This window comes from Rhizobium sp. 25PS6 (assembly GCF_032464655.1).
Taxonomy (GTDB): Bacteria; Pseudomonadota; Alphaproteobacteria; order Rhizobiales; family Rhizobiaceae; genus Rhizobium; species Rhizobium laguerreae.
This window is the reverse complement of record NZ_JAWDIV010000004.1, coordinates 1-57,671: the sequence shown is the minus strand read 5'-3', so window position 1 is coordinate 57,671 and position 57,671 is coordinate 1. Positions and strand designations below refer to the sequence as shown.

At 61.9% G+C, this 57,671-nt stretch carries 48 protein-coding genes, 2 pseudogenes and 1 riboswitch (1 of these 51 running past the window's edge); of the genes and pseudogenes, 27 read left to right on the top strand and 23 right to left on the bottom strand.

What is annotated here, in order from left to right:
- The 3 genes from RWK44_RS06905 to RWK44_RS06895 all read left to right on the top strand — a co-directional run.
- Nucleotides 1-634: the 3' end of an NAD+ synthase gene (locus RWK44_RS06905; RefSeq protein ID WP_222019836.1), read on the top strand. 1,046 nt of this gene lie to the left of the window's left edge; 634 of the gene's 1,680 nt are visible here — the last part of the coding sequence; its start codon lies off the left edge, out of view; the stop codon is at nt 632-634.
- A 93-nt stretch (nt 635-727) separates the two neighbouring features.
- Nucleotides 728-1,558 (top strand): TolB family protein, encoded by an 831-nt coding sequence (locus RWK44_RS06900; RefSeq protein WP_316028591.1) that lies wholly within the window; start codon nt 728-730, stop codon nt 1,556-1,558.
- 886 nt (nt 1,559-2,444) lie between these two features.
- Nucleotides 2,445-3,008, top strand: coding sequence for a hypothetical protein (locus tag RWK44_RS06895; protein ID WP_077978322.1), 564 nt, complete (start codon nt 2,445-2,447; stop codon nt 3,006-3,008).
- 8 nt (nt 3,009-3,016) lie between these two features.
- On the opposite strand, the gene RWK44_RS06890 is transcribed toward RWK44_RS06895, so the two are convergent.
- From RWK44_RS06890 to RWK44_RS06875, 4 genes are all read right to left on the bottom strand, one after another.
- Nucleotides 3,017-3,514, bottom strand: coding sequence for a hypothetical protein (locus tag RWK44_RS06890; RefSeq protein WP_132609195.1), 498 nt, complete (start codon nt 3,512-3,514; stop codon nt 3,017-3,019).
- A gap of 84 nt (nt 3,515-3,598) precedes the next feature.
- Nucleotides 3,599-4,666, bottom strand: coding sequence for a 3-deoxy-7-phosphoheptulonate synthase (locus RWK44_RS06885; protein WP_316028590.1), 1,068 nt, complete (start codon nt 4,664-4,666; stop codon nt 3,599-3,601).
- Between the two features lie 382 nt (nt 4,667-5,048).
- Nucleotides 5,049-5,630 carry a hypothetical protein gene (locus RWK44_RS06880; RefSeq protein WP_131665037.1) on the bottom strand — a complete coding sequence of 194 codons (582 nt, stop codon included), beginning with the start codon at nt 5,628-5,630 and terminating at the stop codon, nt 5,049-5,051.
- 58 nt (nt 5,631-5,688) lie between these two features.
- On the bottom strand, nt 5,689-7,563 hold the full coding sequence (locus tag RWK44_RS06875) for a methyl-accepting chemotaxis protein (protein WP_131665039.1): 1,875 nt from the start codon (nt 7,561-7,563) through the stop codon (nt 5,689-5,691).
- Between the two features lie 366 nt (nt 7,564-7,929).
- A riboswitch (cobalamin riboswitch) is annotated at nt 7,930-8,114 on the top strand.
- Nucleotides 8,115-8,156: 42 nt separating this feature from the next.
- On the opposite strand from RWK44_RS06875, the gene bluB reads away from it, so the two are divergent.
- On the top strand, nt 8,157-8,843 hold the full coding sequence (gene bluB / locus RWK44_RS06870; RefSeq protein WP_168284393.1) for a 5,6-dimethylbenzimidazole synthase: 687 nt from the start codon (nt 8,157-8,159) through the stop codon (nt 8,841-8,843).
- Between the two features lie 196 nt (nt 8,844-9,039).
- On the top strand, nt 9,040-9,786 hold the full coding sequence (locus RWK44_RS06865; protein ID WP_168284392.1) for an SDR family NAD(P)-dependent oxidoreductase: 747 nt from the start codon (nt 9,040-9,042) through the stop codon (nt 9,784-9,786).
- Between the two features lie 117 nt (nt 9,787-9,903).
- Here the strand turns inward: RWK44_RS06865 and RWK44_RS06860 are convergent, their stop codons facing one another.
- A complete protein-coding gene (locus RWK44_RS06860) occupies nt 9,904-11,001 on the bottom strand; it encodes a DUF2865 domain-containing protein (RefSeq protein WP_221943610.1) in 1,098 nt (365 codons plus the stop codon).
- Between the two features lie 249 nt (nt 11,002-11,250).
- Here RWK44_RS06860 and RWK44_RS06855 point away from each other — a divergent pair, with 249 nt between their 5' ends.
- Complete coding sequence (locus RWK44_RS06855) at nt 11,251-11,784, top strand: ribonuclease H family protein (RefSeq protein ID WP_168284390.1); 534 nt, start codon at nt 11,251-11,253, stop codon at nt 11,782-11,784.
- Nucleotides 11,785-11,848: 64 nt separating this feature from the next.
- Here the strand turns inward: RWK44_RS06855 and RWK44_RS06850 are convergent, their stop codons facing one another.
- Nucleotides 11,849-14,161, bottom strand: coding sequence for an NADP-dependent malic enzyme (locus tag RWK44_RS06850; RefSeq protein WP_316028589.1), 2,313 nt, complete (start codon nt 14,159-14,161; stop codon nt 11,849-11,851).
- A gap of 456 nt (nt 14,162-14,617) precedes the next feature.
- On the opposite strand from RWK44_RS06850, the gene RWK44_RS06845 reads away from it, so the two are divergent.
- A complete protein-coding gene (locus tag RWK44_RS06845; RefSeq protein ID WP_168285249.1) occupies nt 14,618-16,057 on the top strand; it encodes an FAD-binding oxidoreductase in 1,440 nt (479 codons plus the stop codon).
- 132 nt (nt 16,058-16,189) lie between these two features.
- On the opposite strand, the gene RWK44_RS06840 is transcribed toward RWK44_RS06845, so the two are convergent.
- Complete coding sequence (locus RWK44_RS06840) at nt 16,190-16,939, bottom strand: histidine phosphatase family protein (RefSeq protein WP_168285250.1); 750 nt, start codon at nt 16,937-16,939, stop codon at nt 16,190-16,192.
- Between the two features lie 38 nt (nt 16,940-16,977).
- Here RWK44_RS06840 and RWK44_RS06835 point away from each other — a divergent pair, with 38 nt between their 5' ends.
- From RWK44_RS06835 to RWK44_RS06825, 3 genes are all read left to right on the top strand, one after another.
- On the top strand, nt 16,978-17,175 hold the full coding sequence (locus tag RWK44_RS06835; protein WP_168285248.1) for a hypothetical protein: 198 nt from the start codon (nt 16,978-16,980) through the stop codon (nt 17,173-17,175).
- The gene (locus RWK44_RS06830) at nt 17,151-17,993 is read left to right on the top strand and encodes a UDP-2,3-diacylglucosamine diphosphatase (protein WP_168285251.1); all 843 of its coding nucleotides are present in this window, start codon (nt 17,151-17,153) and stop codon (nt 17,991-17,993) included. Before RWK44_RS06835 ends, RWK44_RS06830 begins: the two co-directional genes overlap by 25 nt.
- 211 nt (nt 17,994-18,204) lie before the next feature.
- Nucleotides 18,205-19,425: an MFS transporter gene (locus tag RWK44_RS06825; RefSeq protein ID WP_316028588.1), complete on the top strand. Its 1,221-nt coding sequence runs from the start codon at nt 18,205-18,207 to the stop codon at nt 19,423-19,425.
- Here the strand turns inward: RWK44_RS06825 and dgcA are convergent.
- Nucleotides 19,377-20,360 carry an N-acetyl-D-Glu racemase DgcA gene (dgcA, locus tag RWK44_RS06820; protein ID WP_316028587.1) on the bottom strand — a complete coding sequence of 328 codons (984 nt, stop codon included), beginning with the start codon at nt 20,358-20,360 and terminating at the stop codon, nt 19,377-19,379. The two genes, RWK44_RS06825 and dgcA, sit on opposite strands and share 49 nt — an antisense overlap.
- A gap of 102 nt (nt 20,361-20,462) precedes the next feature.
- Here dgcA and RWK44_RS06815 point away from each other — a divergent pair, with 102 nt between their 5' ends.
- The 5 genes and pseudogenes from RWK44_RS06815 to RWK44_RS06795 form a co-directional block, all read left to right on the top strand.
- Nucleotides 20,463-21,632 carry an MlaE family lipid ABC transporter permease subunit gene (locus RWK44_RS06815; RefSeq protein ID WP_206105907.1) on the top strand — a complete coding sequence of 390 codons (1,170 nt, stop codon included), beginning with the start codon at nt 20,463-20,465 and terminating at the stop codon, nt 21,630-21,632.
- 1 nt (nt 21,633) lies between these two features.
- Nucleotides 21,634-22,476, top strand: a complete 843-nt coding sequence (locus RWK44_RS06810) for an ABC transporter ATP-binding protein (RefSeq protein WP_020050174.1) — start codon at nt 21,634-21,636, stop codon at nt 22,474-22,476.
- Between the two features lie 9 nt (nt 22,477-22,485).
- Entirely contained in the window at nt 22,486-23,856 is a 1,371-nt protein-coding gene (locus tag RWK44_RS06805; protein WP_077978306.1) for an MlaD family protein, read from the top strand.
- A gap of 26 nt (nt 23,857-23,882) precedes the next feature.
- Entirely contained in the window at nt 23,883-24,494 is a 612-nt protein-coding gene (locus RWK44_RS06800) for an ABC-type transport auxiliary lipoprotein family protein (protein WP_077978305.1), read from the top strand.
- A gap of 42 nt (nt 24,495-24,536) precedes the next feature.
- Nucleotides 24,537-24,707, top strand: a pseudogene (locus RWK44_RS06795) (sensor domain-containing diguanylate cyclase); the annotation flags it as partial.
- A gap of 27 nt (nt 24,708-24,734) precedes the next feature.
- On the opposite strand, the gene RWK44_RS06790 reads toward RWK44_RS06795, so the two are convergent.
- Entirely contained in the window at nt 24,735-25,610 is an 876-nt protein-coding gene (locus RWK44_RS06790) for a D-alanyl-D-alanine carboxypeptidase family protein (protein WP_077978304.1), read from the bottom strand.
- Nucleotides 25,611-25,981: 371 nt separating this feature from the next.
- Between RWK44_RS06790 and RWK44_RS06785 the strand changes: the two genes are divergently transcribed.
- Nucleotides 25,982-26,731, top strand: coding sequence for an aminoacyl--tRNA ligase-related protein (locus RWK44_RS06785; RefSeq protein WP_221943592.1), 750 nt, complete (start codon nt 25,982-25,984; stop codon nt 26,729-26,731).
- Between the two features lie 54 nt (nt 26,732-26,785).
- On the opposite strand, the gene RWK44_RS06780 is transcribed toward RWK44_RS06785, so the two are convergent.
- Both RWK44_RS06780 and RWK44_RS06775 read right to left on the bottom strand, forming a co-directional pair.
- Complete coding sequence (locus RWK44_RS06780; protein WP_316028586.1) at nt 26,786-27,346, bottom strand: cysteine hydrolase family protein; 561 nt, start codon at nt 27,344-27,346, stop codon at nt 26,786-26,788.
- 154 nt (nt 27,347-27,500) lie between these two features.
- Nucleotides 27,501-34,643: a hypothetical protein gene (locus RWK44_RS06775; RefSeq protein ID WP_316028585.1), complete on the bottom strand. Its 7,143-nt coding sequence runs from the start codon at nt 34,641-34,643 to the stop codon at nt 27,501-27,503.
- Nucleotides 34,644-35,105: 462 nt separating this feature from the next.
- On the opposite strand from RWK44_RS06775, the gene RWK44_RS06770 reads away from it, so the two are divergent.
- Both RWK44_RS06770 and RWK44_RS06765 read left to right on the top strand, forming a co-directional pair.
- Nucleotides 35,106-35,489, top strand: coding sequence for an Hpt domain-containing protein (locus RWK44_RS06770; RefSeq protein WP_003540152.1), 384 nt, complete (start codon nt 35,106-35,108; stop codon nt 35,487-35,489).
- A gap of 262 nt (nt 35,490-35,751) precedes the next feature.
- On the top strand, nt 35,752-36,072 hold the full coding sequence (locus RWK44_RS06765; protein WP_003540151.1) for a 2Fe-2S iron-sulfur cluster-binding protein: 321 nt from the start codon (nt 35,752-35,754) through the stop codon (nt 36,070-36,072).
- Between the two features lie 317 nt (nt 36,073-36,389).
- Here the strand turns inward: RWK44_RS06765 and RWK44_RS06760 are convergent, their stop codons facing one another.
- On the bottom strand, nt 36,390-37,016 hold the full coding sequence (locus RWK44_RS06760) for a DUF922 domain-containing Zn-dependent protease (RefSeq protein ID WP_077978300.1): 627 nt from the start codon (nt 37,014-37,016) through the stop codon (nt 36,390-36,392).
- A 101-nt stretch (nt 37,017-37,117) separates the two neighbouring features.
- Here RWK44_RS06760 and folP point away from each other — a divergent pair, with 101 nt between their 5' ends.
- The 3 genes from folP to folK are packed head-to-tail and all read left to right on the top strand — an operon-like array spanning nt 37,118 to nt 38,860.
- Nucleotides 37,118-37,987, top strand: a complete 870-nt coding sequence (folP, locus tag RWK44_RS06755) for a dihydropteroate synthase (protein WP_316028584.1) — start codon at nt 37,118-37,120, stop codon at nt 37,985-37,987.
- Complete coding sequence (gene folB, locus RWK44_RS06750; RefSeq protein WP_171602644.1) at nt 37,984-38,349, top strand: dihydroneopterin aldolase; 366 nt, start codon at nt 37,984-37,986, stop codon at nt 38,347-38,349. The genes folP and folB overlap by 4 nt, the downstream gene beginning before the upstream one ends.
- Entirely contained in the window at nt 38,342-38,860 is a 519-nt protein-coding gene (gene folK, locus RWK44_RS06745; protein ID WP_316028667.1) for a 2-amino-4-hydroxy-6-hydroxymethyldihydropteridine diphosphokinase, read from the top strand. The genes folB and folK overlap by 8 nt, the downstream gene beginning before the upstream one ends.
- A gap of 68 nt (nt 38,861-38,928) precedes the next feature.
- Here folK and RWK44_RS06740 read toward each other — a convergent pair whose 3' ends face one another.
- Nucleotides 38,929-39,480 carry a hypothetical protein gene (locus RWK44_RS06740; RefSeq protein WP_003540146.1) on the bottom strand — a complete coding sequence of 184 codons (552 nt, stop codon included), beginning with the start codon at nt 39,478-39,480 and terminating at the stop codon, nt 38,929-38,931.
- A gap of 9 nt (nt 39,481-39,489) precedes the next feature.
- Between RWK44_RS06740 and RWK44_RS06735 the strand changes: the two genes are divergently transcribed.
- Nucleotides 39,490-39,627, top strand: a complete 138-nt coding sequence (locus tag RWK44_RS06735) for a hypothetical protein (protein ID WP_020050163.1) — start codon at nt 39,490-39,492, stop codon at nt 39,625-39,627.
- Between the two features lie 63 nt (nt 39,628-39,690).
- On the opposite strand, the gene RWK44_RS06730 is transcribed toward RWK44_RS06735, so the two are convergent.
- The 3 genes from RWK44_RS06730 to RWK44_RS06720 form a co-directional block, all read right to left on the bottom strand.
- Nucleotides 39,691-40,770: a YcjF family protein gene (locus tag RWK44_RS06730; RefSeq protein WP_316028583.1), complete on the bottom strand. Its 1,080-nt coding sequence runs from the start codon at nt 40,768-40,770 to the stop codon at nt 39,691-39,693.
- On the bottom strand, nt 40,767-42,242 hold the full coding sequence (locus RWK44_RS06725) for a YcjX family protein (protein ID WP_077978297.1): 1,476 nt from the start codon (nt 42,240-42,242) through the stop codon (nt 40,767-40,769). The genes RWK44_RS06730 and RWK44_RS06725 overlap by 4 nt, the downstream gene beginning before the upstream one ends.
- A 199-nt stretch (nt 42,243-42,441) precedes the next feature.
- Nucleotides 42,442-42,936 carry a SixA phosphatase family protein gene (locus RWK44_RS06720; RefSeq protein ID WP_077978296.1) on the bottom strand — a complete coding sequence of 165 codons (495 nt, stop codon included), beginning with the start codon at nt 42,934-42,936 and terminating at the stop codon, nt 42,442-42,444.
- A gap of 276 nt (nt 42,937-43,212) precedes the next feature.
- Here RWK44_RS06720 and dksA point away from each other — a divergent pair, with 276 nt between their 5' ends.
- Nucleotides 43,213-43,632 carry an RNA polymerase-binding protein DksA gene (gene dksA / locus RWK44_RS06715; protein WP_003540142.1) on the top strand — a complete coding sequence of 140 codons (420 nt, stop codon included), beginning with the start codon at nt 43,213-43,215 and terminating at the stop codon, nt 43,630-43,632.
- A gap of 63 nt (nt 43,633-43,695) precedes the next feature.
- Here dksA and RWK44_RS06710 read toward each other — a convergent pair whose 3' ends face one another.
- Together RWK44_RS06710 and RWK44_RS06705 are read right to left on the bottom strand one after the other, a co-directional pair.
- Nucleotides 43,696-44,331, bottom strand: coding sequence for a DUF1062 domain-containing protein (locus tag RWK44_RS06710; protein ID WP_316028666.1), 636 nt, complete (start codon nt 44,329-44,331; stop codon nt 43,696-43,698).
- Between the two features lie 406 nt (nt 44,332-44,737).
- A complete protein-coding gene (locus RWK44_RS06705; protein ID WP_168285188.1) occupies nt 44,738-45,808 on the bottom strand; it encodes a flagellar biosynthetic protein FliO in 1,071 nt (356 codons plus the stop codon).
- Nucleotides 45,809-46,106: 298 nt separating this feature from the next.
- Between RWK44_RS06705 and cckA the strand changes: the two genes are divergently transcribed.
- Nucleotides 46,107-48,710 carry a cell cycle histidine kinase CckA gene (gene cckA / locus RWK44_RS06700; protein WP_316028582.1) on the top strand — a complete coding sequence of 868 codons (2,604 nt, stop codon included), beginning with the start codon at nt 46,107-46,109 and terminating at the stop codon, nt 48,708-48,710.
- Between the two features lie 248 nt (nt 48,711-48,958).
- Here the strand turns inward: cckA and RWK44_RS06695 are convergent, their stop codons facing one another.
- Both RWK44_RS06695 and RWK44_RS06690 read right to left on the bottom strand, forming a co-directional pair.
- The gene (locus RWK44_RS06695; protein WP_012757660.1) at nt 48,959-49,885 is read right to left on the bottom strand and encodes a pseudouridine-5'-phosphate glycosidase; all 927 of its coding nucleotides are present in this window, start codon (nt 49,883-49,885) and stop codon (nt 48,959-48,961) included.
- Nucleotides 49,886-49,972: 87 nt separating this feature from the next.
- Nucleotides 49,973-50,917 carry a carbohydrate kinase family protein gene (locus tag RWK44_RS06690; RefSeq protein WP_316028581.1) on the bottom strand — a complete coding sequence of 315 codons (945 nt, stop codon included), beginning with the start codon at nt 50,915-50,917 and terminating at the stop codon, nt 49,973-49,975.
- A gap of 229 nt (nt 50,918-51,146) precedes the next feature.
- Between RWK44_RS06690 and recA the strand changes: the two genes are divergently transcribed.
- The 3 genes and pseudogenes from recA to RWK44_RS06675 all read left to right on the top strand — a co-directional run bounded on the left by recA (nt 51,147) and on the right by RWK44_RS06675 (nt 56,044).
- Nucleotides 51,147-52,235, top strand: a complete 1,089-nt coding sequence (recA, locus tag RWK44_RS06685) for a recombinase RecA (protein WP_003568997.1) — start codon at nt 51,147-51,149, stop codon at nt 52,233-52,235.
- Nucleotides 52,236-52,389: 154 nt separating this feature from the next.
- Nucleotides 52,390-55,044, top strand: coding sequence for an alanine--tRNA ligase (alaS, locus tag RWK44_RS06680; RefSeq protein WP_316028580.1), 2,655 nt, complete (start codon nt 52,390-52,392; stop codon nt 55,042-55,044).
- 148 nt (nt 55,045-55,192) lie between these two features.
- A pseudogene (locus tag RWK44_RS06675) lies at nt 55,193-56,044 on the top strand (AraC family transcriptional regulator).
- Nucleotides 56,045-56,120: 76 nt separating this feature from the next.
- Here RWK44_RS06675 and RWK44_RS06670 read toward each other — a convergent pair.
- The 3 genes from RWK44_RS06670 to RWK44_RS06660 form a co-directional block, all read right to left on the bottom strand.
- Complete coding sequence (locus RWK44_RS06670; RefSeq protein WP_168304378.1) at nt 56,121-56,747, bottom strand: glutathione S-transferase family protein; 627 nt, start codon at nt 56,745-56,747, stop codon at nt 56,121-56,123.
- 70 nt (nt 56,748-56,817) lie between these two features.
- A complete protein-coding gene (locus RWK44_RS06665; RefSeq protein WP_316028579.1) occupies nt 56,818-57,264 on the bottom strand; it encodes a GNAT family N-acetyltransferase in 447 nt (148 codons plus the stop codon).
- Nucleotides 57,265-57,335: 71 nt separating this feature from the next.
- A partial coding sequence (locus RWK44_RS06660) for an isocitrate/isopropylmalate family dehydrogenase (protein WP_316028578.1) occupies nt 57,336-57,671 on the bottom strand: 336 nt, incomplete at its 5' end.

The window sequence follows — 57,671 nt, the reverse complement described above, 5'->3', positions numbered from 1 at the left end:
CTACGACATCGTGCCGATCGAGCAGCCGGTGACGGGCTTCAGCAGCGCCCTCGCCAGCCTTTTCGAAGGCACGGACAGCGGCATCACCGAGGAGAACCTGCAGAGCCGGGCGCGCGGCGTCATCCTGATGGCGATCTCCAACAAGTTCGGTTCGATGGTGGTGACGACGGGCAACAAGTCGGAGATGTCGGTCGGCTACGCCACGCTTTACGGCGACATGAACGGTGGCTTCAACCCGATCAAGGACCTCTACAAGATGCAGGTCTATGCGCTTTCCCGCTGGCGTAACGAAAACGTGCCGCCGGATGCGCTGGGGCCCTCCGGCGAGATAATCCCGCAGAATATCATCGACAAGGCGCCTTCGGCTGAGCTTCGTCCCGATCAGAAGGACCAGGATTCGCTGCCGCCCTATCCCGTGCTCGACGATATTCTCGAATGCCTTGTCGAGAAGGAGATGGCGGTCGAGGAGATCGTCGCGCGCGGCCACGATGTCGCGACCGTTCACCGGGTCGAGCATCTGCTCTATCTCGCCGAATACAAGCGCCGGCAATCGGCGCCCGGCGTGAAGATCACCAAAAAGAATTTCGGCCGAGACCGGCGTTATCCGATCACCAACCGTTTCCGGGATCGCTGACGCAATCGAGATCGCTGACGGCAGCAATTCAAAGCGTTACGGCGTCCTGCGTCTGGAAAGATGCGCGGCGTTGTAGGATTTTCGGGAGGAAACATGCGCAGTTCGGTTGAGATCTACAATGTCAGGACGGGCAGGGCCCGCGAGGTCTGGCAGACGGACAGGCTGGTGGAGGCGCCGAATTTCTCGCCGGATGGTTCCTACCTGCTCTTGAACGGCGACGGGCTGCTTTACCGGTTGCCGCTCGATGGCGGCGAGGTGGTCAAGGTCGATACCGGCTTTGCCGTCAACTGCAACAATGACCACGGCATTTCGCCCGATGGCACCGAGATCGTCATTTCCGACAAGACCGAATTCGGCAAGTCGGCGATCTATATCCTGCCGATCGAAGGCGGCACGCCGCAGCTCGTCACCGAGAACCTGCCATCCTACTGGCATGGCTGGTCGCCGGACGGGCGCCAGCTCGCCTATTGCGGCATCCGCGACGACCTCTTCGATATCTACACCATCTCCGTCCACGGCGGCGCCGAGACGCGGCTGACGCATGGCGAGGGTCGCAACGACGGACCGGACTATTCCGCCGACGGCCAATGGATCTACTTTAATTCCAGCCGCACCGGGCTGATGCAGATCTGGCGCATCCATCCCGATGGCACCGGGCTCGAGCAGGTGACTTCGGACAATCAGGGCAATTGGTTCGCCCATCCGTCGCCCAACAACGACATGGTGCTGCTCCTATCCTACGACCCATCGGTGTTCGACCATCCGCGGGACCTCGACGTGCGGCTGCGGCTGATGGACATGGACGGCGGCAATCTGAAGACGCTGTTCGAGCTTTTCGGCGGGCAGGGCACGATCAACGTGCCCTGTTGGTCTCCTGACGGCGAGGAATTCGCCTATGTCAGGTATTTTCCGGTGAGATCTTGAGACGGGCGCACCGCCATTTTATGATGGGGTGGTGGGTATTTGATGATATCGAGAGACCCCTACTCGAACACTTTGCTTGGAACCGTTTCAGAAACGGGCTGTCTTTTAACGCCAGCGGCGGCCACCAGCCAGAACAGTCCACCAGCAGCAAAGCCGATACAGCTGTCACTGCGAGCGATTTGACGGTCTCTAGCAATCCCCACCATGTCATCATGCCGTTTTGGTAAGTGATGTGGTCACCAGCATAGGCCTCGTCAGCGCCGAAAAATGCAACTAGGCACATCCAGGTGAAGGTCGCAACAAAGGCTCCAACCATCGCGCAATTTGCAAGGGGCGGCCCTACACGCCGCCTGAGGTAGAATAGCAATGGGATCCCCAACACAGCAGTTGGCGGATACGCACCAATAACGCGCTCGGTCATATCCGGCGGGCCCACAGTGGGCTGTAAACAGCGTATGCGAAGGACGCGATTTAGGGAACTACGATCAACGCAATCGCTACTCTCCACCAAGGTGGAGATGGAAGAGTTTTTGCAGGCATGCGTCCCCTATCGAAAAAGTTTATTCGGCAGGATTGCACGTCACAGTGTGCGTAATAACGTCGCGCCCGGCCTCATCTTCGAATCGCTGATGCGCACGCTTGAGGGGGTGATTGGGGGCTCCCAAGGTTTGATTGCAGTTGCTGCCTCCAGTTCCGTGTAACTTGCCGAAGCGGACGGGTATTCTATTTCAAGATGAGCTGTGGCATTTATTCATCTTCCAAATTGTGGGGGAAATATTGTGACCTGAATATCAGTGCTATTCTGGCTGGTAACGACTGGTCGCCCACCGCTCCAACCCGCTCTTTTGGCATCCGCGAACATGAGGATGAACCTGGAGGTATAGACTTGCTGGCTGTCTTGAGATGCGCGTGGACGCTGCGTGGTTTCACGGTCGCCGGCTCCTTGGTGGCAACGGGTTTCACGCTCGCCGGATGTTCATATCTTTTTGTCCGTGGCGTCGAGGGAAGCTATCTCGCAACGGGTACTCCGGTGCTCGGAAAGGTGACTGCTAGGAACGAGAGTGAGGAGATGGGGGGGACGATTGAGATCGGCTCGGCCGAAAGGCAGCAATGCAAGGGTCGCTACAGCGTATCGCAGGTGAAGACGAATTTCTGGAAGCTGGAGACCGGCGAGCGAACCTACCGCGGGAAGATCTACTGTCTGGATGGTCGAGCAGGGGCGTTTGAACTCATATCGAAGGATAAGGGGAAAACCGGCTCGATTACCGGCGAAATCAATGGCGAGGCATTTCAACTCGATATGTTCGAATCGAAGAGCCGTGAGTGCATGACGCAAGAATGCAGATGGGGCTTGAAGTGGACTTACGAAAAAGAGCGCGACGACATGCGTACCTATTACAGGGTCTCGACTGAACACGAGCCCGATTCAATGCATCCATGGCTCTATTAAATCTACTCCTATTCCGCGTGCCGGTGATCCGGTCCCGAGCTCCGCCCATGATGGCGGGGCGGTGGGTTAGTAACCCCACGCTGCTTGGGGATCGGCGGCTTCGCGGATGATTGGACGAGAAATCTGATATTGGCCTTGGTTCCAACCAGCCCACCGGTACCATCAGCAGCGCCATAGTAATTGTTATAGCCGACCTGGCTGTCGGCAATTGCGGCGAACTTAGCGCCCATCGCGAGCGGCATTGCGGCCAGCGCCACGAATGCGACGACAGGCCCGAGCACCGGCGTAGTGGTGACGATGGATTGAGCACCGTTGATAGCCGTCTCCACAAGACGAAGGTATTTTCCGACCAAGCCGGCTCCGACGACAAATGACGTGCTCGCGAAAGATGCGCCTGTGTCGGCCCATCTGGTCGCTCCATCATCAGACACCTGCATTTGGCGGCTGTAGCTCGTTGGGATGAATGGGCATGAACTGGCGGTCACAGTCAACGGCAGCGTCGCCATCGGCGTACCCGTGAGATAACCGGGTTGCCCCCACCGCCCTGTAATGGGCGGCGGGTTTCTGCCCGCTGCTTTTAATGCTGACTATCAGGCTGCGACGGCTGCCTTGCGCCGGGCGCGGGCGGACTGCGCCAGGTCTTCCAGCGTCGCCACCGACATATCCCAGTCGATGCAGCCGTCGGTGATGGACTGGCCGTAAACCAGCGGCTTGCCGGAAACGAGGTCCTGGCGGCCGGCAACGAGGTTGCTTTCGATCATCATGCCCTTGATGTCGTTGTTGCCGGCGGCAATCTGCGCTGCCACGGATTTGACAACGAGCGGCTGGTTCATCGGGTTCTTGTCGCTGTTGGCGTGGCTGGCATCGATGAGGATGCGCGGGGCGACGCCGAGCCTGACGGCTTCGCCGGTCACCGCTTCGACGTCGGCAGCTTCATAGTTCGGCCGCTTGCCGCCGCGTAAGATTATGTGGCAGTCCTCATTGCCCCTCGTCGAGGCGATGGCCGCCTGGCCGTCCTTCGTTACTGCCGGGAAGTGATGCGGCTGCGAGGCGGCGAGGATGGCGTCGAGCGCGACACGCACGCCGCCGTCGGTGCCGTTTTTGAAGCCGATCGGGCAGGAGAGGCCGGAGGCGAGCTGGCGATGGATCTGGCTTTCGGTCGTGCGCGCGCCGATCGCGCCCCAGCTGACGAGGTCGGTGATGTACTGCGGCGTGATCGTGTCGAGGAATTCGACGCCGGCGGGAAGGCCCATCGCATTAATGTCGAGCAGCAGACGCCGGGCGATGCGCAAGCCTTCCTCAATGCGGTAGCTGCCGTCGAGATGCGGGTCGTTCATCAGACCCTTCCAGCCGACTGTGGTGCGGGGCTTTTCGAAATAGACGCGCATGACGATCTCGAGATCGCCGGCGAAGCGCTGCCGCTGTTCCGTGAGCCGAGCGGCATAGTCCCTGGCGGCAACGGGATCATGGATGGAGCAGGGGCCGATGACGACGATCAGGCGATCGTCCTCGCCCCGAAGAATCTGGTGGATCGCATCGCGATTGCTGGTCACGGTCTTGCTGACATCAGCATTGCGGGGAATTTCCGCGATGATCTCGGCGGGCTTGGTCAGGGGGGTAATTTCGACGATACGCAGATCGTCAATGGTATCAGACACGGTATGGCTCCTGTTTGGTCATACCGTGCGGAACAAAAAAGCCGCCAGGTAGACTAGCGGCTGTTCGGGTTGTCGTCGCGTCGAATTCAGTTACGCATGGACCCGCATCCGCTCAGAGCAGCGGTACCAATAAAATCGCGAGGCGTAGATTGATGTCATCGACATGGGGCGTGTGTAACGCCACGTCTGCGTGTTGTCACGTAGAATTTTCTGTCTGAAAATCGGGCGCCTTACGGAAGGTACACCCAGGGAAGCCACAAAGCACGTCGCATTCGATCTCACTCATGCGACGTCTTGCAAGTCTTTGTTTATGCATATCGCCCGAACCGTGCATGCTCCGGGCGATATGCGTTTTCATTGCTTTCGAATGTCGTTCCCGAGCTCAGAGAGCGTCGACGTTCACACCGACGGTGATGGCGCCGATCGGCGTTCCCTTGTCGTCGGATATCGTCACACTTGCCTGCGACTGCAGCGTCTGGGTCGACTCATCCTTTTCGATCTCATCGACGAAGACGGCGTCCTTGCCGGCGCCGAAAGACTTCTGGAACTTGCCCTCGTCGCCCTGCCAGTAGTCGGATGTGGTGTCGCTTTGACCGACATTCAGCCCCTTTGCATCCATGACGAAGATTTCGGTGATCTTGCCGCCGGAAGCTTCCTTCTTTCCCTGAAGGAATTTCGACAGGGCGTTGTTAAGCACGCCGTCAATCATCGAGTGGTCGGAGCCATCGACTTCGGCACGCCACTTCTTGTCGAGGGCGTCGACATCGGCTGCGCTGAGATTGGCGTTGGCAGTGTTCTGCACTTTGACAGCCTCGATGATGGCGGGATCATTGAGCCAGGGCTTGACGTCGCTCGTCACGTAGTCGGAGATCGGGGCAAGCTTGGCATCCTGCGCCATGGATACGCCCATGGGTACGCCAAATGCGGTGCAGGCCAAAAGAAATGCGGGCACGATTTTCTTCATAAGTGTTTCCTTCCGATTATAGGTTGCTGAAGACTAAGGCTATCAAACGAGGATGATGTCAGAACTCCTCCCAGGCGCCGGGAGCAGCGGCAATGGCGGCATTTCCTGCATGCCGCTGGACGAGGGCTCTCGGCTCGGGACGAGATTGGCGGGCGACTTGAACGGGTCTGGGCTGGCTGGCCGCAGACGCGCCGACGACGAACCTGCCGGCCGAGTCCTGCAGAAGGCGTCCCTGCTGCAGTAGTTCCTGGCAGGCCGCGTTGGTTTCCTCGACCATTGCCGCGTTCTGCTGCGTCGCCTGATCCATCTGGTTGATCGCGCCGTTGATTTCCTGCAGGCCCGTCGCCTGTTCGCGATAGGACTGGACGATGGAAGCGATACTGTCGCTGATGCGGTTGATCTGCTCCTCGATCTTCAGCAGGGCGTCGCCGGTTTCGTTCACCAGCCCGACGCCCGCGGCAACCTCTTGACCGGATACATTGATCAGGTTCTTGATTTCCTTCGCTGCATTTGCCGACCGCTGGGCGAGTTCACGCACCTCCTGCGCAACAACCGCAAAACCCTTGCCGGCTTCGCCCGCGCGCGCCGCCTCGACGCCGGCATTCAGCGCCAGCAGGTTCGTCTGAAACGCGATTTCATCGATGACGCCGATGATGCGGCCGATCTGGCTGGACGAGGTCTGAATCCGGTCCATCGCTCCGATTGCATCGCGCACCACCGTTGCCGAGACATGAGCGCTCCGTTTGGTTTCCTCGACCAGCTTGCCGGTATTTTCGGCCCGCTGCGACGATGTTCTGACTGTGGTGGTCACCTCATCCAGTGCGGCGGCGGTCTGTTCCAGTGCTGCCGCCTGTTGCTCGGTCCGCTTGGCGAGTTGATCGGCGGAGGACGCCAGCTCGCTTGACCCACCTTCGACCGCCACCGAGGCCATCTTGATCTCTGTCAGCGCGGCAGCGACTGCTTCGACCATGTTGTTGAAATCCTGCCGCAATTTATCAAATTCGGGGCCGAGATCGGCCAGGTGGATCGAGAAATCGCCGGCGGCAAGCTTTTCCAATGAATTTGCAAGAGCGGTCATTACCAGCCGCTGGGTGTTGCTGGCCTCTTCGGTGAATAATGCGTTGCGCGCCCGTTCGGCATCGAGCGAAGCGGTCTGCTCGGCGGCGGCCTGCTCTCTTTCGACCTTCGCAATTGCCTCGTGGCGGAAGACTTCCAACGCGCGTGCCAGAAAGCCGATCTCGTCGCCGTTTTCCTTGTAGGTCACGGGAGAGGCCAGATCGCCTTTCTGCAATGCGCTAATTCGTTCGCTGATGATCCGGATGGGCCGGCCAACAAGGCTGCGCATGGCGAGAAGGAAGGCGATGACGGCCAAGGCGGTGATCACGGACTGCGTGAGCAGCGATATGAGAACCTTCTGCCTGACTTCAGCAGCGATTTTTTCGACGGACCAGTTGGTAACGATATAGCCGGTGGCCTTGCCTGATTTATCCAGCGGGAGCGGCGCGATGATCGTGACCACACCGGCGGATATTCCGCTGTCGTCGATCGTCGTTTTTTCCGGTTTGGCACTGAGGCTCTTCGCCAGATCGGCCGGTGCGGGCAAACCGTTGATGCCATCGCGTGTCCAGGCGTCTACGGCGGCAGGCTCCGCGTTGAATGCGGCAAACTGCACGAGATCGAGCGAAGGGTCGTCGCGGTAGAGCGAATAGGCTTCACGGACGGCATTCGCCTTGCCCCATTTGACGCCGCCGGCGGCCAGAGAGGCAAACTGCTCCACATCCTTGGACCAGTTGGCCTTGGCGCCATCGATCAATGCCCGGGTTTCGTACATCCACGTATAGGTGGCGAAAGCGGAAATGCCGCAGAGGTTGACGGCAACGATAATCGCCGCCAGCTTGGCGGTCAGAGGCATCGTTTTCAAAAAATGGAACATTCCGCGGCAGCCTAGAATTGCGGCTCAGTCGGAGATGTTCCCGACCGGCGTCTCAATACGGGCATCCACGCTGACGGTCACATCACGAGCCCTCATGCCCATGTCCGGATAGCAACCCAAAACGCGCAAACGCAGTGTGTATTTGATATGTGAATAAATCATAAAGTAGAATGGGATGCCGGAGCACACGCGGGTCATTTCGCTATTGCGCCCGCTGGAGATCTGCCTCGCCCCGCTGGGGAGAAGTGGTATGTCGCGCGTCCGTGTTCCCTACGCCCCGGCCGAAGAAAAGAGACAGATGGCACCGCTTGGCGTGCGGCTAGAATCAACCATCTGGTTCGCGGCTTGCCGCCGCGCCGGTTTGCTGAAATAGATGCGCCGTCAGGTGCCCGTCCAGGCGGGAGAATCGGGAATCCGGTGCAAGACCGGAACGTGCCCAACGCTGTAAGGCCGACGTTTGCCGCTTCATCACGCCACTGGCTTCTCGCCGGGAAGGCTGCGGCAGACGGATGACGCCCAGTCAGAAGACCGGCCTGGCAAGATAGACCGATCCGCGCGGACGGCGGGGCGGTTGCGTTGTTGGGGATTTGACGATGCGACCCTTTGATGAGGATGCCCTTTCGGCGGCGTCCGGTTTTTCCCTGGCCGAACGCGAGGCCGTCTATCACGCGATCATGACGCGGCGCGATGTTCGCAGCCAGTTTCGACCTGATCCTTTGCCTGACGATGTTGTGCAGCGGCTGCTGACGGCCGCTCACCACGCACCCTCCGTCGGCTTCATGCAGCCGTGGAATTTCATTCTGGTGAAAAGTGCCGCTGTGCGGGCGCGCGTCCGGGACGCCTTTGCGAGTGCCAACGAGGAGGCGGCGCAGATGTTTGCCGGCGAGCGGCAGCAGGCCTACCGCGCCCTCAAGCTCGAAGGCATCGTGGAGGCGCCGCTCGGCATATGCGTGACCTGCGATCCCACACGCAGCGGCAGCGTGGTGCTGGGGCGCACCCACAATCCGAGAATGGATTCATACTCGACCGTCTGCGCCATCCAGAATCTCTGGCTTGCGGCGCGGGCGGAAGGCGTCGGCATCGGTTGGGTCAGCATCTTCCGCGAAGGCGACCTGAAAACCATTCTCGGCATACCCTCTCATATCGAAGTAGTCGCCTGGCTCTGTGCCGGTTTCGTCGATCGGCTCTATGACGAGCCGGAACTCTCCGTCAAAGGCTGGCGGCAGCGGCTGCCGCTGGAGGATCTGGTCTTCCATGATGGATGGGGACTGAACATCTAGGGCAGTGCGGTGGAGCATGGCCTCAATCGCACAGTCACGACAGTCAAGGTGAGCAAACCGATGTCGGGTATCGCCGACGCCGGGCGAGGGCGAGGTATCTTTATTCCGGGCCTTTATATCGATACGCTGAAGGCGAATCCCGGCATTTCCGAGAGATACTCGGCTATCGGCGGCTCGATCGGAGGATAACGGCCCAATGAACATGATCGACTTGAAGGAACGCATCATCGTGATCACAGGCGGTGCGCGCGGCATCGGCTACGCTATCGCAGAGCGCGTCATCCAGTCTGGTGGCAAGGTGGCAATCTGGGACCTGAACGAAAACATGGCGAAGGACAGCGCTTCCGCTCTCGGCTCCGGCACCGTCGCTTTCGGCGTCAACGTTGCAGATTCCCAATCAGTCAAAAACGCGGCGGCGACTACCGAGGAGATTTTTGGCCGTATCGACGGCCTCGTCAATTCCGCCGGGATTACCGGTCCGGTTAAGCCCACGATTGAATACGATGTCATCGAGTGGAAAGATGTTGTCGATGTCTGCCTGACGGGAACCTTCAACTGCTGCCGCCACGTCGTTCCGGTCATGTTAAAGCGCGACTACGGGCGGATCGTGAACATCTCCTCGGTGGCGGGCAAGGAAGGAAATCCGAACATCGCTGCCTATAGCGCAGCGAAAGCCGGTGTGCTGGGCTTCACCAAGTCTCTTGGCAAGGAACTCGCAAAGACGGGGATCGCCGTGAACGCGGTAACGCCGACCACAGCAAAGACACCTATATTGGACGGGCTGACACCGGAATTTATCGAATATATGCGCGTGCGCATTCCGCGCGACCGTTTTGTTGAACTTCATGAGATCGCTTCGATGGTCGTCTGGCTGCTCTCCGAAGAGAACTCCTTCACCACCGCATCGACGTTCGACCTGAGCGGTGGTCGTACGACCTATTGACCATGCCCAAGCTGTCCGCATTCACATCCCGCCGCTCGTTCACGCGACATTGCCGTCATCTCATGCACCCCGGCATAACGCCGCCATGGCTCGGCCACCGCCGTTCCAGCTGTTCGATCACTGCTGCTGTTGCGGCTGCGGACCTGACGTTGCTGGGTTGGCGAGATCGATCGAGCCCTGATCTCCCGCCAGAAATTGCGGGCCGACCTGACGGACACGGTTTTGCGTCGGATCATAGGGGCGCTCGGGAACGGATGGTTGCGGCGCGGCGGTTGCGGGATTCTTCGCCGTGGGGTTGGTGCGGATGGTGGTGATCGAGCCCTGCTGCGGCGGTTCGCTCACCGCCTGCTTGCCGCGCATCTCCTCGTAATAGGCGGTGAGATTGCAGGCGCAAGAGGACTTTTCCCCGGGCGTACGGTTCTTGTAGGCAAAGGCGTTTTTCATGGCGCTGTAAGGCGTGCCCATTGCGACCGAGATCATGTTCGAGGCTTCGGTGCTCGTCACATCACGATAGAACAATTCGGTCTCGATGCCCGGGCACATCTTGGCGCAGGTCTGGGCGTCGCGGCCGAAATCAACCGACGTGGCGTTCGAGCTGATCGGGAAGAAGCCGCCGTCGCAGCTGCGCACGCACATGGTGCTGACTGGCGACAGCATGTCGGCCCGCGGCAGGCCGTAACGCGGATCAACCTCTTCACCGCCGCCGAGCGGGATGAAGGTATCGGTGCGCATCGCCTGTTCCTCGACACTCGGGGCGGGGTCGGCGGCGCTGCGCTCGTCGGGGGCATAGAAGTTTTCGCTGTTGCAGCCATTGCGGTCGAGGGCAGCCATCAGCTCGCGGCGGGGCTGGTCGTTGTCGCTGCCCCGGCCGAGCAATTCGCCACGGCGGTCCTGGAGATAGCGAATGTTGTCGATCATCCTGACTTCGGCCTGCGAGAGTTCGGCGCAGTAATCGGCATTCTCGCCGCCGATCACGACCATGCTGCCCGACGTGCAGTCATTGCTGCGCAGCTCATTGCGGACCTTTCGCAACTCGAGGTTCTGCTCGGCCATGGCGCTGGCATATTGGCGCGCTTCCGGGCCGTTGCCATTGCCGATCGATCGCGGCAAGTCGGCGAGGCGGCCGCGCAGGTCCTCACAGACAGCGCTGCTTTGCGCGGCGGCAGGCGCCGAAAAGGCAAGGAGAAGAGCAAGAGACAGGTTTCGGCGTTTCACGGCGTCGTCCCGGAATGAGCAAAGAATTGATCGGTCGATTGCGGCGTTGATCGCCGCCAGTTCTCTTAGGGTATTTCTCTTAATAAGCTGGGATAAATTCCTAGCGTATTTTCGCGATTTTATCCAGCGGACCGCTGGAGACCCAGTGTTTGATTATGAAGAGGCTACCGATTGTAATCAACGAGGCCAAGTGCTCCACTCCAATCTCCTGCGTCGCTTGGGGAACGTACTCATATCCGGACGTCGAAAATGACAGGTGTTGCCAATGAACTCAGCTCCCCCGCAACGACAGTCGGGCTGCCGGAAACCCAACACGGCTTCCACGTCTTCGTGGACGGTTGTTATGAACCCGGTTCCGGGCGCGGGGGATGGGCTTTTGTCGTTTATCGTGATGCGGCGGAAATTGCGTCCGGCTTCGGTGGCGCCGAAGATTCCGCCAATAATTCGATGGAATTGACCGCCGTGCTCAGGGCGGCAATCTGGATCAACAGCGAGGCAAACGGCGAGCCCGCGACCATCTGGTCCGATTCCGTCTACGCCATCAAAGGCTGCAACAGCTGGCGACATATCTGGAAGAACAACGGCTGGAAGAAAAGCAGCCCGAATGGGAATGCCCGAAGGCGAACGATCGCCAATGCGGAACTCTGGAAGGCGGTCGATCTTCAGCTATCCCAGAATGCGCTGATGACCATTGTCTGGTGCAAAGGCCATTCCGGCATTGCCGGCAACGAACGCGCGGATGCGCTCGCAGATAAAGGGCGCCTGTCGATACGGAGTGCCTGAGACGGCATCAGGACATGTGTCGGGACGACTTCAGGGTCTTTACGCTGTGTTGCGGACAACCAGCTCAAGCCGGTTGCGATGCCTCGACGACGGCGAGTGCCGCCATATTGACGACGCCGCGGGAGGTGACAGAGGGGGCGAGGATGTGGGCGGGCAGGGCGGTTCCGAGCAGGATCGGGCCGACATGCAGGCCGTCGGTCATCGACTTGACCACACCGAGGGTGATGTTGGCAGCATCGAGGTTCGGGAAGACCAGGAGGTTCGCCTCATCGTGCAGCGTCGTGTCCGGCATGACGCGCTTGCGCAGTGCTTCGGTGATGGCGCTTTCGCCGTGCATTTCACCGTCGACCTCAAGGTCGGGCGCGGCTTCGCGCACGAGCTGCAGGGCGTTGCGCATCTTCGTCGCGCTTTCGGACTCACGCGAACCGAAATTGGAATGCGAGACCAGGGCGGCGCGCGGGGTGAGGCCGAAACGGCGGATTTCCTCGGCCGCCAGCACTGTCGCCTCGGCGACCTCCTCGGCGGTCGGATTGAAGGTGACATAGGTGTCGGTGAAGAAGGTGGCGCCGCGCTGCGAAATCATCAGGCTGAGGGCTGAGAAATCGCGGACATCCTTGCGCTTGCCGATGATCAGGCGGACGTCGCGAAGATGCTTCTCGTAACGGCCTTCCAGGCCGCAAATCAGCGCGTCGGCCTCGCCGCGCCTCAGCGCCAGCGCGCCGATGACTGTCGTGTTGGTACGCACGATGGTGCGGGCAGCTTCCGGGATGACGCCGCGGCGGCCGACGAGGGAGAAATAGAGATCGACATATTCGCGGAAGCGCGGATCGTCTTCCGGATTGATGACTTCGAAATCCTGCAGCGGGCGGATGCGCAGGCCGTAGCGCTTCAGGCGCGTCTCGATGACTTGCGGGCGGCCGATCAGGATCGGTTCGGCAAGGCCTTCTTCGAGCAGCACCTGGGCGGCGCGCAGCACGCGCTCGTCCTCACCTTCGGAAAAGATGACGCGCTTGCGCTCGGCGGTCTTGGCGGCGGTAAAGATCGGCTTCATGACGAAGCCGGAGCGGAAGACGAAGCGGTTCAGCTGGTCGAGATAGGCGTCGAAATCCTGGATCGGACGGCGCGCCACGCCACTCTGTTCGGCGGCCTTGGCGACCGCAGGCGCGATGCGCAGGATCAGGCGCGGATCGAAGGGCGAGGGGATCAGGTAATCGGGGCCGAAGACCGGGGTCTCGCCGGAATAGGCGCGGGCGGCGACGTCGGACGGCTCTTCGCGGGCAAGGGCTGCAATGGCGCGCACGGCGGCCATCTTCATTTCCTCGTTGATCGTCTCGGCGCCGCAATCGAGCGCGCCGCGGAAGATATAGGGAAAGCAGAGGACGTTGTTGACCTGGTTGGCGAAATCCGAGCGACCGGTGCAGATCATTGCGTCGGGGCGGGCGGCACGGGCGAGATCCGGCATGATCTCCGGCGTTGGATTGGCAAGCGCCATGATCAGCGGCTTGTCGGCCATCTGCGCCAGCAGCTCGGGTTTCAGCACGCCGGCGGCCGAAAGGCCGAGGAAGACGTCGGCGCCGCCGATATTTTCGGCGAGCGTGCGCGTATCGCTCTTCTGGGCATAGATGGACTTCCATTCGTCCATCAGCTCGACCCGGCCCTCATAGACGAGGCCTTCGAGATCGTGGACCCAGATGTTTTCGCGTTTTGCCCCGAGAATGACAAGCAGGTTGAGGCAGGCAATAGCGGCAGCACCGGCGCCGGAGGCGACGATCTTGATGTCGGCGATGTTCTTGCCGGCGAGTTCCAGCCCGTTCAGGATCGCGGCGGCGACGATGATTGCCGTGCCGTGCTGATCGTCGTGGAAGACGGGGATCTTCATCTTTTCGCGCAGGCGGCGCTCGACCTCGAAACATTCCGGCGCCTTAATGTCTTCAAGGTTGATGCCGCCGAAGGTCGGCTCCAGCGAGGCGATGGTCGAGACCATCTGGTCGACGGCTGCGGCATCGATCTCGATATCGAAGACGTCGATGCCGGCGAATTTCTTGAAGAGCACCGCCTTGCCCTCCATGACCGGTTTGGAGGCGAGAGGGCCGATATTGCCGAGGCCGAGCACGGCAGTGCCGTTGGAGATGACGGCGACCAGATTGGCGCGCGACGTATATTCGGCTGCCATTTCGGGGTTGTCGCGGATTGCAAGGCAAGGGGCGGCAACACCGGGCGAATAGGCGAGCGCCAGGTCGCGCTGGTTGCCGAGCGGCTTGGTCGCCTGGATCTCCAGCTTGCCGGGGCGGGGGTAGCGGTGGAAGAAGAGCGCCTGCTCGTCGAGATCGCCGCTCGTCAGGTTCTTTTCCGTCTTCGATTTTTCCAGGTGATCCATCGCCGCCTCCGTGCACGTCTTTTGAGCTCCCTCCATACATCAATCGGATACGGGCGACAGTATGGAAATGGGGGGTGGGCGAAGTTTTCGTGAGGTGATGGTGCGTCGTGGGCTACCCCCTCTGCCCTGCCGGGCTACCCCCCTCTGCCCTGCCGGGCATCTCCCCCACAAGGAGGGAGATCGGCAAGAGGTTGGATCATCCGTCCCTCTCGTCCGTATCGGAATAACCATGCGGTAGTTGTTTGGTGAGGCCGTCGCGTCCATCCAATCTCCCTCCTTGTGGGGGAGATGCCCGGCAGGGCAGAGGGGGGTATCCTCAAGGTATGATGAATTCACTCTATATGCGCGGCGTGTCGTCGTGCCGGTACTAATCCTTTTGGAAACTTGTCTGGCCGCGGCAACGGGCGCAGGATGCCGGCCGCGACGGTGCGGGGCGCCGGTCGCATGGAGGAAATCATGGACAATTTGAACCTCACGACCCTGCAAAAGGGGCAGACGATGGTCAATGACGTGGCCATCGATGCCTTTGCCGCCGGATTTCGCGGCAGCCTTCTGACCGGTAAAGACATGGATTACAACGAGGCGCGGGCGATCTGGAATGCGATGATCGACCGGCGGCCCGGCCTTATCGCGCGATGCGCCGGTGCCGCCGATGTCGTGCGGGCGGTGCGGTTTGCACGCGACAACAATCTGCTCGTTTCGGTCCGTGGCGGTGGGCACGGCATCGCCGGGAATGCCGTCTGCGAGGGCGGGGTCGTCATCGACCTGTCGGCGATGAAATCGGTGCGGGTCGATCCGCAGACGCGTCGCGCCAGGATCGAGCCGGGAGCCACGCTTGCCGATGTCGACCAGGAAACGCTGGCCTTCGGGCTGGTGCTGCCGACCGGCATCAATTCCACCACCGGCATTGCCGGCCTGACGCTCGGCGGCGGCTTCGGCTGGCTGACCCGCAAATTCGGGCTGACGCTGGATAATCTGCTTTCGGTCGACGTGGTGACGGCCGACGGCGAGCTGGTCAAGGCGAGCGAAAAGGAAATGCCGGACCTCTTCTGGGCGCTACGCGGCGGCGGCGGCAATTTCGGCGTCGTGACCTCGTTTGAGTTCAAGCTCAACCCTCTCAACACAGAGGTGCTCGCTGGGCTCGTCGTGCACCCCTTCGCCGATGCGGAAATGGTGCTCAAGGAGTACCGACAGGCGCTGGAAGCGGCCCCAGACGAACTGACCTGCTGGGTGGTGATGCGCCAGGCGCCGCCGCTGCCGTTCCTTCCCATTGAATGGCACGGCAAGGAGATCGTGGTGCTGGCCATGTGTTATTGCGGGGATGTCGCGGCGGGAGAAAAGGCGGCAGCCAGGTTGCGCGCGATCGGAAATCCGATTGCCGACGTCGTCGGCCCGGTGCCGTTCACCGGCTGGCAACAGGCATTTGACCCGCTGCTCACGCCCGGTGCGCGCAATTACTGGAAGAGCCAGGATTTCGCCTCTCTCTCTGATGCGGCGATCGAGGTTCTGCTCAATGCCGTGCGCAAGCTGCCCGGCCCGGAATGCGAGATCTTCATCGGCCATGTCGGTGGTGCGGCTGGCCGTGTGCCCACCGAGGCCACCGCATTTCCGCAACGCAGCTCGCATTTCGTCATGAATGTGCATGCGCGCTGGCGGGAAATGGGGATGGACGGAAGTTGCATAGACTGGGCGCGGGATCTGTTCGAGGCAACCAAGCCGCATTCGGTCGGCACCGCCTACATCAACTTCATGCCGGAGGATGAGGTCGATCGGGTCGAAAGCGCTTATGGCGCCAATTACGGCCGCCTTGCGGAAATCAAGCGGCGTTACGATCCGAACAACCTGTTCCGGATGAACCAGAACGTCAAACCCATGGCGGCAGTACGCGCTGCTTGATGAGAATGGCGTGAAATCAAGGCGTTGGAGCCTGCGCTGCGCGTTCGCTTAACGCGCGGCGGCTGATGATTCGAGCGCTTGACGTTTAATGTCTTCGGCCGGTGACATGTCGCTCGTTTTGGTCCGGCGTCGCTATGTGCTGGGCTTCGGCGTGATCGTCACGTCGGCGCCATAGGCATCGCGCAGTTCGCCTTCCTGTCCCGGCTGCCGGTCGGCGGCCTGATGCAGCAGGATCGACTCGTATCCTTGCGAGCGCGTCCCCTCGATCAACGTGATATCGGCGTTTCCAGGATTGTCGGAGCGCTCGAACCACTCGACGGGGCGGTGCAGGAAGTTCATTTCGACTGCCCGATTGGTGACGCCATGACCGACGATCACGAGGTTGTTGTCGCTATTTTCGGCGTCGTGCATGACGGTCTGGAGGAACAGGCGCACCCGCTGAGCCACATCCGCCCGGCTTTCGCCATCCGGCGGCCGTGCGTAGAACTTGCCGCTGTTGCTGCGCAGCCTCGCCCATTTTTCGAACTCCTCAGGAAATTTCTGCTTCTGTTCGGCGTGGTCGTAGATTTCGGTGAAGAGACCGAAATCCTGCTCGCGCAGCAGATAATCCTCCCTGATATCGCCGACGAAGCTTTCCGGCAGAGCTTCGAGCAGCGCATCCTTGCTCTGCCGGGTCCTGAGAAAGGGCGAGTACCAGATATGCAGCTTGCCGAAACCCGCGCTCGGCAATGCCGTGAGATAGGAGGCGATCACGCCGCCTGCTTCAAGAGCCTGCCGATGGCCCCACCGCGTCAGCGGCACATTGTGATCGCCGAATTGGCGGTAGGCCTGTTCGTTGATATTGCCGAGGGATTCGCCATGGCGAACGAGAAAAAGACGCATCAGCCATCCCGCATTGTCGGATATGAATCGCCGCCATCATGAACGCCCTGAATGCGCAGGGCAACATGGCCGGCAGGCCTGGCGGCGACGGGCATGCTGCCCGCGCGGCGACGGCCATGCGGCCGCGCTGTGATGAACAGGTTTGCAAGGCTTTTCCCCAGCTTGTCATCTTCCTGAAACACGAGTCTGGTTTTGGAAGGTTAGATGAAAGATGGGACATGAGCGGCAGCTCGTGAAAGACATGATGGAACCCAGACATTTCCGCACGCTCTTCATTTCCGATGTCCATCTCGGCTCGAAGGCCGCGAAGGCCGATTTCCTGCTGGATTTCCTGCGCTACCACGAGGCCGATACGATCGTGCTCGTCGGCGACATTGTCGACGGCTGGCGCCTGAAGCGCAGCTGGTACTGGCCGCAGGTCTGCAACGATGTCGTCCAGAAACTGTTGCGCAAGGCGCGCAAGGGCACGCGTGTCGTCTATATTCCCGGCAATCACGACGAATTCCTGCGCGCCTTCCCAGGCATGCATTTCGGTGGCATCGAGGTCGTCGAGCGCATGATGCATGACGGCGCCGACGGCAAGAAATACCTGATCCTGCACGGCGACGAGTTCGACGTCGTGGTCCGCAACGCCCGGCTGCTCGCCTATCTCGGCGACTGGGCCTATGACACGGCGATCCGCATCAACATCATCCTGGCGGCGGTGCGCCGCCGGCTCGGCATGCCCTACTGGTCGTTCTCGGCCTGGGCGAAGCTGCAGGTCAAGCATGCCGTCAATTTCATCGGCGAATTCGAGCGCGTCGTGGCCGAGGAAGCCCGCAAAAACGGCGCCGACGGCGTGATCTGCGGACATATCCATCATGCCATCATCCAGGATATGGACGGTATCCGCTACATCAACACCGGCGATTGGGTGGAAAGCTGCACGGCTGTCGCCGAGCACGAGGATGGCACCTTCGAACTGATCACTTGGCGGTCTCTCGCCAGCAGCGTGCCGGCGCTTGTAGCCATCGAAACGCACGACGAGGGTGAGCTGGCCCCGCAGGCCGCCTGATTTTTCCGCCCGCGCTCTACAACGCCGCGCGTCTTTTCAGAGGCGCAACGGACGCAGTAGCACTTCGAGATTTTTGCAGTAGGAATTTAGCCGTTACCGTCAGGCGACAGGCCCAATTTATTTTCTAAAACGTTTCAGAACGGCTATTTCTCGCAATAGTCGCTTCCAGGGTGGTGTGTTAGGACAACGACAAATTCCTTCAGGTCCACCCATGATTCCCGCTCAAAATTCCCCGACGGGTGAGGGAGCGCCGCCGCGCTTCCGGCTGCTCAGCGCGCTTTCCTATTGCGCGCCGCTGCTCGTCAACGGCGTCGTTCTGCCGTTCTTCCCCGTCTGGCTTGCGGGCCACAGCTTCAGCGACCATGAAATCGGTGTCATCCTGGCCGTTCCTATGGTGGTGCGTGTGCTGGTGGCGCCTGTTGTCGCCATGATCGCCGACCGGATGAACGAACGCGCGGACGTGCTGCTCTGGTCAGGCGGCCTGTCGCTGCTGACGGCGGTAGCACTCTACTGGACGACGACTTTCTGGCCTGTCTTCATCATCTTTACGCTGCAGGGCGCCACCTTCGCGCCCTATGTGCCGGTCGTCGAATCGATCGTTATTTCGGGCGTGCGTCGCTGGGGTCTCGATTACGGATCGATGCGGGTCTGGGGCTCGATTGCTTTCATCGTTTCGACGCTGGTTGGCGGCGAACTCATCAACCAGTGGGGCGGGGGGATGGTGCTGCCGATCATGGTGTTCGGCTTTATCATGACCGTGGTCATGGCGATCTTCTGCCCGCGCATCGGGCCGACGCGGCGGCGAGGCCAGCCGATCGATCTTCCGGCCGCCACCGGCAGCGGCCTGCGGGAGCCGCACCTGCTGCTGCTCTTGATCGGGGTCGCCATCCAGCAATCGAGCCATGCGGTGCTCAACGCCTTCTCCTCGATCTACTGGCATCACCTCGGTTTTTCCGGCACCGAGGTCGGCCTGCTCTGGAGCGCCGGCGTCGCTTCGGAAGTGACGGTATTCTTCCTGTCGAAGCGCCTCAGCCGTCGCTTCAATGCCTGGACGCTGATCCGCTTCGGCTGCGCCATCAGCGTCTGCCGCTGGATCCTGTTTCCGATGAATACGGGCTTTGCCGGTTTCTTCCTGCTGCAATGTTTCCACGGCTTCACCTACGCCTTCGTGCATACCGGCGTGCAGCGGCGGATCGTCGCGACGGTGCAGGAGACGCAGGAATCCTCGGCGCAGGGCGCCTATTTCTTCTATGTCTGCATGGCGATGGCGCTGATGACCCTGGCGTCGGGTTATCTCTACGCCTCGCTCGGCGTCGTCAGCTATTACGTCATGGCCGTGGTGGCGTTCGCCGGCCTCGGCCTTGTTATCTCAGCCTATTACCTTCAGCCCCAGAGGGTAGTTTCGGGCGGAAAGACCAGGGAGGCTGTGTAGCGCAGGCCGGGTTCGCGGTCGCGGGCAAGCAGCAGCGGGCCATCGAGATCGACGAAATCGGCATTCTGGGCGAGTAATACGGCGGGCGCCATGGCAAGCGAGGTGCCGACCATGCAGCCGATCATGATGCTGAATCCAAGCCGCTCGGCCTCGGCCTTCATCACCAGCGCCTCCGTCAGGCCGCCCGTCTTGTCGAGCTTGATGTTGATCGCGTCGTAGCGGTCGGCAAGGCTTGCGAGATCGCCGGTGTGGTGGACGCTCTCGTCGGCGCAGACGAGGAGCGGGCGGCGGATTTCGGCGAGCAGCCCATCGCGGCCGGCCGGCAGCGGCTGCTCGACGAGGGCGATGCCTGCTTCTGCGGCGATATGGAGATGACGCTCCAACACCGCTTCGGGCCAGCCTTCATTGGCGTCGAGGATGATTTCGGCATCGGGCGCGGCGGCGCGGACGGCGCGGATGCGGCTTTCATCGTCGCCAGTGCCGACCTTGACCTTCAGCAGGGCACGGCCGGCATGCTCGCGCGCCCGGGCGGCCATCACCTCCGGCTCACCAAGCGAGATGGTGATGGCGGTGGTCAGCGGCTGCGGAGCGGAAAGGCCGAGGCGGGCGGCGACGCTGTCTCCCGTCCGCTTCGCCTCAAGATCCCAGAGGGCGCAATCGACGGCGTTGCGGGCCGCACCCGGCGGCATGGCCGACAGCAGGTCGCGGCGCGAGATGCCGGCCTCGATCAACGGTCGCGCCGCTTCGATCTGGGCGAAAACGCTCTGCATGGTCTCGCCATAACGGCGATAAGGCACGCATTCGCCAAGCCCCTGCGCACCCTCTTCGACAAGCGTGCAGGTGATGACCTCGGCTTCGGTCTTTGCCCCGCGCGAGATGGTGAAGGTCCCGGCAATCGGAAAGGAATTCATCTGGATATCGAGGGTACGCGGCATTATTGCTCTCCTGCGAGCATGGAAATTGCACGGTGCTTCTGTATATTGACGCGCCGGGCGACGAACGATCTGCTTCGCGATTCGGCAATGTCGCTGTAAGCCTTGAAAGACACAAGTATCTTGAACGCCGAGAATCGCAACGCCGCCTCACTTGATGTGAACGACCAGGCTGATGGCTCGGGACAGCGTGTGCGTCTTCAGGGAAATTGGCGCAGCGCCTACATCCATCTGGTGCTGCGCGATTTCGAAAAGCTCCTGCAGAAGAAGACCGGCGACCTGACGGTAGACCTCTCGGACATATCGGAGATCGACACCGCCGGCATCTGGCTGCTGTGCCGGCTGAAGAAGCAAGAAGAGGCGGGCGGGCGGGCGGTTCGCTTCGAAGGCACCAACCCGCATATCGACGAAATGCTCGAGATGTTTTCCGAGGAGCCGGCCAAGCCCGAGCCGGAACAGGCGGAGAAAGTCTCGCTTGCCGCGCGCATCCTCGCGCCGATCGGCAAGATGACCTATGAGGTCTGGGACAATTTCGCCGCCGCCATGTATATCCTCGGCTCGGCGGTGCGCGGCGCGCAGATGAAGTTCGGCCGCGGCAGCGGCGTTTCGCCGGCCTCCATCGTCAACCAGATCGACCATATGGGCGTTCGCGCCGTTCCGATCATTCTGTTGATGTCGTTCCTGATCGGGGCGATCATCGCCCAGCAGGGCGCCTTCCAGCTGCGCTACTTCGGCGCTGAGGTTTTCGTCGTCGATCTGGTCGGCATCCTGCAATTGCGCGAAATCGGCGTGCTTCTGACGTCGATCATGATCGCCGGCCGTTCCGGCAGCGCCATCACCGCCGAAATCGGTTCGATGAAGATGCGCGAGGAGATCGACGCGCTGAAGGTGATGGGGCTGAACCCGATCGGCGTGCTGATCTTCCCGCGGCTGGTGGCGCTGACCATTGCGCTGCCACTTCTGACGGTGCTGGCGAATTTCGCTTCGCTGGGCGGAGCTGCCGCTGTCGCCTGGGGTTATTCCGGCATTACCTTCGCCAACTTCCTGTCGCGCCTGCACGAGGCGGTGACACTCTCGACTGTGCTCTCAGGCATGATCAAGGCGCCGTTCATGGCGCTGGTCATCGGCATCGTCGCCGCCGTCGAGGGGCTGAAGGTCGGCGGCAGCGCGGAATCGCTCGGCCAGCACGTGACGGCCGCGGTGGTCAAGGCGATTTTCGTCGTCATCCTGATGGACGGGCTTTTTGCGATGTTCTATGCAGCGATCGACTTTTAGCATGGCGGACCGCGTGGACGAGAAACCGATCGATACGGAAGACAAGGACGAAAGGGACATCGTGCTGTCGGCGCGCGACGTCACCGTCGGCTTCGGCTCCAAGGTCGTGCTCGACAATCTGAACCTCAATATCTACCGCGGCGAGATCCTCGGTTTCGTCGGCGCGTCTGGCACCGGCAAATCGGTGTTGATGCGCACCGTGCTCAGGCTGCTGCCGCGCCGCTCCGGCACGATCAAGATCCTCGGCCAGGATTTCGACGAGCTCGACGAGCCGCAGCGCAACGCGCTCGACATGCGGCTCGGCGTGCTATTCCAGCAGGGAGCACTGTTCTCGTCGCTGACGGTCAAGGAGAACATCCAGGTGCCGATGCGCGAATATCTCGACCTGCCGCGCTCGCTGATGGACGAACTGGCGCATCTGAAGATCCGCATGGTCGGGCTTGCGGCCGACGCCGCCGACAAATACCCGTCCGAACTGTCAGGCGGCATGATCAAGCGTGCCGCCCTTGCCCGCGCGCTGGCGCTCGATCCGGAGCTCGTCTTCCTGGACGAACCGACTTCGGGTCTCGACCCGATCGGCGCGGCTGAATTCGACGAACTGATCGCCAACCTGCGCGATAGTTTGGGACTGACCGTGTATATGGTCACGCACGACCTCGACAGCCTGTTTTCGGTCTGCGACCGTATTGCCGTGCTCGGAAAGAAGCGGGTAATGGTGGAAGGCACGATCGACGATATGCTGGCCTATGACGATCCGTGGGTGCAGGCCTATTTCAAGGGCAAACGGGCGCGGTCGATCGTGCCGCAGGACGATGGCGCGCGGCACGGCAGCAGCGGGAAGTGACCGGATAAGATGGAAACCAAAGCCAATTACACGATTGTCGGTTTTTTCACGGTGCTGGTGATCGCGGCGGCCTTCGGCTTCGTCTACTGGATGGCCGAATATGGCCGAGGCGGCCCGATGACGGAGTTGATCGTTCGTATTCCGGGCTCGGCCAACGGCCTCAGCGTCGGTTCGCCGGTGCGCTTCAACGGCATCCAGATCGGCTCGGTGCAGACGCTGTCGATCGATGCCGACGATCCGCAATATTCGCTGGCCTTCACCCAGGTTCGTACCGATGCGCCGATCTACCCCTCCACCAAGGCAGCCCTTGAAATCCAGGGTTTGACCGGGGCTGCCTATATCGAACTCTCGGGCGGCCGAAAGGGCGAGGAAAGCATCCTCCAGCATGCGATCGACAATAACAAACGCGCCGTCATCGTCGCGGACCAGTCGAGCGTCACCAACCTTCTGGCGACCGCCGACAAGATCCTCGATCGGGCCAACGACGCGGTCGGCGAACTTCAGGGTTTTATCGAAGATTCGCGCGGGCCGCTGACCGAGACTTTCAAGAACGCCGAGACGTTCTCGGATGCGCTTGCCAAGAATTCCGGCAATATCGACGCCTTCCTGCAGAGTGTGGGTGAGCTCTCCAATACGGTGAAGGCCGTGTCCGGCCGTGTCGATTCGACGCTGCAGGCCGTCGAATCGCTGGTCAAGGCGGTCGATGCGCAGAAGATCGACAACATCGTCTCCAATGCCGAGAAGATCACCGCCAATGTCGCCGATGCCTCAGGCGACCTCAAAGGGGCGATCCAGAAGTTCGACCAGACGGCCACCACCTTCAACGATTTCGGCAAGCAGGCGCAGGCGACGCTCGATCGCGTCGATACGCTCGTTGCCCAGATCGATCCGGCGAAGGTGAAGGGCTCTGTCGACGACATCGCGCAGGCAACCAAGGATGCGCGTACGGCCGTCGCCTCGATCCGTGATGTCGCCAACACCGTTTCGCTGCGCCAGAAGGACATCGACCAGACGATCCAGGACGTCTCTCAGCTTGCCAACAAGCTGAATTCGGCGTCGACCCGAATCGACGGCATCCTCATCAAGGTCGATGCGCTGCTCGGAACCGACAATACGCAATCACTGTTTGCCGAGGCGCGCAATACGCTGGAATCCTTCAAGAAGGTGGCCGACAACCTGAATTCGCGGATCGGGCCGATCGCCGACAATCTGCAGAAATTCTCGAGCGGTGGCTTGCGCGACGTGCAGACTCTGATCAATGACATGCGCGGAACCGTGGGCAATCTGAACGATACGATCAGCAACTTCGACCGCAATCCGCAACGCCTGATCTTCGGCGGGGACACGGTCAAGCAATATGACGGCCGGACGCGGCGTTAAACTTGGGAAGTCAGGGGTAGCCTAATATGGTCGCATCGCATCTGTTGTCGCGCCGTTCTTGGATCAGGGGAACGGTGATCGCGCTGCCGCTGACGGCGCTGATCCTTTCCGGGTGCGGCACCGCGGCCAAGAACGATACTTATGATCTTTCCGCCGCCGTCGACGGCAGCGGACCCGCGGCCAAATCCCGCCAGATCCTGATCGCCAGCCCGACGGCGCTAAGGTCGCTCGACAGCGAGCAGATCGTGATCCGTGTTTCGCCGTCGGAAATCCAGTATCTCTCAAAGGCGCAGTGGGGCGACAAGCTGCCGCGCATAGTGCAGTCGAAGCTGGTGGAAGCCTTTGAGAACTCCGGCAAGCTCGGCGGCGTCGGCATGCCGGGGCAGGGGCTGGCGATCGACTATCAGGTCGTCACCGATATCCGCTCCTTCGAAATAGATGCTTCGAACGGCAATCAGGCGGTGGTCGAAATTTCCGCCAAGATCCTCAACGACCGCAACGGCTCGGTGCGCGCCCAGAAGGTGTTCCGCGCCATGGCGCCGGCCGGCGGTGACAATGAAGGTTTCGTCAAGGGCCTCGACCGCGCCTTCTCCGCGGTAGCCTCCGAGATCGTCAGCTGGACGCTACCCTTGATCTGACCGGCGTTTGCACGACGGCGCCTCGATCCGCGCCTTGCTTTGACGATCGACTGCACCGTCAAAGCCATCGGCTCGGAGAGCGCCGGCATTTCAGTCTCGAATACATCAGGCATTCCTTCGGAATTCATTCTGCCTATCAGAGGCGAAGGATTCGAAACGAATTGCAGGGTGATCGCGCAAGACCGGCAGCATCTGGAAGTGGCTTTCAGGTAACCTGTCGGCAGGTCTCCGCTCATCGATCTACTTCGTCGGTTGCGAATCCGTCATCGTCGCACCCGGCTGATTACCCGGTATGGTGGAAGCTGTGGCGTTTGATGACGGCGACAGGGTGCTGTCCAGCAGGCTTGCCATCTTATCGTCGCGTATGCTCGCGGTCTTTTCGCCCATGACGACGCCGACCACGCGGCGGCCATCCTTCAGGGCCGAGGTCACGACGTTGTAGCCCGATGCATCGGTGTAGCCTGTCTTGATGCCGTCGACGCCATCATAGCGATACATGAGGTTGTTGTGGCCGCGCAGCTTCATGCCGCGGAACTGGAAGCCGCGCATGGAGAAGAGCTTGAACTCCTCAGGGAAGTCCCGCATCAGCGAAACGCCGAGCGTCGCCATGTCCCGCGCCGTGGTGACCTGCTCCGGATCGGGAAGGCCCGACGGGTTCTTGAAGACCGTATCCTTCATACCGAGCTGGCGCGCCTTGTCGGTCATCGTCTTGGCGAAGGCCTGTTCGGTGCCACCGAGCTGTTCGGCAATCGCCACAGCCGCATCATTGGCGGAGAGCACGACGATTCCTTCGACCGCTTCGCGCAGCGTCACCTTGCGGCCGGCGCCGACAGCGAGCTTGAAAGGCTCCTTGCTCTCGGCATTTTCCGACATGGTGAGCTTCTGGTCCCAGTTGAGGCGTCCGTCATGCAGGGCCTCGAAGGCGAGGTAGAGCGTCATCATCTTGGTCAGCGACGCCGGATAGTTCAGATCGTCCTGATTGGAACCTTCGAGGACCTGGCCGGACTGGGCATCCACGACGAAGCTTGCCTGGCCTGCCTGAACCTGAGTGAAAGCGCCCATCAGGAAAAAGGAAGAGAGCGCGGTAGCGAGGAGCCGGGATGTCGTCTTGGTCATCAATGTTGCTGTCTCTGTCGTTTGGATGGCGGAGTGAGCCGTTCTGTTTGAATATGAGCGGATCAGAAAAGTTTGTGACGGAATGAAGGACAGCGGGCAATAAAAAAGGATCTTCCACAGCTCATTCCTTTTGTCTCACCCTCTTCGGTTTTGACAATGATGCGTACGGCACGTAGAAAATGCACCATGAGCATGAAGCGCGTGACCTTCTCCCGTCATATCAGCACCTGCCCGCAGGTCGCGATTGTGCGCGCTCTTGGCGGACGAGGTCTTCGCGTCCTGCTGTGACGTCAGGGCGCTAGGCGCCCGGCGCGCTGCTGGACGTAAAGCCCCTCACCACGTCAATCAAGGTTGCCAGGGAGACAGGCACCGTGCTCAATATTTATCATGTCAATTCGCTCGTCCATTGGGAGGAGCGCGAGATCCATTTGCGCGATCATATGATCGGCTTCTTCTCGCAAGAGGTCCGCAGCTTCCTCAGATCCGTCAATCCGGCCTGGGATGTCAGGAGGGTCGAGGCGCCGGCGCTGATGCCGCGGTCGCTGGTTTCAAGTGCCTATTCGAACGCCGATATCTGGATCCAGGAACAGCTCTCCACCAGCGATATCGCGCTGGTGCTGAGACCGGAGACCACGCCGTCGACCTACGTCTACATGCAGCATATTCTCGGCAATCACTCGAAGACACGGCTGCCGCTCTGCGTCTGGCAGGCCGGCAGATCCTATCGCCGCGAGCAGGAACAGCCGAGCAAACACATGCGGCTGAAGGAATTCTGGCAGCTCGAATTTCAATGCGCCTTCACGGCCGACAGCGGCAACGACTATCACGCCGCCTGCCTTGAGCCGGTCCGCCGGATGATCGCATCGCTGATCCATCTGCCGACGCGGATCGTACCCTCCGACCGGCTTCCGGCCTATTCCGAGGTGACTGTCGATATCGAGGTCGACAATGCCGACAAGTGGATGGAGGTCTGCTCGATCTCCCGACGCACGGACTTTCCGCAGCGCTACCAGTCGCAGCCCAAAAAGGGAGCGGCGGTCGACCATGACGTGCTGGTGCTTGAGATCGCCATCGGTCTCGATCGGTGCCTCTACAACTGGAACATAGCGGCCGATCGATGAGATATCGGAAGCCGGGGCTGCCAAGCAGTCCCGGTTCTCCTGCAGCCCGAAAATTTATGAAAAGGCTATCTCGGCGGCGGGACGGATTTCTACCGTCGCCTTGCCCGCATCGAAACCATCGAGTGTTTCGTTGTGATGGGCAATGATCTCGGAAAAGGTCAAGGTCGCCGTGTCACCGGTCGTGTGACCATCGGCAATCAACGTCACGTCATATCCCAGCGACACGGCACGCCTGACTGTCGTGTCGACGCAAAATTGCGACATGCATCCACCGATGACGAGGTGGGTGACCGATCGTTCGTCCAGGCGTTCGGCAAGGTCGGTCTCGAAGAAGGAGTCGGCGCTTTTCTTGCGCACAACGACCTCGGCCTGCCTCGGCGCGACCTCGTCGCGCAGCGCCCAACCTGGCGTGCCGACAGCCAATCGATGGCCGCTATCGCCGTCATGCTGAACGAGTACGATCGGCGCGCCCGCCTGCGGAGCTTTTTCCTGTAGTGTTGCCAGCCGCGCGATGGTCTCATCAAGTGCGGCATCAATATGAGGTTGTCGCTCCGGCGAGGCTTTGTCGCTAAGGATCGCATTCTGCACGTCGATGATCAGAAGGGCCTTGGTCATTTCTGGGAGGTTTCCGTAGCTGGACGGCGGATGGTTTCGTTTGGGAATACCTGTTTCGTTTCTCCGCAGAGAGGCCTAATCACACCCGCATTATAGAACGAAAGCCGCCTGACACGTGTTCAGGCGGCTTTCCAATCGCGGGTACCAGTCAGGATCAGCCGAGCCTGCCTGCGGCATGAGCGAGCATGGTGTAGACCTTGCCCGTATCCGAGGTAAGGTAGGACTGCGTTACCGTCCGGTTCGGGTCGGTGCGAGCGACGTCAGCGAGCAGCTTTTCGAAATCACCGATGTAGCGGTCGACGGCGGTGCGGAACTCCGGTTCGCGGTCATATTTGCGCTTGATCTCGTCGAAGGTCTGCTGGCCCTTCAGCGTGTAGAGGCGGCGGGTGAAGACGTCGCGCTCGCCGCGCTGATAGCGGCGCCAGAGATCGACCGAGGCGTCATGGTCGATGGCGCGGGCGATATCGACCGAGAGCGAGTTCAGTGATTCGACGACGTGGCGTGGATTACGGCTGTCATTGCTGCGCGCGGCCGGTGCGGCAGTTTCCGCCGGGCGGGCAGGAACACGGGCGGCCGCGGCCTCGTCGGCGGCGTCCTCACGCGATGCGCCACGCAGGAGATCGCTGATCCAGCCGCCGCTTTCCGGACGAGTCGGCTCTTGGCGATCTGTTCCCGGGCGACCTGTTTCCGGGCGGCCTGTTTCCTGGCGAGCGGGGGCAGGCGGCGGCGCGGCGCGCTGGGGGGCGGCGGCCGGCGCAGACGGTGCGATCGTTCCGCGCAGACCTGTCGCTTCGATCGGCGGGGGTGCTGCCGGCTGCGGCGGCTGGGCTGCGACCGGCTGGGCGGGACGCGGGGCCGGCTGCACCTGAGCGAGCGTGCGGGCGACGGGCTCGGAGATTTCAAGCTGCTGGCTGGAGCGGCCGACGAGCTGGGAGATATCCTGCAGCGCCTTGATCTGCTCGGCGACGGCCCGGCGCATGGCCGAGGCGCTTTCCTTGGCTTCCTCGGGAAGATCGAAGGCGCCGCGCTTCAGTTCGGCGCGGGTGGCGTCGAGTTCGCTGCGGATGTCGGCGGCGGAGCGGCGGATATCCTCTGTGGCTCCGGAGAAGCGGCCGACGGCATCATCGATCGCTTCGCGTAGCGCTTCGCGCAGGTGCTGGGCGGCGCCGTCGGAGGCGCGGCCGGCTTCGCCGAGCATGCGCTCGACTTCCGACAGCGAGGCCGTGAGACCGCCGCGAATGCGATTGGAGAGATCGCCGGAACGGCGCTCGACATTGGCAAAGGTGCCGTCGATCGTCGTATTGGCCTCGTCGCCGGCGCGGGCGATTGCCTCGCGCATCGTCTCTGCCGCTTCCTGGGCGCGCTTCTCGGTTTCGGTGAGAATGCGGCCAATATCGGCGAAGGAGGATTGCACGCCCTCGCGCAAATTGCCGGTAACCTGGCTGGAGCGTTGCTCTGCCCGTTCGAACACGGTCTCGATCATGCTCCCGAGGCCTTGCATGGTCTTTTCGATCTCCGCGGAGCGCGAGACGAGGCCGACCGAGAGCGTCTGCAGAGCGCTCTCGCGCTCCTCGAGCGTCGAGGCGAGGTTGGACTGGGCGGCGCCGAGAAGCTGCGAGGCCTGGGTCAGAACCTTGGAGTGTTCGTCGAAGCGGCCGATGATGCCGCCGACCTGTGCCAACGTCTGGCCCGAGATGTCGGAGAGGCGATCGACCTTGCCTTCGAGAAGCCTGGTCGAGGCGGAGACCATTTCGGCGGCCTTGGTGGCCGAGTCGGCAAAGCGCGTGGTGGTATCTCCGAGACGGCCGTCGACGCTGGCCAGCTGCTCAGCGGCGCGGTTCATCATCATCGCCATCGCCGCACTGCTTTCCGACATGCGCTCGACGAGGCCGTTGACATTGCCGACCAAGCTGTTCTCGATCGCGCTGACGGCATTGGCTACATTCTCGGTTCGGGCGGCAACGGCGCTGGCGAGCGCTTCGTTTTCGGCGCGCAGACGATCGGCGCTGAGGTTGGCCGCAGCGGTGATGCGGGCGGCGGCCTGCTCGCCGGCATCGGTGTACCGGTCGATGATCGGACGGGCCGTTTCGTCGAGGATGCGCGTCAATTCGACCGAACGGCCTGATAGCATCGAGTTAAGGTCGCGGGTACGCTCTTCGAGCGTGGAGCGGATCGAGTTGCCGCGCGCTTCGAGCGCCCGGTCGATGTCGGAGAACGTCGTATCGATCTCGCGGGCACGCTCCTCGAGATTGGTGCGAATGGCGCTGCTGCGAGCTTCGAGCGCGCGGTCGACGTCCGCCATGGTGGCCGTAATCTCGCTGCCGGCGCCCGACAGTGTCGAGCGGATGGCGTTACCGCGTGACTCCAGAGACTGGCCGGCATCCGACAGCACCTTGGAGATGGCATTGACTTGCGTGCCAACGATGGTCTCGGCCTCGGCGACCTTGTTGACGATGGCGTTGCCGGCTTCCGAGAAAGTCTGGGCGACGGCAGCGGCCTGGCTTGCCAGCCGGTTCTGAGCTTCGGCGACGCGAGTGACGATCTGCGACGAGCGCTCATCCATGGTGCGGGTGAATTCGTCGCTTTTCACATTGAGATCCTCGGCGAATTGCTGGCCGGTCTTGCCAAGCAGTTCGGTGGTTCTCGTCGCTTCGCCTTCCATTCCCTGGGCCGCGTCGGCAACTGCGCTGCGCAGCGTCGAGGCGAGACCAGCGGCCTTGCCTTCGATGGTGCGGTTGACGGCCTCGAGGCCGACGGTCAACGCACGGTCCATCGTAGAGAGGCGTTCCTCGATGCGTTCATTGCCGCGGTCGAGCGTTTCGGCGAGGCTCGCGGTGCGGCCATCGATGGCGCCGGTCAGGCTGGTGGTGCGGCTGTCCAGCGTCTCGGCCAGATTGGCGGTGCGGCTGTCGATCGCCTGAGTGAGGTTTGCGGCACTGCCTTCGAGCGTCGCCGAGATGCGCTGCGTGGCGTCGTTGCTGAGCGCGCCGAGACGAGAGACGCCGTCGGCAAGCACGCCGGACAGCTGGCCGCTGGCCGCTTCGACCTTTTCGGCAACGCCGCCGACGCCGTCGCGGATGCGGGTCTCGATCGCCGCAAGACCGGCTTCCACACGCGCTCCGGTTTCTTCAAAACGGCCCGTCAGGCTTTCTACCGACCGATCGAGATGGGTGGACAAATCCTGGGTGGAGCTCGAAATCGCACTTGCCGCCTCCTGGAAGCGGCCGGCGATCTGGCCGGCGCCTGCATGCATGCGATCTTCCAATGTCTGGGCGCCGGCATCGATCGCCTGGCGGATCGCGGCCTCACGGTGCTCCAGCGACAATTCGAGCATGCCGACACTCGTCGCCACCGAGGTGCCGATGCTGGTCGCCTGTTCGGCAAGCGTATCGCTGATCAGCGCATGGGCCTGGTTCAGCGATAGGTCGATGGCGTTGGCGCGGTCTTCGAGCGTCGTGCGGATGCGCTCATGGGCAGAGGCGAGTCCGCCCTCGATGCGCGCCGCGGCCTCGTCGGCGAGGCCTCCGAGCCGCGTATGTGCATCGGTCAGGCGGCCTTCGATGCGGCCGGTCAAGCCGCCGACGAGATCCTCGAAGCGGGCGCCGCCGGCATCGAGAACGCCCGAGAGGGCAGCGCTATGCTCGGAAAGCGCATTTTCGAGCCGCTGCTGATTGTCGGTATAGGCGGTGCGGATCGCATCGGTCTTGTCGGAGAAGGCACCGGCGACTCGTGCCTCGGCACCGGAGACGGCCTCCATGATGGCGTTGCTGCGGGCTTCGAGCACGCTGTCGAAGCGGCTCTGGTTATCATCGAGCGAAATGGCGAGCGCCATGGTCTTTTCGTCGAGCGTATCGGTGAGCCGATCGTGGGTTGCCGTCACGGCGCCGATGATCGCGGCGGTACGGTGGCCCAAGGCTTCCTCGAGGCGGGTCTGGCCTTCGCTCAGCGAGGCGGCGAGGGCGGCAGCCTTCTGGTCGAGTACACCGTTCAGGCCAACATGCGTGCCGGAAACCGCATTGGTGATCGCATCGGCGCCTGTTGTCAGCGTTTCCTCCAGACGGCTCTGGCTCTCGTTCAGCGAGATGGCAAGCGCCATCGCCCGATCGTCGAGTGTCTCGGACAAGCGGTCGTGGGTGGCGGAGACTGCATTCAGGAAGGATTCCGAGCGGCTCTCCAGCGTATCCTGCAGGCGGCTCTGGCCCTCGTTCAGGGAGGCGGCGATCGCCGTCGCCTTTTCGTCGAGCGTTTCCGAGAGACGGTCGTGCGTGCCGGACACAGCCTTGAGGAAGGCTTCGGAACGTGTTTCCAGCGTGTCTTCGATCCGCGACTGGCTCTCATTGAGCGAGATGGCGAGCGTCATCGCCTTCTCGTCCAGCGTCTCGGACAGACGGTCATGCGTGCCGGAGACCGCATTCAGCAGGGCCGCCGAGCGGGTTTCCAGCGTGTCTTCGATACGCGTCTGGGTTTCGTTGAGCGAGATGGCGAGTGCCATCGCCTTTTCGTCCAGCGTCTCGGAGAGGCGATCATGGGTGCCCGAGACGGCGTTCAGCAGGGCTGCGGAGCGGGTTTCGAGCGTATTCTCGATACGGGCATGGCCTTCGCTCAGCGAGGTGGCAAAAGCTGCCGCCTTGCCGTCCAGCGTCTCGGAGAGGCGATCATGGGTGCCGGAGACGGCGTTCAGCAGAGCGGCGGAACGGGTTTCAAGTGTCTCCTCGATACGGGCCTGGCTCTCGTTCAAGGACATGGCGAGCGCCATCGCCTTTTCGTCGAGCGTCTCGGAAAGACGGTCGCGCGTGCCGGATACAGTGTTCAGCAGTGCCTCGGCGCGCGTTCCAAGCGCGTCCTCGATGCGGGCATGGCGCTCGTCGAGCGAAGCCGTCAGGGCGGCCGCCTTCGTATCCAGCGTTTCCGACAGTCGCTCATGCGTGCCCGACACGGCGTTGAGGAAAGCGGTGGAGCGGGTCTCGAGCGTATCCTCGATGCGGCTCTGACTTTCGTTGAGCGAAATGGCGAGCGCCATCGCCTTTTCGTCGAGTGTTTCCGAAAGGCGGTCATGGGTGCCGGAGACGGCGTTCATCAGGGCAGCGGACCGAGTTTCGAGCGTGTCCTCGATGCGGGCCTGGCTTTCATTCAGGGAAATGGCAAGGGCCATCGCCTTTTCGTCAAGCGTCTCGGCAAGACGGTCATGGGTGCCGGAGACGGCATTGATGATGGCGTCGGAGCGGGTCGTCAGCGCTTCCTCGAAGCGGCCGTGATGGGTAGTCAGCGCCTCGACCAATGCGCCGCCGCGCTCTGCCATGACGCTGTCGATGCGGCCGTGGGCAGTGCCGAGCGCCTCGCTGATTTCGGCCGCACGGGCGGTAAGCACGCTGCTCAATTCCTCGGCGCGACCGCCGAAGGCAGTGGTCACCTGCTCGGTGCCAGCGGCGACGGCAGTCGTCAGATCGGTGGTGGTGGTGCGCAGCGTGTCGCGGAATTCGGCCGAGCGTGTCTGAAGGTTGTTCTGCAGCTCGGAGGTGCCGGTCGCAAGCGCCAGCGCGATTTCCGAGGTCGCGCTCTGCAGCGCAGAGGTCAGCTCGCCGGTGCGGCTGGTGAGCGCGCTGGTGATTTCGTCCGCGCGGCTGCCGAGCGTGCTTTCCAGCACTTCGTGGCCGGTGGCGAGCGCGGTGGCGAGCGCCAGCGACTGGTCTGATATCGACGAACCGAGCCGGTCGATGCCGGAGCTCAGAATGCCGTCGATCGAATCCGAGCCGCCGGTCAGCGTCTCGTTGATACGGGCGAGGCTCTCCATCAGCTTGGTGTCGAGCGAGCCGGTACGTTTGTCGAAGGCACTGGTGAATTCGGCGACGCGTTCGTCGAAGGCGGTCGACAGATGGGCGACGGTCGTCTGCAGCCGCTCCTCGAAGAAGCCGGAGCGCACGTCGAGATCCATGACGGCGTCGTCGGCGGTGGTCTGCAGGCTCTGGCGGAAGCTTGCGCCCTTTTCGTCGAGCGCGCTGTTCAGCTTCGACAGCACGTCGTCGAGCGTGCCGCCGATAGTGCGTTCGCCTGACGTCAGGCTCTCATTGATCTCGCGGGTGCGCGCGATCAGGATCTCGTTGAGCTGGTGCGTACGCTCGTTCAGCGCCGCATTCAGCTTTTCCGTGCTGCTGTCCATGGTCGAAGCGCGCGTCTCGAACTGGCTGAGCAGCCTTTCGCCATGATCGTTGAGATTGACGGAGAGGGCTTCAAGGCGGTTGTCGAATTCGGTGGCCAGCGCAAAACCCGATGCGTTCAGGGTCTGCAGCAGGGTATCGGTCTTGGCGGCGAGCAGGCTGCCCATCGACTGCAGGGCGCTGTCCGATTTTTCCAGGATCGTCGCGGCGCGCGTATCGATCAGCGAGGCGAAGGCTTCGCCCGATGTGGCAAGCCGCACCGCGATTTCTTCGGTCGCAAGGGACAGCTCTTCCTTCAACTGGTCGTGGACGCTGCCGATCGAGGTGCGGATACGGTCGGCATGGTTGACGATCGCCTCGCGCTCGGAGCCGAGTTCGTGGACGAGGCCGCGAACGCGCAACTCGTTGTCGGCATAAGAACGTTCAAGCGCATTGACTTCGGAATGGACGAGCGTTTCCAGTTCGGAGGCACGCGCGATGGTGCGCTCGATGCCTTCATTCATGGCCGAGACCTCACGGCGCACGGCCTGGCCGACGGTCATGATGCGCTCGGAGGCGATGGTTTCCGGCTCTGCCAGGCGCAACGCCACCTCTGCCATGGAGCGGGCGGCGTTGCGCATGTCCTGGGCGCGGGAGATCATGATGGCGAAGGCATAGAACATCATCACGGGAATGATGATGCCGACGAGGCCGGCGATGACGCCAGGCAGGGCGACTAGATCGGCGAGCGAACGGATCTGCCAGATCTGCGGAGCATAAAGCAGCGACATCAGGCCGAGGCCGGCCATGACCCAAAGCACGGAAAACAGGGTGGCGGTACGCACCGCCGAGCGGCTGGAGGCGCCGTCAAAGGATTTCAGGATAGAGGCGGGCGTATTGCGGCTGGCATCGTTGGCGGGCGCGAAAGCCGGACCCCTGGAAGCCTGCTCGCCAGCGGCACCGCGGCGGCTGCGGCGCTGCGCTTCTTCCTGGGCCTGCTGGTTACGCGCATTTACTGGATCAGACACATTAGCCTCCGGGGCCTGGGGCGCGTCGCCGCGGCGAGACGGTACGTTATCCTTGCTAAAGTCGATCTGGAGCGCCTCGTCCAATGCCTTGAACGCCTTGTCCTCAATTGACTCATTATATTTGTTGTTCGCCATTCGGTTATGCCTCGTTACTGTCAGCCAGTCCGACAGCGCATCCTGGGCTTCCGCCTCACCCGGGAACAACTTTGCCGTTCCAGCCCTCCATCCCAACGAAGGACGGATAAGCATGTCATTTCAGAGTAGATAGCCGCTTTTTCAAACGGAAGGTATCAAAACACTACCATTATCCACTCGCTCGGCAAAGGCGCGTACCATAAACCCGCTCCACCAGTATCGTAGTGACACATCTGGGCTCTTCACACAATTAATGAAGGCTTGAGATTCATGGCTCGTTAACTCGTTGTTAACACCTTTGAATCCTAGCTACGGCTTAAAAACCAATAATTTAGGGATATTTAACGGACGTTAACCATATGGCGAGATTTCCGCCCGGAATGTGCCGGAATTTAACGTGATGGCCACCCTCCTGTCGCAGAACTGTTGCAACTGCAGACGACAGAGACGGGAGAATTGGCAATGGCAGCCCAGATGGCAGCATTGAACATCGTATTCGAGGCGCCGGATAATGCAAAGGGACCGTGTCCCTCCAAGGTCCGGCCGATCGATCTGGTGCATCTCGCAAAGCAGACGATGGGCGACAAGACGCTGGAACTCGAAGTCCTTCAGATGTTTGCGCGCCAGGCCCGCGCATGCCTCCAGGACATTGCCAGCGGCGAAACCATCCGTATCGGCGCAGCCGCGCATCGGCTGAAGGGCGCGGCAAGCTCGGTCGGCGCGTTCCGCGTGTCGCAGACGGCGGAAGCCGTCGAGGAAAACGGCGGCGATGCCGGCGCGACGGCAGCGCTCGGCGCCGCCGTCATCGACGCCGAGAATTTCATCCTGAAGCTCTGCCGCGGCTGATCTCGAGGTTTTTATCTGACGCATGTCGTTGTCCCAAAACCGCTGCGTACTTTTGGGCGACGTGCATAGGATAGCGTTCGAACGAGGCCCGTTGTTTCATTGCGGGACCGCGGGTCTTTTTGCGACGTCCCTTATGACGCTTTGAAGACGGCGGGCGAAGGCCCGATCTGCGAGGCTGTGGCAAATTTCCCCAATATTGACTGATGCGTCGAATTGTCGGAAGAAAATCCGCCCACCCACTTGAAGACCGGAAATAGTCCTGATGCCCAAACTTACCATCGTCGCCTTCGACGGCACGCGCTTCGACCTCGACGTCGACCAAGGCTCCACCGTGATGGAGAATGCCGTGCGCAATTCGGTCCCCGGCATCGAGGCCGAATGCGGCGGCGCCTGCGCCTGCGCGACCTGTCATGTCTATGTCGACGAGGAGTGGACGGAGAAGGTCGGCCAGCCGGAAGCGATGGAAGAGGACATGCTCGACTTCGCCTTCGATGTGCGCCCGACCTCGCGGCTGTCCTGTCAGATCCGGATGAAGGCTGTCTATGACGGGCTGGTGGTGCATGTGCCGGAACGCCAGGCCTGACGCGTACTGCGTTTCAAACGTCGCCGAAAAAACTCGATACCAAAAAAGACGCCTCGCGCGCTAGAGCGAGCGAGGCGAGGCGGGCGCATTACCTACGGATGAGGGAGGAACATCCGCGGCTTCGGAACGCGCCAGGAGAACCCAGCGATGAAAGTGCAGATGCCGTACCTGAACTTTCGAATGTGTTCATATTAACGCGTTCCGGTTGAGTCTGCCAGGATGAAAAATGACCATTCAATCGCTGGGGAGGGTGCAAGTTTCGCACAAGTTTCGTTATGCAGCTAAGGTTTTCCGCTCGCAACCAGACTGAAAGAGCCTTATTTTGCGCCGGCTCGACCATTGATTCGATTGTTCAGCAACCTCAGCATCCGCTTCTGGAAATTGACCGCCTCGACCCGGTCGAATCGCGCCTGCTGCCGGTCGTGCTCCTCTATACCGCGAGCTGATTCGTTGGAGACGAGTTCCTGCATGGCTTCGCAGCTGCGCTGCTGCGGCAGCGCGCGGATGGCGCGCTCCATGGCGCGGGCCTGGTCGCGGGCGATCTCGGCATGGCGCTCCTCGTGGCGCTTGATATCGCTCGACAGCGCGTCCCAGATCATCGACAGCTCCTTGCTGGCGCCCTTGCGGCTGCTCCAGCGCGGCAGGATGATCTGGGTGTGGACCGTGACCTTGACGTTGCCGACGCGGCAGCGCCCGTTATTCTGAATATAGGTTGCCTCGCCGCCGAAGCGGATCTTCGTAGCGCCGGGATGGCGCGCCGAGGAACCACTCGCCGTCGGGCCGCGCCGGCTGAGTTCGCGGTCGAGCTCATCCGCGGTTTTGCCGCGAATGTCGAAATAGGAATAGCTTTTCGATGCGATCACTTCGGCTGCCGACGGGCTGCAGAGGGAAAGAGCAATGGAAAAGGCGATAGGAACGACCATATAACGCACTTCAAGCGGCATTCTGAACGCAACCCGTGTTGAAATCGGCAGGAGCTTGGGGCATAGCCACCCCAAGCGCAATATCAGATGGCGCTTTTTTCGTCATCAATGGGATAAGTCTGGTGACAGGGCTCGAAGGCAGCATATGGCGTGTCGGCCATGGCCGGGAGGTCGAACTCGGGCGTCGTTCGGTGATCATGGCGATCATCAACGTGACGCCGGACTCCTTTTCCGATGGCGGACGCTTTGAAACCGTCGATGCGGCGGTCGAACAGGCGTTGCGGGCGGTGAGCGAGGGTGCCGGCATTATCGATATCGGCGGCGAATCGACCCGGCCGAACGCAGCAATCGTCAGCCCTTCTGAGGAGCAGGCGCGCGTGCTGCCCGTCATCGAGGCGCTGCGCGGCCGCACCCAGGCGCTGATTTCCATCGACACCTATCGCGCCGAAACGGCGCGGCTTGCAATCAGTGCCGGCGCCCATATCGTCAACGACGTCTTCGGGCTGCAGAAGGAGCCCGATATCGCTGATATCGCCGCGGTGACCGGAGCCGGACTCTGTATCATGCACACCGGTCGCGACAGGGTAAAACTTGTCGATGTGATTGCCGATCAGGTGCATTTCCTCGAACGATCGCTTGATATCGCCGCTGCCTCAGGCGTCAACCGCGACCGCATCGTGCTCGATCCGGGCTTCGGCTTCGCCAAGGAGACGCCGGAGGAGAACCTGGAACTGATGGCGCGGTTTTCCGAACTTTCCCGCTTCGGCCTGCCGCTGCTCGCCGGCACGTCGCGCAAGCGCTTCCTCGGCGCCGTGACAGGGCGTGAGGCGCAGGACAGGGATGCGGCAACGGCTGCGACCAGCGCGCTGCTCAGACTTCAAGGAGCTGCGGTTTTCCGGGTGCACAATGTCGCAATCAACAGGGATGCGCTCGATATCGCCGATGCTATGCTTAATGCGCGCCAGGAATTCGAGAGGAAGCGGCCGACATGACCACCTACACGATCACGCTGCAGAACTGCGCCTTCTTCGCGCGCCACGGCGTGCATGACGAGGAGGAATTCCTCGGCCAGCGCTTCTTCGTCGATGCCGAGCTCGATGTCGTCGCGGGCGAGGCGCTGGAAAGCGATTCGATCGACGATACCGTCAACTACGGCATCGCCTTTACCGTGATCGAGCAGATCGTCACCGGCAAGCGGCGCTACCTGATCGAGGCCTTGGCGCTCGATATCGCCAAGGGGCTCTGCGAGACATTCCCGCAGATCCGGCGGGCGAAGATCACGGTGCGCAAGCCGAACGCGCCGGTGCCCGGCGTGCTCGATTTCGTGCAGGTGAGCGTTGAACACTTTGCCTGAGGCCGGGTTCCAATCAGCCACACTCGGTCTCGGCGGCAATATCGGCGACCCTGTGAAGGCGATGGCTGCGGCACTGCAGAAGCTGGACCGACGGGACGACTGCCGGGTTAGCGCGGTCTCGCGGCTCTATCGCACGCCGCCTTGGGGCAAGACCGACCAATCGTTCTTCTTCAACGCCTGCGCTGCCGTCGAGACCGGGCTGGAGCCCGAGGCTTTGCTCGATGTCTGCCTGTCGATCGAACGGGAGATGAAACGCGAGCGCATCGAACGCTGGGGTCCGCGCACGCTCGATATCGACGTGCTGACCTATGGCGACGTGATCCAGGACGCGCCGCGGCTGGAACTGCCGCATCCGCGCATGACCGATCGCGGTTTCGTGCTGATGCCGCTTGCCGATATCGCGCCGGATCTTCGGGTCAGGGGCAGGGCGGTCAGTGACTGGCTGTCGAATGCCGAGGTGACCGGCATCGAGATCGCCGACGACAGTCGCGACTGGTGGCTGAGCGCCTGAAGCAGGGAAACTGAAACGGAAAACGGCGGGAAACCAGCCGCTTCAGGAAAATCCGCTGTGCGATTTGTCTACTGGATGGAACCGACGGCCATCTCGTCGACCTGGCGGGTCAGCGTCAGGCCGATGACCGGGATCATCTGGCTTTCGACCTTGACCGAAACGGTGACGTTCATCGTCTTGTCGTCGCGCACGCGGGCAATCATCGCACCATTCAGCTTGGCGCGGTTGATGCCGACAACGACGGTATCCTCGCTGACGGCACCGGAAACAACGTCAAGGCCCTTGCCGGCGGCGCCGTCGAGGAATTTGCCCTTGTAGCTCGAGCCCGACTGAGAGATGACGGCGGTCATCGGCTGCTTGAAGACGCCGACGCGGCAGGTGCCGTCGAGCTTGATGCCGGCGCTGCTGTCGCCGGTGGGCTCGCCGATCAGGTTGCAGGTGAATTTCGTGCCCTTGTACTTGCCGGCGACGATTTCGCCGGGGCCCTTCCAGGAGCCGGCAACGGAATCGAAGAAGGCCTTGTCACGGGTTGCAGCGGTGGCTGCCGGTGCGACATCTGCGACGGGAGACAATGCCGCGGCGGCCAAGCCGCATACGATGAGAAACTTGCGCGAATACATGGATTTTCCTTGGCAAACACCACTCACGAACTGGCTGCAAGTTTTGCCGAAGAATGGTTAATCCTTCCTTTCGATTATGCCGAAATGCAAGACAACGCAGAGCTTTCGCGCGTCAACGATTTTAAAACATCGGCACTAAATCATTGAATCAGCCGTAATTTCTTCGGCCTTACGCAAGGGGAGGTGAAAGCTGCGGATTCCCTGCTTCGTTCAAAGATTATTGCCGCGCGGCGACATGGAGGGAGTGAGATCGCCGATGAAATCACCGATTCCCGGCCGCTTCAGGGCGCGGAAGGCGAGCGGACGGCAGAGATCCATCGCCGCGATTCCAATGCGGGCGGTCATCAGGCCGTTGATGACGCCTTCGCCCAGTCGAGCTGAAAGCTTAGAAGCCAGCCCATGGCCGAGCACCTGCTGGACGAGGCTGTCGCCAACGGCGATCGAGCCCGTGACGGCCAGATGCGCCAGCACGTCACGCAACAGGCGGAACATTCCGAGCGTGCCGGGCCGGCCGCCATACAGCTCGGCCATGGCGCGGATGAGGCGCACGGCCTCATAGAGCACGTAGAGCAGGTCGACCACGGCGCGCGGGCTGACGGCGGTGACGATCGAGACGCGCTTCGAGGCGTTGACGATCAGAGCGCGGGCCTTGCGGTCGAGCGGAGCGAGCAGTTCCCGTTCGGCGAGCGCGATCAGATGCGGGGGATCGATGACCTCGCCCTCGGTCGCCTTCAGCGTCGCCCGGCCCTTTGATGTCTCGGGATTTGCCGAGAGCAGCGCAGTCAGCTGCGCGACGACGGCGCGCGCCTTGACTGGGCGGGTTTCGAGGATCGCCGCCTCGGCTTCGGCCTTGATCTTCTGGACGGCGGCAAGGCGCATCATGCCGACGGTTTCGCGGATGACGAGGGCCAGCACGGCGAGGATGCCGACTGCCAGCACGGCAAGGGCTGCATATCCCAACCAGTCGGCGCGGGTGAAGAGATCGCGGATCAGGCTGTCGGTCCAGAGGCCGATGGCGAGCGACAGCAGGATGCCGAAGGCGCCGGCGGCGATCTTGCCGAAGGAGGTTCGCCGCCTGCGCGGCGCTGCAATGGGGACCGCGCTCAGATCCTTCTCGGGATTGAGGAAAGGATCGTCCTCGTCAGGCGTCACGACGATATTTTCGGAGAAGCTTTCCGGCTTGCGCCGCTCGCCTCCTTGCCCGCCGTTGTCGCGCGGATCGGCAGCCTTGTCCTCGTAGGTGAAGGCGGCGGGTGCGCGGCGCGGCGGATCGGACGGGGGCTTGCTCATGCGAGACGATCTCCGAACAGGAACTGCATGGCGCGGTCGAGGCGGATATGCGGCACCGACAGCTTGATGCCGCCGCCGGTTTCCTCGAGATGCGGCGGGCGGAACCTGACGACATTGACATCGGGCAGCTGCAGGCCGGTTTCGCCCGCGGCGATGCGGTCGAACAGGCTTTCCGGATCCTCCGGCAGGTCACCGGGGAAGATCGCGGTCTTTCTCTGGCCGTCGAAGCGTTCGCCGGCGATGGTTTCGCCCTCCATCGGCGTGCCGACGATGACCGGCAGTTCATGGCCGTCACGTTTGACGGTCGCCTCGCGGGTGGCGCGCACGGAGGCAAGCGCCATGACGTCGATGCCGGCGCCTGCCATGCCGATGCGGTCGATGGCGCGGTCCACCAGGCGGCGGGTCAGCGCATCGAGGCGGTCGTGGCTTTCATGGTGGAGATGATCGGCCTTGGTGGCGGCGACCAGCACGCGGTCGATGCGGCGCCCGAGCAGGGAGGAGAGCAGCGAATTGGTGCCGGGGCGGAAACAGGCGAGCACATCGGTCAACGCGCGTTCCAGATCCTGCACTGCTTCGGGGCCGCGGTTCATCGCCTGCAGCGCATCGACGAGGACAATCTGGCGATCAAGCCGGGCGAAATGCTCGCGGAAGAAAGGTTTGACGACGACCGATTTGTAGGCCTCGTAGCGCCGCTCCATCATCGTCCAGAGCGAGCCGCGGCCGGGACGGCCGTCCGGCGGCAGAGCCAGCGGCGCGAAGGTCAACGCCGGCGAGCCGTCGAGATCGCCGGGCAGGAGCAGGCGGCCAGGCGGCAGGGTGGAAAGCGAGCGTTCGTCGGCTTTGCAGGCTTTGAGATAATCGGCAAAGGCGGTGGCGAGGTCGCGGGCGACCATCTCGTCGGCGCCGGCATGGATATCGGCGGCGCGCGTCAGCGCCAGCCATTGGCGCGACAGCTCGAAGCGGACGCCAGTTTCGGCAAGCGCGATCGTCTCCTCGCTGAACGTGCGATAATCCTTGCCGAGCAGCGGCAGGTCGAGCAGCCATTCGCCGGGATAATCGACGATATCGATCGACAGGCGGCCGGGCGAAAACAACCGGTTCCAGCCGCTGGCGCTCTGATAATCCAGCGTGATGCGCAGCTCGGATATCGCGCGGGTCGAATCCGGCCAGATACGGTCCTTCACCAGCGCACGGATATGGTCCTCGTACTGGAAGCGCGGCACGGCATCGTCGGGCTGCGGCTCCAGCCGCACCGCCGAGACGCGGCCTGATTGGACCGGTTCGAACAGCGGCAGGCGGCCGCCATGCAGGAGATTGTGGACGAGCGAGGAGATGAAGACCGTCTTGCCGGAGCGAGAAAGGCCGGTGACACCGAGCCGCACGGTTGGATTGACGAGGCCGCTCGCCCGGTCGGCGAGATTATCGAACGCGATGCGGGCATCGTCGGCGAGGGATGTCAGGCGTGGCGGCAAGGCGCGATTCCGGTTGGTGACTGCCCCGCAATATAGGGAGGGCGCGCCGCCCGCAAAAGAAGCGAGGCTAGAGCATTTCCGTTTTTCTTCGAATCACGGAAATGCTCTATTTCGTTGTTTTCACGCAATTCCCGGCAAAAGCGCTTCGCGCTTTGCCTGGCAAAACCGCGGCACAGTTTTGCTGGAATTGCTCTAGTCTTCAGACGACGACGAAATCGGTGAGGCGCCAGGCGGTGGCCGAAGCATCGAAATCGAGCACGGCAAGGCCAGCCGTCGGGAAGCCGCCGGCAAGAGAGCCTGCCATTGCCTCATGGCCGATCAGCGCCTCCAATGCCTGCTCCATGGTCGGATTGTGGCCGACCAGCATGACAGCAGCTTGGTCCTGCGCATCTATGATCTCGAGATAGTTGTCGACCGTAGCGTTATAGAGCGCGTCGACATAACGAACATCGAGCGTAAGGCCCATCGCCCGGTACACCGCATCGGCGGTATCGCGGCAGCGCAGCGCCGTAGAGCTGATCAGAAGATCAGGACGGTAGCCCTTGTCGGCGGCCTTATCGGCGATGATCTCGGCATCGCCAAAGCCCTTTTCGTTGAGCGGGCGGTCGAAATCGCGCTGTCCGGGTTCGGCCCAGGCGGCCTCGGCGTGACGCAGGAGATAGATGCGGTTGGGCGGAGGCAAGGGTACGGTCATGGGCAAATCCAAGATCCAGCGGGCCTTTTCAGTAGCGGTTGCAATCGGCCGGCGTCAACCGTCAGCGCTGCTCCAGCTGCCCAAAACGCGGCTGATAACACGGCGTTTTGAAGGCGAAGCAAAAAACGCAAGCCCGAATAATGATGAGAAAATAGTCTGTTAGCCGAAAATTGTGACAGATTTAAAAATCTGTTTACCTGTCGTATTTGGCTTGAATCGCGGCTAGCGCTTGGGATATACACCCCGCCAGATGAGATGTTCTTCAGGAGAATCGCGTTGAGTGAGAAGATCGATCTTAGCAATTACGTTCCCTCGGAAGAGGAAGAGTTCATGAACGTAAACCAGCGTGCCTATTTCAGGTCCAAGCTGGTTGCATGGAGAAATGATATCCTTAGAGAAGCGCGTGAGACACTCGACCATCTGGCCGAGGAAAGCGCAAACCATCCTGATCTCGCTGACCGAGCGTCGTCGGAAACAGATCGGGCGATCGAACTTCGCGCCCGTGACCGGCAGAGAAAGCTGATTTCCAAAATCGATGCGGCACTGCAGCGCATCGAAGACGGCACCTACGGCTATTGCGAGGAAACCGGCGAACCGATCGGCCTCAAGCGCCTCGACGCCCGCCCGATCGCGACACTGTCGATCGAGGCGCAGGAGCGTCACGAACGCCGCGAAAAAGTCTATCGCGACGAATGAGAGTTTTCATGCAGGCATGAGAGCAGAATAGGCGCCGCGATCCGATCGCGGCGCCTTTTACAATTACGGTGAGCTTCCGGTCGCCACAGACCTCCACCATTGCTCCCGGCCGGTCTCGGCGGTGAGGTCGACTGCAACCCTGGTGCCGTTCTTGATCCGCCGCCGCAAAACGTCGGCTCGATTCGAATCCGTCCGCAGCATGCCACCATCGTGAAGAGCCTGTAGCCGGGTGCGTGAAACTTGCAACTCGGACGCCAGCAGGCGGTCGAGGCGCGTGCTTGATGGAAACGGGACGATCAGTTCGATTTCCAGTCTCGTCCAATTGGCAATGTCCTGCTGCATCTCTTTTGCGATTTCAGATTGGGCAAACTCGTCGACACGCTGCGACTTGCGCCTGAGAGCTTCGAGGTTGAACGCTTCTGCCCGGATCCAATCCGGATCGTTGGACTGCAACGCCTCGATGACTGCGGGATCGATATCGCGAACGTTCCGACGCTCGAAGATCGGACGGTTCCACGTCTTTTCGCAGGTCGAGCATTTGTAGATAAGCCAGGCATCGAGCTTGCGGCCATTGGCGTTGAGCCGGATCTTGTCGCTGCATCGGAAAGCTCTGAGGCCCCCGCAGCCGCTGCATACAATCCAGGGCTGGGGCGCTGTTTTCGGCAGAATGGTCCATCGGACCCGAAGGGTATTGCACATATCGTGTTGGTCTTCCGTTCGGAAGTCCACCAGGATGGTGCGTGAGAAAGCCCTTGCGGGCGCGGTGTGGCGATGTTCTGGGCGGCGGAAGAGCTGAGACAGCGGAGCTGCACATGGCACATTTCAACAATGCCAAACCGGTCTCTCGCCACCACCCGATGAACATATTCATACGCCGTCAGCGTGTCGCTGTCCGGCAGGGGTGAAACTGGGTGAGACCGGTATTTACTTAGGCAAAGTATGACCTCGATGCGCCAAAGCTCTTCAACCGATGCGATAACAAATTATCAGCACAAGATGGAGCCCCCTGACACATCGGGAACTGAAAATCGCCGCATTGCGGCTTTTATGCAACTGGTGATGATGGAAAGTCGGACGTGCGTTTCCGCTCACTTGTCGCGCCCGATCACTTGTCGCGGTTGACGCTCATCTCGCCGAAGATGCGGGCGACTTCCTTTTGCAGGTCGGTATCGGCGCCGGTGATCGGAGCCATTTCCGGATCGCGGCGCGGCAGGTTTCCGGGTTGCGGCGCTCCGGGCCGGGGCGCTTGGTTTGCCGGCGCCGGCACGATGCGTTCAGCCGTCAGATTGTTCGACATTTCCTGTTCCAGCACCCGCTGGAAATCAAGACGGCTCGCTGCTGCCGACTGCGCAGCCGAATCGTCTTCGGCGCTACCTGGTGCGGCGCGTGCGGCCGCCGGCATGTCCTTGACAGGCGGGGCGGAGACTTCGGGTTCGATGCGCTGCTGCGGCAGCACGCGCTGGCGGGCGGCATCGAGGATCTCGGCGGCACTTGAGGTATCGTGGAACGGTGCGGGCTGCGCGGCCGGGGGAGCGACGGGACGCTCCAGCGGACGCGGCTGGGGCGGTACGGCACGCAGAGGATTGTCGCGTTCGGCCGACAGCGGAGCCGTCACGGGCTCAGCCGGAAGAGGGCTCGTGACCACCGGCGGTGCCACGACCGGCTGAGCGGGCGATCGGGCCGACGGTTGGGCCGACAGTTCTGGGTGCGGGCGCGGCTCCGGCGGAACCGGCGCGGAGAAAGCGGGCTCGGCGGCCGGCTCGGCACGGGCTGCGACCGGCGGGCGCGGTGGAGAGACCGGTGGCGTTTCCGGTCGCGCGACGGATATCGGACGCTGCTCGACGGGCTGCGGGCGGATGGCGCTTTCCGGCTGCTCGGCCGCCGCGGGCAGGATGCGGCTTTCGATGACGATATCGCTTGGGCCGCCGATCATGATCAGGTGCTCGACCTCGTCGCGGCGCACCAGTACCAGCCGGCGACGTGCATCGACGGCCGCGGCATCCAGCACCTGCAGGCGGGGTTGGCGGTTGCGGCCGCCGCGCACGAAGGGCGAGGGCGCACGGCTGCGGATCACCCAGAGCACGATGATGAGCAGGAGAAGCGCCAGACCGACGCCACCGGCCGCAAGCAGGAAACGGCTGCCATAAGCTCCGACAACATCATCCAACATAGTCACTCACTCCATTTCGCATTCGGCACATATTGACGACTTTTCCGTTCCTTAGGCAAGGGCCGCCGGTGCTGTCCAGTCACGGGAGAACGCGATTTCGTGTTCCGCTGCTTGGCACCCGGAGACCTTGCGCACGGGTAGCAGCGTTGGCTTCTGGGGCAGATGGCGCGGTTGCCTGTGAATTCAAGCAGTCTTGCCGGCTAGCGGTGTTTTTGCCGACGCGGCAAATTGCTAAGAAGGAAAGAGTGCCTGATTCCCGCTTCGTGTTCGTGCTACGAAGCGGTAGGGCTTATGTGAGGAATACATGACGAAACCGCGTCAGGCCGACGACTATAACGCACCGCTTGTGGATCGTGGGGGGCGTTCTGGCACGGTCTTGCGCATTCTTCTGCTGGCGCTCGTGCTGATCGCGGCTGCCGGCGCTTTCGTCTTCTTCAAAAAATCGCTCGACAACGAGGTGGTGCTTGGCGGTCTCGGCGTGCTCGCCATGGTCGGCATCTTCTTCCTGGTGTCTTCGGTCATCGGCTTCATCGAGGTGATGCCGCAGCACCAGTCCGACAGCCTGGCGCGCGCCTTCCTCAACAGCCATCCCGACGGTACGCTGATCACCGACGAAAAAGGCCGAATCATCTATGCCAATGCCGCCTATGGCGCGCTGACCGGCGCGCGCAAGGCGACCGAGGTGCAGACGCTGGAAACGCTGCTGTCGCGCCATCGCGAGTCCAACGAGGCGCTCTACAGGCTGGTCAACGGTCTGCGCGAGGGCAAGGAAGGTCGGGAGGAATTTCGCCTACTACGCGCCGTCGGGCCTGGCAGCAACAGCTCCGGCGCCCATTGGTACCGGCTGAAGGCGCGGCTGCTGCAGCCGGAGGAAAACGGCGGCAAGCCGCTGCAGATCTGGCAGATCACCGACATCACCACCGAGCGCGACGACCAGGAGCGCTTCTTCAAGGAATTGCAGAACGCGATCGATTATCTCGACCACGCGCCGGCCGGCTTCTTTTCCGCCGGCAGGAAGGGCGAGATCTTCTACCTGAATGCGACGCTTGCCGAATGGCTGGGCCTCGACCTCACCAAGTTCGTGCCGGGCTCGATGACGATCGGCGACGTCGTGGCGGGCGAGGGACTGGCGCTGATCCAGTCGGTGCAGGCCGAACCGGGTCTCAAGAAGACCGTGACGCTCGATCTCGACCTGCGCAAGAGCAACGGCCAGAGCCTGCCGGTGCAGATCGTCCACAGCGTCACCTCGATGCGCGACGGCGCACCCGGCGAAAGCCGGACGATCGTGCTGGCGCGTGAAAAGAGCGATGCCGGCGGCCAGTCCGCTTCGGCCGCCGCCATGCGCTTCACACGCTTCTTCAACAATACGCCGATGGCGATCGCCTCGGTCGACGGCAACGGGCGCATCCTGCGGACCAACGCGCCGTTCCTGAAGATGTTCTCCGGCGTCGTCTCGCGTGACGATCTCGAAAAGGCGCCGCATCTTGAAACTATCGTGCAGGAGAGCGACCGGCCACAGCTGGCCGCGGCGCTGGCGGCGGCCAAAGACCGCCAGGGCGACATCGCGCCCCTCGACACCCGGACGCCGACCGACGAGGCGCGCTATTTCCGCTTCTATGTCAATGCCGTCATCGACCAGAGCGACGAGGCGCCCGAGGAGGCGGCGATCGTCTATGCCGTCGAGGTGACCGAGCAGAAGGCGCTGGAAGCGCAGATGGCGCAGACGCAGAAGATGAATGCCGTGGGAACGCTCGCCGGCGGCATCGCGCATGATTTCAACAACGTGCTGACGGCGATCCTGCTGTCCTCCGACCACCTGCTGCTGCAGGCGCGGCCCTCGGATGCCAGCTTTGCCGACCTGATAGAGATCAAGCGCAACGCCAACCGCGCCGCAGTGCTGGTGCGCCAGCTGCTCGCCTTCTCGCGTAAGCAGACGATGCGGCCCTCGGTGCTAAACCTTACCGATGTCGTCGGCGACCTGCGCATGCTGGTCGACCGGCTGCTTTCCGGCACCAATGTCAAGCTCGACGTGCAATATGGCCGCGACCTATGGCCTGTCAAAACGGACCTGTCGCAGTTCGAGCAGGTGCTGATCAATCTCTGCGTCAATGCGCGCGACGCGATGCCCGAGGGTGGCACGCTGACGATCCGCACCCGCAATCTGACCGCCGCCGAGGTCTCGGCCTTCAACTATTCCTACATGCCGGCCGAAGACATGGTGCTGGTCGAAGTCGCGGATAATGGCACCGGTATCGCACCGGAGATCATGGACAAGATCTTCGAGCCGTTCTTCACTACCAAGGATGTCGGCAAGGGCACCGGTCTTGGACTCGCCATGGTCTACGGCATCGTCAAACAGTCGGGCGGCTACATCCAGCCGGAATCCGAAGTCGGCAAGGGAACGACCTTCCGCGTCTTCCTGCCGCGCCACATTCCGGAGCCGGCGGTGGCCGCCGAAGCAGGTTCGATCGACGGCGCCATCGCCGGGGCCGAAGTGGTGCCGCTGCCGGTATCGCCGCAGCAGCCGGAGGACCTGACGGGGTCGGCCGTCATTCTTCTCGTCGAGGACGAGGAGGCAGTGCGCCGCGGCGGCAAGCGCATGCTGGAAACGCGCGGCTATACCGTGCACGAGGCGGGCTCGGGCGTCGAGGCGCTGGCTATCTTGGAAGAACTCGACGGCAAGGTCGACATCGTCGTCTCCGACGTCGTCATGCCCGAAATGGACGGCCCGACGCTGCTGCGCGAACTGCGCAAGACCTATCCAGATATGAAATTCATCTTCGTCTCAGGCTATGCCGAAGATGCCTTTGCCCGCAATCTGCCGCCGGAGGCGAAGTTCGGCTTCCTGCCGAAGCCGTTTTCGTTGAAGCAGCTTGCTGTTGTGGTGAAGGAGACGTTGGACGGTTGAGGGTATGGGTCAGAGAGGTCGTGCCGTACCGCACCCCCCCTCTGCCCTGCCGGGCATCTCCCCCACAAGGAGGGAGATCGGCTGGGCGCGCCGGCTTCCCCAAACAATGAGCGTCCAGCACGGCGAAACGGTCGATGGGCAGGACGTTCAAGCCACTTGTGATCTCCCCACCTGTGGGGGAGATGCCCGGCAGGGCAGAGGGGGGCGGGATCGGCACCACCTATCTGACAAGGCCTAACCGTCAACCTTCACTCACCCAGCGCGACAGCAATCTCAGCAGCAAGCCGCGCGTTGTTCTCAACCAACGCGATATTGGTCTTCAGGCTCTGGCCGTCGGTCAGGTCGAAAATGGTCGACAGAAGATAGGGTGTGACCGCCTTGCCGGTGACTTCGTCGCGTTCGGCGCTGTCGAGCGCTCGCTCGATATAGATTTCCATCTCTTCGCGCGCGATCTCGTCGGCCTCGGGCACGGGGTTGGCGACGAGCATGCCGCCGTCGACGCCGAGCTGTTCGCGCACCGTCTGGAAATTGGCGATTGCCGCCGGGCTGTTCAGCGACAGCGGGCTGCGGATGCCCGAGGAGCGCGACCAGAAGGCGGGGAATTCCTCGCTCTCATAGGTGACGACAGGCACGCCGCGGGTTTCCAGCACTTCCAGCGTCTTTGGAATGTCGAGGATTGCCTTGGCGCCGGCGCAGACGACGATGACGCCGGTGCGCGCCAGTTCTTCGAGATCGGCTGATATATCGAAGCTTTCTTCGGCGCCACGATGCACGCCGCCGATGCCGCCTGTGGCAAAGACACGGATGCCGGCGCGCGCCGCCGCGATCATCGTCGCCGCAACCGTGGTGGCGCCGGTGCGGCGCTCGGCGATGGCGAAGGCGAGATCGGCGCGCGACACCTTCATGACTTCAGTGGCCTTGGCCAACTGCTCCAGTTCCGCAGCTTCAAGGCCGATATGCAGCGTGCCGTGAATGACGGCGATCGTGGCCGGCACCGCACCCTGTTCGCGAATGATCGCCTCGACGCTGCGGGCCATCTCGATATTGCCGGGATAGGGCATGCCGTGGGTGATGATCGTCGATTCCAGTGCCACCAGCGGCGCGCCGCGCTGCTTGGCGCTGGCGACTTCCTTCGAATAGGCGATCGGCAGAAGAGGGGAGATGGGCTTGGTCATGGTCTTGTCCTGTGATCGACAGAGCATGATGCCGAAGTGCGAGCGGTTTTCGGACGACATCATGCTCAAACTATTTAATTAGCCGCTTCAATGCAGAATTCTGACCTTGGGAACAAGGGCAAGTGCTTCATTCAGCAGATCCGGCGTCAGATTTTCGTTGACGGCATGCCGCGACTGGACGGTCAGCGTGGCGGCTGCGGTGCCGTGACGAACGGCTTCTTCGAGCGGCAGGCCTGACATCAATGCGGCGAGCGTGCCGGCCGCAAGTGAATCGCCGGCACCCGTAACATCGGCGACGGTGTCGGCAATCGGCGGCTGCAGCGTCACGGCGCGGCCGTCGCAAAGCGCAACGAGCTCACGCCGGCCGCGGGTGACGACGGCGTTCCTGATGCCGATCTCGTTCAGCAAAGGTGGCCAGCCTGCAGCCTCTTCCGGCCGCTCGCCGGCAAGGGCGGCGGCTTCAGCCTCGTTCAGGAACAGGTAGTCGATATCCCCAATGCAGGGTTTCAGCCTGACGACCTTCGCCGGCGAGATGGCGATTGCCGCAACGGGCTTGGCGAGGGAATGCGCCTTTGCGACGATCGCCGCGATCGTCTCTTCCGGCAGGTTGGCGTCGAAGAGGATGAAATCATGCGCGGCGAAGGCCTCCCGCACCCAGCGGATGGAGAGACGTCGCGGCACGAAGAAGCGGTAAAGATCCATGTCGGCAAGGGCGATCACCAGATTGCCGTCCTTCTCGATGATCGCCGTGTAGCTCGGCGTCTTGCGGTCGAGGAAGACGAAGGGCCGGTCGTCGATGCCGGCGAAATCGGCAGCTTCTCCGACCGTCTCGCCCATCGGATCGCCACCGCGCGGCGAGATCATCGTCACCTGAAAACCGAGCCTTGCCAGGTTGCGCGCTGCATTGAAGCCGCCGCCGCCCGGCTCCTCGAACCATGTGCCGGGATTGCTGGCGCCAAGCGCCGTCTCGCCGGAGATGCGGCCGCGCCGGTCGATATGGGCGCCGCCGAGAACAAGAATCTTTTTCTTCATCCGATCCGCTCTCCCGATGCCCGAAGGACGAATCGATACAGCGCGCGCTGACGCGGCCGAGTCGGCATTTCTGGCCTAAGCCGTTGCTTTTTATCGATAAAACAAATGCAGAACACGTGTCGTTTTACCTTTTTCTTTCAACTGTTTGATCGCCTATTGCGAGAATGGAACAAATGGAGTACAAACTCGACATTGCTAGAGCGGCTTCAATAACCTAAAGGTGGATCGGATGTCTCAGAATTCATTGCGGCTGGTAGAGGACAAATCGGTGGACAAAAGCAAGGCGCTTGAAGCGGCACTCTCACAGATAGAGCGGTCGTTCGGCAAGGGCTCGATCATGAAACTCGGCTCCAACGAGAATGTTGTCGAGATCGAGACGATCTCGACCGGCTCGCTTGGTCTCGATATTGCACTCGGCGTCGGTGGCCTGCCGAGGGGCCGAATCATCGAGATCTACGGGCCGGAAAGCTCCGGTAAGACGACGCTTGCACTGCAGACGATTGCCGAAGCGCAGAAGAAGGGTGGCATCTGCGCCTTCGTCGATGCCGAACATGCGCTCGATCCCGTCTATGCCCGCAAGCTTGGCGTCGACTTGCAGAACCTTCTGATCTCGCAGCCCGATACCGGCGAGCAGGCGCTCGAAATCACCGATACGCTGGTGCGCTCCGGCGCCGTCGACGTTCTCGTTGTCGACTCGGTCGCTGCCCTGACGCCGCGTGCCGAAATCGAAGGCGAGATGGGCGACAGCCTTCCCGGCCTGCAGGCGCGACTGATGAGCCAAGCGCTGCGCAAGCTTACCGCTTCGATCTCGAAGTCGAACACCATGGTGATCTTCATCAACCAGATCCGCATGAAGATCGGCGTCATGTTCGGCTCGCCGGAAACGACGACGGGCGGCAATGCGCTGAAATTCTACGCCTCCGTGCGCCTCGACATTCGCCGCATCGGCGCGGTCAAGGAGCGCGAAGAGGTGATCGGCAACCAGACCCGCGTCAAGGTCGTCAAGAACAAGATGGCGCCGCCCTTCAAGCAGGTCGAGTTCGACATCATGTATGGCGAGGGTGTTTCCAAGACCGGCGAACTGGTCGATCTCGGCGTCAAGGCCGGCATCGTCGAGAAGTCGGGCGCATGGTTCTCCTATAACAGCCAGCGTCTCGGCCAGGGCCGTGAAAACGCCAAGACCTTCCTGCGCGACAATCCGGATCTCGCCCGCGAGATCGAACTGTCGCTGCGCCAGAATGCCGGCCTGATCGCCGACCGCTTCCTGCAGAATGGCGGACCGGATCCCGATGATGGCGACTCCGCCGCGGAAATGTGATTTTCACGCTCGGTTCTTTTGAACATCAAAGCCGGCCGCATTCCTTGATCAGAATGCGGTCGGTTTTGTTTGTCTGCTGGACAGTGGCGGGGGTGAACGTTAAAAGCCGATGAATTTAAATTTACCTGCCTCCGGCAGCATTGAAGGGCATAGCATGAGCGGTGTGAACGATATCCGGTCGACCTTCCTCGACTATTTCAAGAAGAACGGCCATGAGATCGTTCCGTCGAGCCCGCTCGTGCCGCGCAACGACCCGACGCTGATGTTCACCAATGCCGGCATGGTGCAGTTCAAGAACGTCTTCACCGGCCTCGAAAAGCGTCCCTATTCGACGGCGACGTCTTCGCAGAAATGCGTGCGAGCCGGCGGCAAGCACAATGACCTGGACAATGTCGGTTATACTGCACGCCACCTGACCTTCTTCGAGATGCTCGGCAACTTCTCCTTCGGCAACTATTTCAAGGAGAATGCGATCGAGCTTGCCTGGAAGCTCGTCACCGAGGGCTTCGACCTTCCGAAGAACCGCCTGCTGGTGACTGTCTATTCCGAGGACGAGGAAGCTGCGACGCTCTGGAAGAAGATCGCCGGCTTTTCCGACGACAAGATCATCCGCATCCCGACCTCTGACAATTTCTGGCAGATGGGCGATACCGGCCCCTGCGGCCCGTGCTCGGAAATCTTCATCGACCAGGGTGAGAATGTTTGGGGCGGCCCTCCGGGCTCGCCGGAGGAAGATGGCGACCGGTTCCTGGAATTCTGGAATCTCGTCTTCATGCAGTTCGAACAGACCGAGCCTGGCGTTCGCAACCCGCTGCCCCGCCCGTCGATCGATACCGGTATGGGGCTGGAGCGCATGGCCTGCATTCTGCAGGGCGTTCAGAGCGTGTTCGACACCGATCTCTTCCGCACGCTGATCGGCACCATCGAGGACACGATGGGCGTCAAGGCGGAAGGCAGCGCCAGCCACCGCGTCATCGCCGATCATTTGCGCTCCTCGGCCTTCCTGATCGCCGACGGCGTACTTCCGTCGAATGAGGGTCGCGGTTATGTGCTGCGCCGAATCATGCGCCGCGCCATGCGCCATGCACAGCTGCTCGGCGCCAAGGAACCGCTGGTCTACAAGCTGCTGCCGACGCTGGTGCAGCAGATGGGCCGCGCCTATCCGGAACTGGTGCGCGCCGAGGCGCTGATCTCGGAAACGCTGAAGCTGGAGGAAAACCGTTTCCGCAAGACGCTGGAACGCGGCCTGTCGCTTCTGTCGGACGCGACGAGCGATCTTTCCAAGGGCGATATGCTGGATGGTGAGACCGCCTTCAAGCTCTACGACACCTACGGCTTCCCGCTCGATCTGACGCAGGATGCACTGCGCGCACGTGAGATCGGCGTCGACATCTCCGGCTTCACCGATGCGATGCAGCGCCAGAAGGCCGAAGCTCGCTCGCACTGGGCCGGTTCCGGCGAGAAGGCGACGGAAACCGTCTGGTTCGAGCTTAGGGAAAAACACGGTGCGACCGAATTTCTGGGCTACGACACCGAAACGGCTGAAGGCGTCGTGCAGGCGATCGTCAAAGAGGGCGCGGTTTCGACCGATGCCAAGGCCGGCGACAAGGTGCAGATCGTTGTTAGCCAGACGCCGTTCTACGGCGAATCCGGCGGCCAGATGGGCGATACCGGCGTGATCTCGTCCGACCACGGCAAGATCGAGATTTCAGATACGCAGAAGAGGGGCGAAGGCCTGTTCGTGCATCAGGGTACTGTCGTCGACGGCGTGTTCAAGGACGGCGATGCGGTTGTGCTGACGGTCGATCATGCCCGCCGTTCGCGGCTGCGCGCCAACCATTCTGCGACCCACCTGCTGCACGAGGCGCTGCGCGAAGTGCTCGGCACCCATGTTGCCCAGAAGGGATCGCTGGTCGCACCCGAGCGCCTGCGCTTCGACGTTTCGCATCCGAAGCCGATGTCGGCCGAGGAACTGAAGATCGTCGAGGACATGGCAAACGAGATCGTATTGCAGAATTCGCCGGTTACCACGAGGCTGATGAGCGTCGACGATGCGATCGCCGAAGGCGCGATGGCGTTGTTCGGCGAGAAATACGGCGACGAGGTCCGCGTCGTGGCGATGGGCGAGGGTGTGCGCGGCGCTAAGGCCGGCAAGCCCTATTCGATCGAACTCTGTGGCGGCACGCATGTCGGGGCCACCGGCCAGATCGGGCTGATCCGCGTTCTCGGCGAAAGCGCCGTCGGCGCCGGCGTTCGCCGTATCGAGGCCGTCACCGGTGAATCGGCGCGCGAATATCTGGCAGAACAGGACGAACGCGTGAAGACGCTTGCGGCCTCGCTGAAGGTGCAGCCGGGCGAAGTGCTGTCGCGTGTCGAAGCGCTGATGGACGAGCGCCGCAAGCTCGAAAAGGAATTGGCTGACGCCAAGCGCAAACTCGCCATGGGTGGCGGGCAAGGCGGCTCGGCCGATGCCGTGCGCGAAGTCGCCGGCGTCAAGTTCCTCGGTAAGGCGATTTCGGGCGTCGATCCCAAGGATCTGAAGGGACTTGCCGATGACGGCAAGACCAGCATCGGGTCGGGCGTCGTCGCGCTGGTTGGCGTTTCCGACGACGGCAAGGCAAGTGCTGTCGTGGCGGTGACACCGGATCTGGTGCAGCGCTACAGCGCCGTCGATCTCGTCCGCATCGCATCAGCCGCCCTCGGCGGCAAGGGCGGCGGCGGCCGCCCCGACATGGCGCAGGCCGGCGGCCCCGACGGCTCGAAGGCCGATGAGGCGATCGAGGCGGTTGCCGTGGCACTTGCCGGCTGAGCTGCCGGTTCATCAACGATTTTCGAAAGGCGGGGGCTTGGCTTCCGCCTTTTTTGCTTCTCAGGTTCAGCCCAGAGCCAATTTCCGCAGGATCTGTCAAATCGGGTTATGGTTCTCTCAAGCCGATCGATTTGCACGAGGTTCTGAGATGAATGGCGAAACGGCATGGGCACTTTATGAAAACCGTCTGAGACGGGTTTCGGCCTATATTCACGATCACCTCGACGAGGAGCTGGATATGGAGCGCCTTGCCGAGATCGCCTGCATGTCGAGCTATCACTGGCACAGGATCTACCGGGCGATCTACGGCGAGACGTTGGCGGCCACCGTCAAGCGGCTCAGGCTGCATCACGCGGCGGGCGAGATCGTCCGCACGGAGCTTGCCGTCAGCGAAATTGCGAAGCGATCAGGCTATCCCAATCTCCAATCCTTCAATCGTATCTTCAAGTCGGTCTTCGGCATGCCGCCGGCCCGCTATCGGAAAGAGGGAAGCCACACAGCCTTCGAACCCTCACCTAACGGAAAGACCAAAGCCATGTTAGACGTTACCATAGGCGAGATCGGGCCGATCGAGTTGGTCGGCGTTGCCCATACCGGCTCCTACATGCAGATCGACTAGGCCTTCGAGACGCTGTTCGGCAAGCTTTATGCCCGTGGCCTCGCCAAGCCCGACATGCGAATGATCGGCGTCTATCTCGATGATCCCGATCTTGTGCCGGAGGAAAAGCTGCGCTCGATCGCCTGCGTCACCGGCGCTGTCGAAGTGCCGGTGACGGCACCCCTGGAGCGGCGCACGATCGACGGCGGCGATTATGCGGTGCTGCGCCACAGGGGTCCCTATGCCGACATGTCCAAGTCCTATCAGTGGCTGTTTGCCGAATGGCTGCCGAAATCCGGCCGGCAGTTGAAGGACAGGGTCATGTTCGAGGAATATCTCAACAATCCGCGCGAGGTGTCGCCGACCGAGCTTTTGACGGATATTCACATGCCGCTTGTCTGAGGCCCATCCATCGGGGGCGCAGCGGATCTGCCGCCTCCCCAGGACGTTCAAGGCGACCTTCCGCATCCTGGAATTTTCAAGCGGCCTGCATGGTCTTGATGGCTTCGTCATCAACGGCGTTCGCCCGTTTGTAGGCCTCGCGCTCGCTGATGCGGCCGACATAATCGAGGAAGGCCTGGCGTCTTTCTATCCCGCCGAATCCGATGCCCCAGCCGATATGGGAGCCGACATAGACGTCGGCGGCGGTGAAACGCTCGCCGGTGATGTAGGTCGAAGCGGAGACGGCTTTCTCGAGTGTGTTCATGACGTCGCCGAAACTGCCACAGCCGGCCATGCGCAGGCGTTCCTTCGGAATTTCGAAGCCGAGAGCCTTCATCGTCACCGCCGATTCGAGCGGACCGGCGGCAAAGAACATCCAGCGGTAATAGCGGGCGCGCTCCTCCGGCCTCGGCGCCAGCGCCTTTTCGGGGAAGGTCTCGGCCAGATAGGCGCAGATCGCCGCGCATTCGGTGACGATGGTGTCGCCGTGGCGGATTGCCGGCACCTTGCCCATCGGATTGACCGCGAGATATTCCGGCGCCTTCATGGTTTCGCCGAAGGTCAGGAGTTCGGTGCGGTAGGGCTGGCCGATCTCCTCCAGCATCCAGCGCGCGATGCGGCCGCGCGACATCGGGTTCGTATAGAATACCAATTCTTCGGTCATGACGTCCTCCTCGTGTTGCTGGTCCCACGGAATCAATAGCGCAGCGATGGCCGCCTGCAAGTCCCGGCCGTTAGAGCGGCTTGCGATATTGGATGAAGCCGGAGCGCTCGGCGATCCTGTCATAGAGCCGTCGGGCCGTTGCGTTGGTCTCGTGGGTCATCCAGTAGAGCCTGCCTGCGCCGTTGGCGCGGGCGAGGTCGGCGACGGCCTCGATCAAAGCGGCCCCGGTGCCGAGCCCGCGCTGGCTGTTTTCGACATAGAGATCCTGCAGATAGCAGGTCCATTGCGGCAGCCAGCAGGAACGGTGAAAGATGGCATGGACGATGCCGACGAGACGGCGGTCTTCGTCGAAGGCGCCGAGCGCGTGCATCGGTTCGTCAGGATCGTGGAAGCGAGCCCAGGTGAGATCTGTGGTTTCGGGCGGGATGACCACTTCATAGAAGCGCTGATAGGCCTCCCATAGGGGTTCCCAAACGGCGCGGTCCGAGGATTCAAGCGGTCGCAGGATGGCCGTCATCGGTTCATTCTCCCAAAATAAAACGGCGGGGAAAATCCCCGCCGCTTCGATGTTATCTCGGAAAGACCGGCTTACGCCATGGCCTTCTGCAGGTTCTGGTCGATCTTGTCGAGGAAGGCGGTGGTTGAGAGCCACGGCTGGTCGGGCCCGATCAACAGCGCCAGGTCCTTGGTCATGAAACCGGATTCGACGGTGTCGACGCAGACCTTTTCGAGCGTTGCGGCGAAGCGGGCAAGCTCGGCATTGTCGTCGAGCTTGGCGCGATGCGCCAGGCCGCGCGTCCAGGCGAAGATAGAGGCGATCGAGTTCGTCGAGGTTTCCTGGCCCTTCTGATGCTGACGGTAGTGGCGGGTGACCGTGCCGTGCGCGGCTTCGGCTTCGACCGTCTTGCCGTCGGGCGTGAGCAA

Excerpts from the sequence above, each read along its gene's own strand:
- RWK44_RS06900 (WP_316028591.1), top strand. The coding sequence starts at position 728 with ATGCGCAGTTCGGTTGAGATCTACAATGTCAGGACGGGCAGGGCCCGC.
- RWK44_RS06890 (WP_132609195.1), bottom strand. The coding sequence starts at position 3,514 with ATGGCGACGCTGCCGTTGACTGTGACCGCCAGTTCATGCCCATTCATC.
- RWK44_RS06880 (WP_131665037.1), bottom strand. The coding sequence starts at position 5,630 with ATGAAGAAAATCGTGCCCGCATTTCTTTTGGCCTGCACCGCATTTGGC.
- RWK44_RS06875 (WP_131665039.1), bottom strand. The coding sequence starts at position 7,563 with ATGTTCCATTTTTTGAAAACGATGCCTCTGACCGCCAAGCTGGCGGCG.
- bluB (WP_168284393.1), top strand. The coding sequence starts at position 8,157 with ATGCGACCCTTTGATGAGGATGCCCTTTCGGCGGCGTCCGGTTTTTCC.
- RWK44_RS06865 (WP_168284392.1), top strand. The coding sequence starts at position 9,040 with ATGAACATGATCGACTTGAAGGAACGCATCATCGTGATCACAGGCGGT.
- RWK44_RS06855 (WP_168284390.1), top strand. The coding sequence starts at position 11,251 with ATGACAGGTGTTGCCAATGAACTCAGCTCCCCCGCAACGACAGTCGGG.
- RWK44_RS06850 (WP_316028589.1), bottom strand. The coding sequence starts at position 14,161 with ATGGATCACCTGGAAAAATCGAAGACGGAAAAGAACCTGACGAGCGGC.
- RWK44_RS06845 (WP_168285249.1), top strand. The coding sequence starts at position 14,618 with ATGGACAATTTGAACCTCACGACCCTGCAAAAGGGGCAGACGATGGTC.
- RWK44_RS06840 (WP_168285250.1), bottom strand. The coding sequence starts at position 16,939 with ATGCGTCTTTTTCTCGTTCGCCATGGCGAATCCCTCGGCAATATCAAC.
- RWK44_RS06835 (WP_168285248.1), top strand. The coding sequence starts at position 16,978 with ATGAACGCCCTGAATGCGCAGGGCAACATGGCCGGCAGGCCTGGCGGC.
- RWK44_RS06830 (WP_168285251.1), top strand. The coding sequence starts at position 17,151 with ATGGGACATGAGCGGCAGCTCGTGAAAGACATGATGGAACCCAGACAT.
- RWK44_RS06825 (WP_316028588.1), top strand. The coding sequence starts at position 18,205 with ATGATTCCCGCTCAAAATTCCCCGACGGGTGAGGGAGCGCCGCCGCGC.
- dgcA (WP_316028587.1), bottom strand. The coding sequence starts at position 20,360 with ATGCCGCGTACCCTCGATATCCAGATGAATTCCTTTCCGATTGCCGGG.
- RWK44_RS06810 (WP_020050174.1), top strand. The coding sequence starts at position 21,634 with ATGGCGGACCGCGTGGACGAGAAACCGATCGATACGGAAGACAAGGAC.
- RWK44_RS06805 (WP_077978306.1), top strand. The coding sequence starts at position 22,486 with ATGGAAACCAAAGCCAATTACACGATTGTCGGTTTTTTCACGGTGCTG.
- RWK44_RS06800 (WP_077978305.1), top strand. The coding sequence starts at position 23,883 with ATGGTCGCATCGCATCTGTTGTCGCGCCGTTCTTGGATCAGGGGAACG.
- RWK44_RS06790 (WP_077978304.1), bottom strand. The coding sequence starts at position 25,610 with ATGACCAAGACGACATCCCGGCTCCTCGCTACCGCGCTCTCTTCCTTT.
- RWK44_RS06780 (WP_316028586.1), bottom strand. The coding sequence starts at position 27,346 with ATGACCAAGGCCCTTCTGATCATCGACGTGCAGAATGCGATCCTTAGC.
- RWK44_RS06775 (WP_316028585.1), bottom strand. The coding sequence starts at position 34,643 with ATGGCGAACAACAAATATAATGAGTCAATTGAGGACAAGGCGTTCAAG.
- RWK44_RS06770 (WP_003540152.1), top strand. The coding sequence starts at position 35,106 with ATGGCAGCCCAGATGGCAGCATTGAACATCGTATTCGAGGCGCCGGAT.
- RWK44_RS06765 (WP_003540151.1), top strand. The coding sequence starts at position 35,752 with ATGCCCAAACTTACCATCGTCGCCTTCGACGGCACGCGCTTCGACCTC.
- RWK44_RS06760 (WP_077978300.1), bottom strand. The coding sequence starts at position 37,016 with ATGCCGCTTGAAGTGCGTTATATGGTCGTTCCTATCGCCTTTTCCATT.
- folB (WP_171602644.1), top strand. The coding sequence starts at position 37,984 with ATGACCACCTACACGATCACGCTGCAGAACTGCGCCTTCTTCGCGCGC.
- RWK44_RS06740 (WP_003540146.1), bottom strand. The coding sequence starts at position 39,480 with ATGTATTCGCGCAAGTTTCTCATCGTATGCGGCTTGGCCGCCGCGGCA.
- RWK44_RS06730 (WP_316028583.1), bottom strand. The coding sequence starts at position 40,770 with ATGAGCAAGCCCCCGTCCGATCCGCCGCGCCGCGCACCCGCCGCCTTC.
- RWK44_RS06720 (WP_077978296.1), bottom strand. The coding sequence starts at position 42,936 with ATGACCGTACCCTTGCCTCCGCCCAACCGCATCTATCTCCTGCGTCAC.
- RWK44_RS06710 (WP_316028666.1), bottom strand. The coding sequence starts at position 44,331 with ATGTGCAATACCCTTCGGGTCCGATGGACCATTCTGCCGAAAACAGCG.
- cckA (WP_316028582.1), top strand. The coding sequence starts at position 46,107 with ATGACGAAACCGCGTCAGGCCGACGACTATAACGCACCGCTTGTGGAT.
- RWK44_RS06695 (WP_012757660.1), bottom strand. The coding sequence starts at position 49,885 with ATGACCAAGCCCATCTCCCCTCTTCTGCCGATCGCCTATTCGAAGGAA.
- RWK44_RS06690 (WP_316028581.1), bottom strand. The coding sequence starts at position 50,917 with ATGAAGAAAAAGATTCTTGTTCTCGGCGGCGCCCATATCGACCGGCGC.
- recA (WP_003568997.1), top strand. The coding sequence starts at position 51,147 with ATGTCTCAGAATTCATTGCGGCTGGTAGAGGACAAATCGGTGGACAAA.
- alaS (WP_316028580.1), top strand. The coding sequence starts at position 52,390 with ATGAGCGGTGTGAACGATATCCGGTCGACCTTCCTCGACTATTTCAAG.
- RWK44_RS06670 (WP_168304378.1), bottom strand. The coding sequence starts at position 56,747 with ATGACCGAAGAATTGGTATTCTATACGAACCCGATGTCGCGCGGCCGC.
- RWK44_RS06665 (WP_316028579.1), bottom strand. The coding sequence starts at position 57,264 with ATGACGGCCATCCTGCGACCGCTTGAATCCTCGGACCGCGCCGTTTGG.